Below are 57,345 nucleotides of genomic sequence, written 5' to 3' on the forward strand. Positions count from 1 at the left end.
GGCAGCCCCCCTTGCCATCGTCACTCCATGCTCAGGCTGCCGTCATCGGGCAGAAAGGCATCGGTGAAGAACCGCGCCGGGTCAGGCTCGGTATTGAACTCATAGGTCATGGCGATCTGGTCCAGCGAACTGGCAAAGCGGTCGGCATCGATATTGCCCAGCCCGTTCTCCATCACCCAGTCGGTCAGGATATTGTCGCGCAACGCGATCTCCAGCCGCTCCACTTCCAGATCCTGATCCAGGGCCGGGTTGCGGCTGGCAATGGCGGCCACGCCCGCGGCCGGATCGGCAGCGGCATCGCGCACCCCATGGGCCAGCGCACGCAGGAAGCCGGTGACCGCCTCGGGGTTGGCCTCGGCGAAATCGGTATTCACGATCACCACATTGCCATAGAGGTCCAGCCCGTAATCGGCCATCAGCAGCACGGTCATGTCCTCGGGGTCGATGCCCAAGCGGACCGTGTTCAGGTATGAGGTGAAGCTGAAGCCCGTCACGGCATCGACATTGCCTTCGGCCAGCGACGGTTCACGCGTTGGAAAGCCCACCGGCTCGATGGTGATGCTGTCCACATCCAGCCCCTGCGCCTCGGCAAAGACGGGAAACTGCGCCCAGGCCCCATCGGGGGGCGGCGCGCCCAGTGTGCGTCCCTCCAGATCCGCAGGCTCTTCGATCCCCAGCGACTTGCGGCCCACGATGGCAAAGGCGGGCTTGTCATAAAGGACCATGACACCGGTCACGGGGGCATCGGGGTTTTGGTCAATGAACTTGATCAGGCTGGCCATATCGGCAAAGCCCATGGGATAGGCCCCGGTGGCCACTTTCGGGATGGCATCGAGCGAGCCCTGCCCGGCGCTGATCTCGGCGCTCAAGCCCTCGGCCTCCAGGTGGCCGTTGTCGATCGCCAGAAAATAAGGCGCCGAGGGCCCCTCGAATCGCCAATCGAGCGCGAAATTGATATGGGTCTGCGCCAGCGCGGGCACGGCCAGCACCGAAGCGCCCAGCGTTGCCAGAAGAAGCGGTCGGTTCACAAGCTTGTCCTCCTGTTGTCGGTCCGGTTCCTTGTTATCCTACAGCCGCATCCGCGCACGTCCAAACTGCGCATCGGACGGGTTATCCCGGCACCATGGTCCAATTCTGTGGCAAATGCTGATATTTTTGGCAATACCGATAAAGGATGAACGATTTTCAGGATATTCCTGAAAACGCAGCCCGAAACTGCGCGCAAACCGCCCCCCGGACGCAGCGCCCACCCACCCACCCCGCTGCGCCCGGGGGGCGGTGGGACGGTTCAACCGGCTGCGCCCCACCCGCGACGGTTTCCACGCCATCACCCGAAGCGACGATCCCTTTCCGGCCCCGGGAAGCTGACGCAAACCCCTGAGCCACCGCCCTTGGCGCCGCAATGGCCGGATGTCCGTCAAACTGAAAGGCGCAAAAGGGCTCTGCAGCATCCGCATGGGATCACGGCCCCACCGTTGCACGCGGGTTCCAGGCTCACCCGTGTCCGTGTCAGGTCTTTTCGGACACCCGCATCACAGCCTGCACAGACGCCATGGCGGCTCTCACGCCCGGGTCCGGGCGACCTTGTTCAGATTGTCTGAAGGCAGCCGCCCCCCTGTCCAGTGCGTCACGCACTGGACAGCGCCCCCGAGGCGCGCAGGGTGGGTGGGTGGGCGCGGCTCGGGGGCGCTTGTGCACCGCGGGCCAGAGGCCCAGGGCGCGGAAGTGACGTGCTCAGCCGGCGGCGCGGGCCTGGCGCTTGCGTTCATGGGGGCAGAGGAACCGCTTGCGTAGGCGCACGGCCTTCGGCGTGACCTCGACCAGTTCGTCGTCGTCGATATAGGCAATGGCCTGTTCCAGCGACATCTGCACCGGCGGGGTCAGCTTCACTGCATCATCCGTGCCCGAGGCGCGCACGTTGGTCAGCTTCTTGCCCTTCAGCGGGTTCACTTCCAGATCGTTGTCGCGCGAATGCTCGCCGATGATCATGCCCTGATAGACCGGGTCCTGGGGATTGATGAACATCCGCCCGCGGTCTTCGAGGTTCCACAGCGCATAGGCCACCGCGGTGCCGTCCTCCATGGAAATCAGCACCCCCTGGCGCCGCCCCGGAATGGTCCCCTTGTAGGGCGCCCATTCATGGAACACGCGGTTCAGCACCCCGGTCCCGCGCGTGTCGGTCAGGAATTCGCCATGATAGCCGATCAACCCGCGCGAGGGCACATGCGCGACGATGCGCGTCTTGCCAGCGCCAGCGGGCTTCATTTCCACCAGATCGCCGCGGCGCGCGCCGGTCAGCTTTTCGATCACCGCGCCGGTGAATTCGTCATCCACATCGATGGTGACTTCCTCCACAGGCTCCAGCCGCTGGCCGCCTTCATCGCGGATCAGCACGCGCGGGCGTGAGATCGACAGCTCGAACCCCTCGCGGCGCATGTTCTCGATCAGGACGCCCATCTGCAATTCGCCGCGCCCGGCCACGTCAAAGGCCTCGCCACCCGGGGTGTCGGTCACCTTGATGGCGACATTGACCTCGGCCTCGCGCATCAGGCGTTCGCGGATCACGCGTGACTGGACCTTGGAGCCATCGCGCCCGGCCAGCGGCGAATCATTGATGCCGAAAGTCACGCTGATGGTGGGCGGGTCAATGGGCTGAGCGGGCAGCGGCGTGTCGACCGAGACATCGCAGAGCGTGTCGGCCACGGTGGCCTTGCCCATCCCGGCCAGGGTCACGATATCCCCGGCCTCGGCCACCTCGATCGGGGCCTGGCCCAGACCGCGGAAAGCCAGCACCTTGGTCACGCGGAATTGTTCCAGCCGCGCCCCGTCCCGCGACAGCGCCTTGAGCGTATCGCCCGCCTTCAGCCGCCCCGATTCGACCCGGCCGGTCAGGATGCGGCCCAGATAGGGATCGGCCGAAAGCGTGGTCGCCAGCATGCGGAACGGCTCACCTGCGCGGGCCACCTGCGCCGGCGCGGGCACATGCGCCACCACCAGATCGAACAGCGCGCGCATGTCCTGGCGCGGGCCGTCCAGTTCGGTATCGGCCCAGCCATTGATCCCGCTGGCATAAAGCACCGGGAAATCCAGCTGGTCGTCATCGGCGCCCAGATTGGCGAACAGGTCGAACACCTCGTCCAGTGCGCGGTCGGGTTCGGCGGCGGGCTTGTCCACCTTGTTGAGCACGACGATGGGCCGCAGCCCCAGCGCAAGTGCCTTGGAGGTCACGAATTTCGTCTGCGGCATGGGGCCTTCGGCGGCATCGACCAGCAGCACCACACCATCGACCATGGACAGGATCCGCTCCACCTCGCCGCCGAAATCGGCGTGGCCGGGGGTGTCCACGATATTGATGCGCGTGTCGCCCCATTCGACCGAGGTGCATTTGGCAAGGATGGTGATCCCGCGTTCGCGTTCGATGTCATTGCTGTCCATCGCGCGTTCGGCCACCGCCTGCCCTTCACGGTAGACGCCCGATTGTTTCAGAAGCTCATCCACCAGTGTGGTCTTGCCATGGTCGACATGCGCGATAATCGCGATATTGCGAAGGTCCATTGAATTGTCCGTTGATGCTGCGACGCAGCGCTTAACAGTTTCCCGGACAAAAGGCCAGCATTTAGCCGCAGGGGCGTGATATCCCCCGCGGCCATGTGGTGATTGGCTTTATCGCTGCCGCCAGCCGCCCCTTTTCGGGGCCGCGCGGGTCAGCCCTCGTCCCGTCCGATCAATGCGCGGGCCTGCGCCACCCAGTTGTCGCGCGTGGCGCGGCCCTTGAAGCCTTCGGTATGCTCGTCCATCCAGGCGATCTCGGCCTCGGTCCAGTCAGCGATCTGGTCGAAATGCCAGTATCCCATGTCATTGAGGACAGATTCCAGCTTCGGCCCGATCCCGGTGATCTTTTTCAGGTCATCGGCACCGCCATCGCGCGGGGCGGCCATGCCCACGGGGCGCGCCTGTTCCATGTCGATGCGCGGTTCCACAACGGCTGCGGGCGGGGCCAGATCGGCGGGCGGCGACGTCGGAATGTCATCGCCCGGGTGCAGCGTGTCGCGCGTATCGGCGGTGGGGTGGCCCGCGCCGGCGGGCGCCTCGGTCGGCACGGCGCGGCGATAGAGGTGCCATGTGGCATGGCCCAGCACCGGCAGCACCACCAGGAGCCCCAGAAACAGCGGAATCATCGCGGCAAACACCGCCACGCCAATCACCGCGGCCCATTTCAGCATGGTGATGTGGTTGGAGCGCACGACCTCGGCGCTGGTGATCATGGCGGTGACGAAATCCACGTCCCGGTCCAGCAGCATCGGCAATGAGGCCACGGTGATGGTGAACAACGCCAGCGCCACGGACGCCCCGACAACAGAGCCCACGATGACCATCATGAAACCCGCGCCGGAGAACAGCATGCCCAGCGTTTCATAGCCGATGCCCGAGAGCGAAAAGAAGATTGCGAAAATGCCGCGCGCCAGGATGATCCAGAAGCCGAAGACGATCAGCACCGTCACCGCCATCAGCAACAGCTGTTCATTGCCGCGCCCGCGCAGCGCGCCCAGGATGCCGGGCCAGTCCATTTTCTCGCCCGCTTCGCGGCGGCGGCTGACCTCATAGAGCCCCACGGCGGCAAAGGGGGCAAGCAGCGGGAACCCGGCGGCGATGGGCAGGAACCAGGCCGCCTGCCCCTGTCCGATCAGCCCGAAATAAAGGCCGATCCCGCCGAGCGTATAGAACGCGGCAAAGAACAGGCCAAAGGCCGGAACCGCCTTGAAATCCTCCCAGCCCTTCTGCAGCGCGGTGCGCAGGTCGTCTTCGGTCAGATCCCTGGCGACCTGCACCTGCAGCGGCACCGCAGTCTGGCGTGACGTATCTGTCATGGACATGAATAACCCTCCTCTACCCTTCCAGAGGATAGAAAACGCCATGCGGCCAAGGCAACAGCTTTGTTGCGTCCGGCAAGGGTTTCGGGGCGCCCGGCGCGGGGGACGGGCTGATTTTTCAGCGCAGCCCCGCGCGGGCATGGGGGCGCTGCGCGTCCCCGGGCGATGTCACACAGGCCGTGCAGATCGGCACTGGACCTTGGCCCGCGGGCGCGTCAGGGTAAGCTGCCGGGCCAGGGCCGGTTTCGGGGTCTTTCATGCGACTGCTGATCTCTTTCGCCGCGCTGTTCCTTTCGGTGGTGCTGCTGCAACTGGGTCTGGGGGGTGTGGCGCCGCTGGATGCCCTTTCGGGGGCGCATCTGGGGTTCACGCCGGGGCAGATCGGCATCCTGGGCTCGGCCCATTTTGCGGGGTTCTTCATCGGCTGCTGGTGGGCACCGCGCCTGATGGGCGAGGTCGGCCATTCCCGCGCCTTTGCGGCCTTCGCCGCGGCGGGCACCATCGGGATCCTCGCGCATATGCTGATCATCGACCCCTATGCCTGGGCGCTGATGCGGGTGGCCTCGGGGGTGGCGGTGGCAGGGTGCTACACCATCATCGAGGCCTGGCTTCAGGCCAAGGTCACCAACGAGACCCGGGGCCGGGCCATGGGGGTCTACAGGGTGGTCGATATTCTGGGCAGCCTGGGCGCGCAGTTGCTGATCGCGGTGCTGGAGCCGGCGTCCTATGTCTCTTACAACCTGCTGGCGCTGCTGTGCTGCGCGGCCCTGTTCCCGCTGGTGCTGACCCGGGCGAAGGGGCCCGCCACAGGGGCCGCGCCCCGGCTGCGGCCACGTCTGGCGTGGGAGCGCTCCCCCCTGGCGGCGGCGGGGGTGGTGGTATCGGGGATCACCGGGGCCGCCTATCGGATGGTCGGACCGCTTTACGGGATTTCCGTGGGCCTCGCAGCGGATCAGATCGCCCTGTTTCTGGCCGCCTATGTCCTGGGCGGCGCGGTGGCACAGGTGCCCATGGGCTGGCTGGCGGACAAGTATGACCGCCGCGTGGTGCTGATCTGGCTGTCGGTGGCCTCGGCGCTGGCTTGCGGGCTGAGTATCGCCAGCACCGAAGGCGGGGTGATTGCGATCTTCCTGGCCGCCGGTTTCTTCGGCTTCACCACCTTTCCGATCTATTCGGTCTCGGCCGCCCATGCCCATGATTTCGCCGGTGATGACGAACGGGTGGAACTCTCGGCGGCGCTGATGTTCCTCTATGCCGTGGGCGCCATTGCCAGCCCGGTGATTGCAGCACTGCTGATCGGGCGCTTCGGCGCGGCGGGCATGTTCGTCTTCCTGGGGCTGTCACATGTGGTGCTGGTGGTGTTTGGCGTGATGCGGATGCGGATGCGCCCCAGCCCCGGCGCCGATGCCCGCACCCGCTACACCTATGTGCCGCGCACGTCCTTTCTGATCGGTCGGCTGTTGCGGCGGCGCAAGTAAGGGGGTGCCTGGCCCCCCCCTTCGCACCCCCTTCGCACGGCCTCAGGCATGATCGCGCAGCATGCGCGCGATTTCATCCTTCAGGCGCATGCGCTCGCGGCGCATCTCGGTCTCATGCTGCTCGCTCACCGGCTCCACCATGGTCTCGGCGCGGTGAATGGCACGATTGAGATCGTGGTATTCCTCGGCCAGCTTGCGGAAATGGGCGTTCTCCAGCTTCAGACCATGCAGCTTGTCTGCGGCTTCGGGGAATTCCTCGGCCAGTTCGTGGGGGGTATGGGACATGTGTTGATCCTCCTGTCGCTACGTTTCACCGGCACCATATGAGCGCATGCAGCCCGCCACCTTGATCTGCCGCAAAGAAGTGCACAGGTCTCAGCCACCCACCCCCACGCCCCATGTCGAGGCGACAGCGCGTGACAGTTCCGCAACGATCCGCTAATCCACCCCCGACAGCGGCAAAACCCAAAGGCTCGGTACATGCGCTTCCTTTCCGGCACCCCCCTAGATGATGACAAGTTGCGCGAAGAATGCGGGGTCTTCGGCGTCATCGGCGTTACCGATGCGGCCAGCTTTGTGGCATTGGGCCTGCATGCGCTGCAGCACCGCGGGCAGGAAGCCGGCGGGATCATGACCCATTGCCCGACCAGCGGCTTCCAGTCGGCGCACCGATTCGGACTGGTGCGCGATACCTTCACCAAGGCGGGCGTGATGGACACCCTGCCCGGACCCATCGGCATCGGCCATGTGCGCTATTCCACCGCCGGGTCAAAGGGCGCCACCCAGATCCGGGATGTGCAGCCCTTCTTTGGCGAATTCGCCATGGGCGGCGCGGCCATCGCCCATAACGGCAATGTCACCAATGCCGAATCGATCCGGCGGGAGCTGATCGAGCGCGGCTCGATCTTCCAGTCCAGTTCGGACAGCGAATGCATCATCCACCTGATGGCGCGCAGCTTCCAGAAAACCATCCCCGAACGGATGAAGGATGCCCTGCGCCGGGTCGAAGGGGCGTTTTCCATCGTCGCCATGACCAGGACCAAGCTGATTGGCGTGCGCGACCCGCTGGGCGTGCGCCCGCTGGTGCTGGGCAGGCTGGGCGACGGCTGGGTGCTGTCATCCGAGACCTGCGCCCTGGACATCATCGGCGCCGATTTCCTGCGCGAGGTCGAGCCCGGCGAGATGGTGGTCATCGGCCCCGACGGGCTGGAAAGCCACCGCCCCTTCGAAACCCGCGGCGCACGCTTTTGCGTGTTCGAGCATGTCTATTTCTCGCGCCCCGATTCGATCATCGGCGGGCGGTCGGTCTATGAAACCCGCCGCGCCATCGGCGTGGAACTGGCGCGCGAGGCCGCGGTCGAGGCCGATCTGGTCTGCCCCGTGCCCGACAGCGGCACCCCGGCGGCCATCGGCTACAGCCAGGAATCGGGCATTCCCTATGCCATGGGGATCATCCGCAACCAGTATATGGGCCGGACCTTCATCGAACCGACCGAACAGATCCGCAACATGGGCGTGCGGCTGAAGCTGAACGTGAACCGCGCGCTGATTCGCGGCAAGCGGATCATCCTGGTGGATGATTCGGTGGTGCGCGGAACCACCAGCATGAAGATCAAGGACATGATCCTGGATGCCGGCGCCGCCGAGGTGCATTTCCGCATCGCCTCGCCGCCCACCGCCTGGCCGTGCTTCTATGGCGTGGACACGCCGGAACGTGAGAAACTTCTGGCCTCGCGCATGACCGAGGATGAGATGCGCGACCATATCGGCGTGGACAGCCTGCGCTTCATCTCGCTGGACGGGCTCTATCGCGCGGTGGGCGAGGCCGGGGGCCGCAACAACGCCTGCCCGCAGTATTGCGACGCGTGTTTCTCGGGCGAATACCCGGTGGCCCCGCAGGACATGCTGGACAAGGGCTTCAAGCCCCGCGCGGTGGTCTGAACAGGGAGATCGGCGCGGGGGTCCTGCCCCTCAGCGCACCACGAACAGCTTGTCGCGCGACGACAGCCCCCGGCGCAGTTCCAGCCGCGACGGCGCCACCCGCATCGCACCTGCCAGGGCACGGGTCACCGCCCGGTTCGCCTTGCCGGCCTCGGGCGCGCAGGTCACGCAGACACGCACCACCCCGTCCTTGCCCCGTGTCACCGACCCGCGTGACGCACGCGGTGTCACCCGTACAGGGATACTGGCCCCGGGGGCCGCAAGATCCCGCAAATCCTCGCAATCGCGCATGAGCTGCTGTCCTTTGCAACGCCCCGGGCTGGACCCCGGGTGGCGCGCATCTTACCTGTTCACCAAACTGTGCGAAAGGCCCTTCCATGTCCCAGACCGATTCCGCCGTCCTCGAGTTCCTGCTCAACCGCCGCTCGCGCCCGGCCAAGATGCTGGTCGCGCCGGTGCCGGACCGCGCGCAGCTTGAAACCCTGCTGACCGCCGCCGCACGCGTCCCGGATCATGGCAAGCTGGAACCCTGGCGCTTCATCGTGCTGGAGAAACAGGCACTTGAACGGCTGGCCGATCTGGCGCGGGCACGCGGCACGGCCATGGGACTGGAGCCTGACCGGATCGAAAAAGGCGTCGCCCAATACGCCGGGGCGGATCTGGTTGTTGCCGTGATCGGCGCACCGATCCAGAGCGACAAGATCCCCCAGATCGAACAGACCCTTTCCGCCGGAGCGGTCTGCCTGAGCCTTGTGAACGCAGCGCTGGCCGCAGGCTGGGGGGCGTGCTGGCTGACCGGCTGGGCAGCCCATGACCGCGATTTCGCCGCCCAGGGGCTGGGGCTTGCTCCGCAGGAATACGTGGCGGGGATGATCCATATCGGCACCTCGGCGCGCACGCCCCCGGACCGCCCGCGCCCGGACATCAGCCGCATCACCACCTGGCAGACAGACTGACCCGGCGGGGGCCCCGCCCGGCAGATCAAAAGCCCCCCTGCCCGGCGCCCGCGCCGGGCAGCGCCCCCGAGGCGCGCGGGGTGGGCGGGTGGGCGCGGCTCGGGGGCGCTTGCGAAGGCCCCATCAAGCGAAGACTCCGATCCGGTACGCCTGCTACAAACAGACGCGCCACGCCGCTTATCGTGGCAGGGATGCGGCCTCGAAGACCGTGACCCGGTTGCGGCCATGGCTCTTGGAGGCCAGCAGCGCGCGATCCGCCTGATCCACCGTGCGCGCCAGAGCCTGCCGCATATCCTCTCCATCAGCCCCGCACTGGCCCGGGGCCACCCCCACGGAGACGGTCACGCAGATCTCGCCTCCGGCAGTGGCGATCGGCGTCTGCTCGATGACATCACAAAGCACCTGCGCCTGTGCGCGGGCCCGCTCCAGCAACACCCCGGCCAGTGCGATCAGAAACTCTTCGCCGCCGTAGCGGACAATCACATCCTGCGGCGACAGCACGCTGCGCATCCGGGCTGCAACCTGGCGCAGAACCTCGTCACCGACGCCATGGCCATGGGTGTCGTTGATGGCCTTGAACCGGTCCAGATCCAGCAGCAGCACGGCAAAGCCCTCCCCGTTCTGCCGCGCCTGCAGCGCCAGATGCAGCAGCTTGGCCTCCGCACCGCGCCGGTTCAGCAACCCCGTCAGCGGGTCCAGCGCCGCCAGGTTCAACCCACGCTCCACCGTGCGGCGCAGCGCATCGGCCCGGCGCTTGCGCGTGATCTGCATGCCCAACCGAAGCGCGGTTTCTTCAGCGTCCAGAGGCAAGTGCAGCAGATCATGCGCGCCCAGATCGAGCGCCATGGCGGCCTGGTCACCGGCCTCGGGCGGCAGGATCACGCAATAGGCGCTGTGCCGCGTGGCCCGGCGGGCCTGAAGATCCAGCAGCAAGCGCAACGCAACAGGGCTTTCCGCCACGATCATGAACACATCCGGCGCGGCGCCTTCGGCATAGCTCAACGCCTCGGCGGTCCCGATGGACTCGAACCGCATCTGCGGGCAAAGCGGCGCCACCTGCTTGCGCCAGAACCGCGCCATCTGCGGCGTGGCGCCCAGCAGCGCCACCCGCGTCTGCGCCGCAACAAACCCCGCCGCGGGCTCTGCCAGACCATGGCCCGAGCACCAGGTTTCCTGCCGACGCCACTCGGCTTCGGTCTCGGCTGCGCGCAGCAGGTTGCGAATACGTGCCAGCAGCGTGGTCTCATCCACAGGCTTGCTCAGGAACTCATTCGCCCCCGCCGCCAGCGCCGCATTGCGCTGCGCCTGTTCGGTCGATGCGGTGATGATCAGCACCGGAATATGCGCCGTTACCGGATCGGCCCTGAGACTGCGGCACACGGCAACCCCGTCAGTGTCTTCAAGCATCATGTCCAGCAAGATCAGATCCGGACGCCTGGAACGCGCCATGGCAATCGCCTGCGCACCGGTCTCCGCTGTCAGGGTCTCGTAGCAGGCGCTGCCCAGCTTGGCCGTCAGGATGATCCGGTTGATTGCAAGATCATCGACAATGAGTATCTTGCCCGTCATCTGCCAATTCCCGTTACGCACACCATCAAGGTTTCTGAATAGTAAAGAAAGGTTAACAAATGCTTTCACACCCCCGGCCTGCCAGCACCCGCAGGCGGCTTTCCGCGCATCACTCAGGTGCATGTGATGACCCCGCAAGCCGCTGAGACCATTGCGCTCTCGGCGCTGGCCTGGCTTGCCGGCCATGATGAACTGTGGCCCGTGTTCATGGGTTCGACCGGGGCCGATGTCACAAACCTGCGCGCCCAGGCCCAGGACCCCGAGTTTCTGGCTGCGGTGCTGGATTTCATCCTGATGGATGACGCCTGGATCACCGAATGCACCGCGGCGCTGGAACAGAAGCCTGAAGTGCTTGCCCGCGCCCGCGCCGCCCTGCCCGGTGGTGCCCAGATGCACTGGACCTGACGCCCCTCAACCGGCCAGCCCTTGACTTCGCCGCCCGCAGATTGTGTATCGCGCAGGCACCGCGCCACGCCGCCGAACATGGGGATATCCGACATGCACGCCTTTCGCAGCCATACCTGCGCCGACCTGACCGCCGCCCATGTGGGCCAGACGGTCCGGCTTTCAGGCTGGGTGCACCGCATCCGCGATCACGGCGGCGTGCTGTTCATCGACCTGCGCGATCACTACGGGCTGACCCAGGTGCTGGCCGACAGCGACAGCCCCGCCTTCGCCGCCATCGAAAAGCTGCGTGCCGAAACCTGCATCCGCATCGAAGGCACGGTCAAGGCCCGCGACGCCTCCCTGGTGAACCCAAAGCTGAAAACCGGCGCGATCGAGGTCTATGCCCGCGCCATGGACATCCTCGGCGCCGCCGGCGACCTGCCGCTGCCGGTCTTTGGCGAACCCGACTACCCCGAGGAAACCCGCCTCACCTATCGCTTCCTGGACCTTCGCCGCGAAGGCCTGCACGCCAAGATGATGCTGCGCTCCAACGTGGTCCGCGCCATGCGCCAACGCATGTGGGACAGCGGCTTCACCGAATTCCAGACGCCGATCATCACCGCGTCATCCCCCGAGGGCGCGCGCGATTTCCTCGTCCCCTCGCGCCTGCATCCGGGCAAGTTCTACGCCCTGCCCCAGGCCCCGCAGCAGTTCAAGCAGCTGATCATGGTCTCGGGCTTCGACAAGTATTTCCAGATCGCGCCGTGTTTCCGTGATGAAGACCCCCGCGCCGACCGCGCCCCCACCGATTTCTACCAGCTTGACGTGGAGATGAGCTTCGTCGAACAAGAGGATGTCTTCGCCGCCGTCGGGCCCGTGCTGCAAGCCGTGTTCGAGGACTACGCCGACGGCAAGACCGTGGACCCCTGCGCCGACTGGCCCCGCATTCCCTATGCCGAGAGCCTGCGCAAATACGGCACCGACAAGCCCGACCTGCGCAACCCCATCGAAATGCAGGTGGTGAGCGAGCATTTCCGCGGCTCCGGCTTCGCCATCTTCGCCAAACTGCTAGAGACCGAGGGCACCGAGATCCGCGCGATCCCCGCGCCGGGTGGCGGCTCGCGCAAGTTCTGCGACCGGATGAACGCCTTTGCGCAAGCGCAGGGGCTGCCGGGGATGGGGTATATTTTCTGGCGAAAGAAGACGGTGGAATCTGTCGCACAAGAACTCTCTATCACGGTGCAAGCTACGCGGGCGAAAATAGAAAGCGCCGAATTGACACTTGAAGGGGTCGAAGCCGCTGGCCCCCTCGCCAAGAATATCGGCCCCGAGCGCACGGAAGCGATCCGCCAGCAACTGGGCCTTGGCGAAGGCGACGCCGCATTCTTCCTCGGCGGCAAGCCCGCGCAATTCGAACCCGTGGCCGCGAAAGCGCGCGATGAGATCGGCCGCGAGTTGAACCTGACCGACACCAACCGTTTCGCCTTCGCCTGGATCGTCGATTTCCCCATGTTCGAGGCCGACCCCGAAACCGGCGCCATCGATTTCAGCCACAACCCCTTCTCCATGCCCCAGGGCGGGATGGAGGCGCTCTCGGGCGACCCGCTCCAGGTCAAGGGCTACCAGTATGACCTCGCCTGCAACGGCTACGAAATCCTCTCGGGCGCCATCCGCAACCACCTGCCCGAAATCATGTATCGCGCCTTCGAAATCGCGGGCTACCCGGCGTCCGAGGTCGAAAAGCGCTTCGGCGGCATGGTCAAGGCCTTCCGCTACGGCGCCCCGCCGCATGGCGGCTGCGCCGCCGGGATCGACCGGATCGTGATGCTGCTGGCCGGCACCACGAATATCCGCGAAGTCATCATGTTCCCCATGAACCAGCGCGCCGAGGACCTGCTCCTTGAAGCCCCCTCGGCTCCCACCAACGAGCAACTGCGCGAACTGCGCCTGCGCGTTCTCCCACCCGAGTCCTGACCTCCGGCAAACGCGCTGACCTGATCGCGACCACGCGGCGCGCGCTGCGCAACGCGGGCCGAGTCAGGCATCGCACCGCCAGACGCTTGCCCGGGCGCAGGGTTCCGGGCAGTCTGGCGCCAAAGGCTGCGGAGGGAAAAATCATGTCGGACCCGGATCTGAGCGACTGGCGCCCTCCCCCCCTGCCCCCGCGCACCCCCCTTGCGGGGCGCTACACGCGGCTGGAACCGCTGGACCCCGCCCACGCGCCCGACCTCTATGCAGCCCTGGCCGAGGATACGGCGTGCGATCTCTGGCGCTACATGGGTCACGGCCCCTTTGCGGACGCTGCCGCCTATGCAAGCTGGGTCGCCTCGGCCCGCATCCAGCATGACCCGCTACATTACGCAATCCGCATGGCTGACGGGCGCCTTGGCGGAACCATCGCCCTTGCGCGCATCGCCCCGGCGGCGGGCAGTATCGAGACCGGCTGGCTGACCTTCGCCCCGCGCCTTCAACGCAGCACCGAGGCGACCGAGGCCGTCTATCTGCTCATGCGCTGGGCCTTCGAGGCCGGCTATCGCCGGTTCGAATGGAAATGCAACGCGCGCAACCTGCGCTCTCGCCGCGCCGCAACCCGGCTGGGTTTTAGCTACGAGGGCCTCTTTCGCCAGGCCGATGTGGTCAAGGGCCGCAACCGTGACACCGCCTGGTTCGCCGCCATCGACCACGACTGGCCCGCCCTGCGCGCGGCATTCGACACCTGGCTGGACCCGGCGAATTTTGACGCACAGCGCCAACAACGCCAGCGCCTGCGCGATCTCACGGCCCCCGTTCTGGTGGCCCATGACCCCTTGCAGACACGGCCCGAGTGATTCTGCGCACTCCAAGACGTGCGCCTCAAAGGGCGCCACCTGCCCCTTCGGGAAAGGACGTCTGGCGCAGGCGCGGTTTCCGGATCAGACCCCGGCAGGCTCGGGCAGTACGCGGCGGTAAAGATGCCAGCTGGCATGGCCCAGCACCGGAAGCACCAGGAACAGGCCCAGAAACCAGGGCAACATGGCCAGGAACAGCAACACCGCAATGACCGCGGCCCAGAGCAGCATTGTCACCGGGCTATGGCTCACCGCCTGGACCGAGGTGATCATGGCGGTGATGAAATCGACCTCACGGTCCAGCAGCAGCGGCAGGCTGATCACCGTCAGCGCAAACAGCGTTGCCGCCATCACCCCGCCCACAATCCCGCCCAGCGCCAGCATCTGCAGCCCGGCGGGCGAAAGAAGCATGTCCCAGGTAGAGCCGCTGATGGGGCGCAGACCGAAGAACAGCGCAAAGATCGTATGGGCCAAGAAGACCCAGAACATGAAGGCCAACATGACCACCATGGCCATGGACGGCACCTGCCGGTCCCGCTGAGCGAACACACAGCCGGCCACCACGGACCAGGTCAGCGGCGCGCCGGTTTCCAGGCGGCGGCTGACCTCATAAAGCCCGGTTGCGGCGAAGGGGGCCAGCAGCGGGAAGCCCACGGCGATGGGAATGAACCACCAGCTTTGCCCCGAAGCCACAAAAACCGCGTAGAGCACCAGCCCGCCCAGGACATAGAAGGCCGAAAAAGCCAGCCCGAAGAGCGGCGCGCGGCGGAAATCCTGCCATCCGGCGCGCAACGCCGCCTGCAGATCGGCAGGTGTCACCTGCGACAGCGCCGGAATCGGCGATGGTGGCGGCAAGGTCTGTTCGGTCATTGGCTCCCCCTCCATGACATGCGCGCAGGCTAGCGCGGCGCGGGCATGGCTGGCAAGAGGGATGCGCCGGGGCTCAGGACGCCGGGGCTCAGGAGGTTGCCTTGCTCCGGGTTTCGATATCGTCGGCCACGGCCTCGGCCCGGGCGGCAAGCTCGGACATGGCGTCGATGACCTCCTGCGAGACCACGGGCACCTCCACCCTTTCGGGTGCCGGTGCGGGGCGCTCGCGCAGGGACTGCACCTCGGCGCGCAGCCGCGAGAGTTCGTTTTCCGCCACGCGCAGGCGGTCTTCGGCAGCCGCGGTCTTGTCGGCCAGCATCAGCCCCGCCATCAACAGCATCCGTTCCGCCGGAAGGCGCCCGATCTGGCCCAGCAGGGTGCGGGCCTCTGCGTCCAGCATGGTGGCTGCGGCCTGCAGGTACTGCTCCTCGCCGGGCTGGCAGGCGACAGAGAACTCCTTGTTGCCGATTGTGATGGTCTGCTCAGACATGGCGCGGTTCCTCGTTCAGCAGGGGGCGGATTTCGGCAAGGATCTCCTCCATCTCGGCCATTTCGGCGCGGCGCTCGGCCTGCAGGGCCTCCAGCTCGGCGGACAATGAGCGGTTGAGCACCGCGGATTCGGGGGTGCCGGTGACCTGGGCCTCGCGCAGGGCGGCATTGGCCTCCATCAACTTGGCATTGGCCTTTTTCAGCCGCAGCATTTCCAGGCTTTGCAGGTCCAGTTGTTCGGTCAGCCGCGCCATGCGCCGCTCCATCTGCGTGACCGAGCTTTCCTGCCGCTGGCGCACGGAGTTGACCCGTTCGCTCAGTTGCGCGTTGGTGGCCTTTTCAGCGGCCAGGGCGGCCCGCAGGGCTTCCAGCTCGGCCGAAGCGTCAGCAGGTTCGGGGGCGGCGGCGGGTGCAGGCGCGGGTGGCGGAACGCTGAGGGCCTTGGCGCTGCGGGCGACACGGTCCAGCGCAGCGGCGATCCGCCGTTCCAGTTCAGCGATCTGGGTCATCTGTGCATCCCTTTTAGGTCTGTGCTGCGAATCGCATGGCCCCGTCCGGGCGCGCAACCCTTTGCAAAGCTTAATCGCAACCGGCGCCGTTTCCAACCAATGCGCTTCAGGCCGCCTGTTACGGCCCGGCGGGCTGGCATCGGGGCGCCAAACTGGCTATGAGGGCGCCAACATTTCACAGCCCAAGGACATGATCCCGTGGATATCGACTCGCTGCGCCAGACCCACCCGGAGCATTGGACCAAGGCCTGCGCCATCCGCGCGCTGGCCATGGATGCGGTTCAGGCCGCCAATTCAGGGCATCCGGGCATGCCCATGGGCATGGCCGATGTGGCCACCGTGCTGTTCGAAAAGCATCTGAAATTCGACGCCAAGGCGCCGGACTGGGCCGACCGGGACCGCTTCGTGCTGTCGGCGGGGCATGGGTCGATGCTGCTTTATGCGCTGCTGCATCTGACCGGCTATGAGGACATGACCCTGGACCAGCTGCGCAACTTCCGCCAGCTGGGCGCGATCACCGCCGGCCACCCCGAATACGGCCATGCCAAGGGGATCGAGACCACCACCGGCCCGCTGGGCCAGGGGCTGGCCAATGCCGTGGGCTTTGCCATGGCCGAGGAAGCCCTGCGCGCCGAGTTCGGGGCCAAGGTGGTGGATCACCGCACCTGGGTGATCGCCGGCGACGGCTGCCTGATGGAGGGGATCAGCCACGAGGCCATCGGCCTGGCCGGGATGCAGCGGCTGCGCAACCTGATCGTGCTGTGGGATAACAACGACATCTCCATCGACGGGCGGATCGGGCTGTCGGATGTGACCGACCAGCGCGCGCGCTTTGCTGCCGCGGGCTGGCATGTGATCGCCTGCGACGGGCATGATCCCGCCGATATCGACCGCGCCCTGACCGAGGCCAAGGCCGCCGACCGCCCCGTGCTGGTGGATTGCAAGACCATCATCGGCTTTGGCAGCCCCGCCAAGGCCGACAGCGCGGGCGCGCATGGGTCTCCGCTGGGCGAAGACGAAATCGCCAAGGTGCGCGAGATCTACGGCTGGCCCTATGGCCCGTTCGAGATCCCCACGGAGGTGCGCGAGGCCTGGGCCGCAATCGGCACCCGCGGCGCCGAGGCGCGCGCCGAATGGGAGACGCGTCTGGCCGGGCTTTCGGGCACGAAACAGGCGGAATTCAAACGCCGCATGGCGGGTGAGGCACCGAAGAAGCTGGTCTCGGCGCTGCGGGCGTTGAAGAAGCAGGTCTCCGAGACCGCGCCCAAGGTGGCGACGCGGAAATCCTCGGAACTGGCGCTGGAGGTCATCAACAAGGTGATGCCCGAGACCATGGGCGGCTCGGCCGACCTGACCGGGTCGAACAACACCAAGACCGCGGGCCTTGGCATCTTCGGCCCCGAGGATCGCAAGGGCCGGTACGTCCATTACGGCATCCGCGAACACGGCATGGCGGCGGCGATGAACGGGATGGCGCTGCACGGGGGCGTGCGCCCCTATGGCGGCACCTTCCTGTGCTTCACCGATTATGCGCGCGGGGCGATGCGGCTGTCGGCGCTGATGGGGCTGCCGGTCACCTATGTGATGACCCATGACAGCATCGGGCTGGGCGAGGATGGGCCGACGCACCAGCCGATCGAGCATCTGGCCATGCTGCGCGCCACGCCCAACGTCAACGTCTTTCGCCCCGCCGATACAGTAGAGACTGCCGAGGCCTGGGAATGCGCGCTGACCGCGCCCTCCACGCCTTCGGTCCTGGCGCTGAGCCGCCAGAACCTGCCCACCCTGCGGCTTGAGCACAAGATGAAGAACCTGACCGCGCAGGGCGCCTATGTGCTGGCCGATGCCGAAGGGCCGCGCCGGGCCATCCTGCTGGCCACGGGGTCCGAGGTCGAGATCGCCATGGCCGCCCGCGACATCCTGCAGGAGGAGAAGATCGGCACTCGCGTGGTGTCCATGCCCTGCTGGGAACTGTTCGAGGAGCAGCCCGAGAGCTATCGCCGCAAGGTGCTGCCCGCGGGGCCGGTGCGCGTGGCGGTCGAAGCTGCGATCCGCTTTGGCTGGGACCGCTGGCTGTTCGGCGAACGTGGCCGGCGCGAGAAATCGGGCTTTGTGGGGATGCACGGCTTCGGTGCCTCGGCCCCCGCGCCGCAGCTTTACAAGGACTTCGGCATCACCCCCGAAGCCGTAGCCGACAAGGTCCGCAGCCTGTTGTAACCGATGCGCGCCCCGGGGATCGCAGCAAGCCCCCCGGGGCGCCCTTTGACGGGGGGCGCGCTCTGGCCTGCCATCGAGGCAGGCCAGAGCGCCTCGGACGCGCGCGGGCGCGCGCCTTCGCCCAAGTCCCTCCCAGCGCTGGAATGCGGTTTCCGCACGGGGCGCGGCTGCGTGGCGCCTTCAACGGGGCTATCCCCCGCGAACAGGCTCCGAAACCGGCACGCGCGCAGCCGACTGGCGGCGCAGGACAGCCTCGCGCCAGGTGATCATGCACACGGCGCTGATGATCACCGTTCCGCCCAGGATCACCCAGAAATCCGCCGGTTCGGCAAAGAAGACCGCCCCCAGCAGGACCGCCCAGACCAGTTGCAGGAAAGTGACCGGCTGGGTGACCGTTATGGGCGCGGCGGCGAAGGCCAGCGTCATGGCATAATGCCCACCGGTGGCGAAGGCTGCCACCAGGAACAGCCAGGCCAGTTGCTCCAGGCTGGGCGTGACCCAGACCACCGCGGCAAAGGGTGCAAGGCCAATGGTCACGGTGATCGACAGCATCCCCACCACCACCGGCGCGCTGGCCGTGGCCGACATGATCTTGGCCAGCAGATAGGACCCCGCAAACAGCACTGCCGTGCCCAGCATGGCGATATGCCCGGGGGAAATCTCGCGGAAGCCCGGGCGCAGGATAATCACCGCCCCGATCAGCGCAGCCAGAACCGCCAGAATGCGCCGCGCGGCAAGACGCTCGCCCAGGAACAACGCCGCGCCCAAGGTGACATAGACGGGCGAGAGGTAGTTCATCGCCGTCACCTCGGCGATGGAGATCTGGGTCATGGCATAAAACCACAGGATCACGCCCAGCGAATGGACGATCCCGCGCAGGCCAAACAGGTTGAAATCACGGCGCGAGAGGCTGGCCCTGCGCAGCGCCGGGATCATGGGCAGCAGAAACACCAGCCCAAGCAGATAGCGCAGAAAAGCCGATTGCGCCGCGGGCATGTCATCGCCCAGATATTTGACAATCGCGGTGACCGCCACGAAGCACAGGCCCGTGACTACCATCCAGACCACCCCGGCAACAGGGCGCGCGATGCTTTCAGCCGGGGATGAGGTAGTTACCATGTGAAGCTTCTGCCACCTTCCCGCGCCCGGCGCAACCCCCGCACCCGGTCAGATACGCCGCGCGCGAAGGCGCGCGCCCGCGCGCGTCCGAGGCGCCCGGGCCTGCCTCGATGGCAGGTCCGGGCGCGCGCCGCTTGAGGTCAGGCGAATTGCGGATTGCGGGTCAGGACCGAATAATTCAGCGCCCCGGCAATGCTGACCCAGACCAGATACGGGATCAGCAGCATCCCGGCCACCGGGTCCAGCATGAAGAAGCTGACCATGGTGGCCCCGACCGCCAGCCACATCGCCACCAGCACCATCAGGGCCGCGCGCATCCGCTTCAGCCCAAAGAACACCGGCGACCACAGGGTATTCAACGCGATCTGCAAGGCCCAGAAGGCCAGCGCCTGCCCCGCGCCGGGCAGCACGGCCACCCGCATCGCCGCATAGGCCATGGCCACATACAGGCTGACCCAGACCACCGGAAAGGCCCAGCCCGGCGGGGTCCATACCGGCTTGTCCAGATCCTCGTACCACTCGCCCGGCTCAAACATCGACCCGGTTGCCCCGGCGGCCGCCGTGGCCGCCAGAAAGGTCAAGAACAGCATCCAGTCCATTGCGGCCCCCGTGTTGCCCGTTGAGCCGCTACATATGTCATGCCCGGCGCCGGTCCAACCCCAGCGCAGCGGTGCGCAGCGCCATGTCGCGGGCGCGCAACTGTCCCAAAACGCCGATCATCGCGTCCGAGCGGCTGCGATCAAGGCGCACGCGGGCGGCAGCATCGACCAGATAGGCGACCTCGGGCATGGGCGCTGCGTGGAGCGTGGCGGGGCGGGGCGTCACAATCGCGCCCGCGCTGCGCAGCACCGACAGGCCCAGCCAGCCGGTCTTGCGCAGCTTGCCGGTATGGGCCCGCTGCGTCACCGAATCGCAGTCCAGCCGCCGCAGCGCCGTGCCGATCCCGGCATAGACATGCCGCGCGGCGAAAATCCCCGGGCGGCAGGACAGCGGCAGGGCGGCAATCCCGGGCTCTGACCGTTGGTACAACAGATCGGCCTGGCGCAGCAGCCGCGCCACCACGCCGCGCAACGCACCCGAGGGCTGCGGGTCCGCCAGCAGCCGCGCCGGGGCGATCCCGGCATCCTCCAGCCAGGCCAGCGGCAGGTAGATGCGCCCGGCGCGGGCATCCTCGCCCACATCGCGGGCGATATTGGTCAGTTGCATCGCCAGCCCCAGATCACAGGCGCGGGCCAGCCGGTCCGGGTCGCGCACGCGCATCAGCACGCACATCATCGCCCCCACCGCCGCCGCCACCCGCGCTGAATAATCCAGCACATCCGACAGCGTCTCATGCCGCCGCCCCTGCGCGTCCCAGGCCAGGCCCTCCAGCAGCGCCTCGGGCAGGGCGCGGGGCATCTCGAAGCCTTCGACCACGGCGGCGAAGGCGCGGTCGGCGGGTGCGTTGCGGGGACGGCCGGCATAGACGGCCTCCAGCCGGTCGCCCAGCCGCAGCACGGCGCCGGCGCGCGCGCCCGGCGCGGTTTCGTCCACCGCATCATCGGCCAGCCTGCAAAACGCATAAAGCGCCAGCGCCGGGTCGCGCACATGTCCCGGCAGCAGCTTTGACGCCGCATGAAAGGACAGCGACCCGGTGCGGATCGCCGCGCGGCAGTGGTCCAGATCAGCCTGAGGGATCATTCGGCAGCCATCCTCAGTTCGGGCGCGGCGGCGGGCGCATTGGGGACCAGCTTGGCCAGAACCTCGGCCGTGCCGATCACCCCGGGCAAGCCGGCGCCGGGATGCGTCCCCGCCCCGGCCAGATACAGGCCGGGCAGTTCCTCGGAGACATTATGCGGCCGGAACCAGGCCGATTGCAGGATCCGCGGTTCGATCGAGAACCCGGCGCCAAAGGGCGACAGATACCGCTCGCGGAAGGTTTCGGGCGTGAACACCAGGCTTTCGCTCAGATGCTGCGACAGGCCGGGCAGCAGCCGCTCCTCCAGCATCTTCAGCATCCGCTGGCGGTAGGGCTCGGCCTCGGCCCCCCAGTCCACGCCATTGTCATGGCCCAGATGCGGCACGGGGCTGAGGACGTAGAAGGTGTCATCCCCCGCCGGCGCGACGCCCGGATCGGTGACCGAGGGGCGGTGGACATAAAGGCTCATGTCCTGCGACAGCTTGCCGCGAATGAAGATATCCTTCACATGCTCCTTGTAGCGCGGGCCGACCAGAATGGTGTGATGGCCCACATCGCGCCACATCGCGCGGGTGCCGCGAGTGCCGAAATACCAGACAAAGAGCCCCATGGACCAGCGCGTGCGCTGCAGCTTCGCGGGCGTCCAGCGCCGCCGGGGGCGGTTGCGCAACAGCCGGTCATAGGTATGCCCGGCATCGGCGTTCGACACCACGATATCCGCCGCCAGCACCTGCCCGTCCACCAGCCGCACGCCTGCGGCGCGCCCGCCCTGCACGGTGATCTCGTCAACCTCGGCGCCTTGGCGGACCTGCCCGCCCTGATCGCGGATCACGCGCACCATGGCCTCGGCAATCGCCTGCACGCCGCCCATGGCGTAATGGACCCCGAACGCCTTTTCCAGATGGCTGACCAACGCATACATCGAGGTCACGCGGAACGGATCACCCCCGATGAACAGCGGATGAAAGGACAGCGCAAAGCGCAGGCGCGGGTCGCGCACCCGGCGCGCCGCATGGGCATGGACCGACCGATCCGCCCGCAGCCAGGCGAATTTCGGCAAGACCTTGATCAGATCCCACAGCTTGTTCATGGGCCGGCGGCCCAGATCCTCATAGCCGAACCAGTAGCGCGCCTCGGCATCCTCCAGGAACTTGCGATAGCCCGCCAGATCGCCCGGGCTCAGGCGGGTGACCTCGGCCTCGATCGCGCGGTCATCCTGGCTGGCGGCAAAGCTGGAGCCATCGGGCCAGCGGATTTCATAGTAAGGCGCCATGGGTTTCAGCGTCACATCGGCGTCGAAATCGCGCCCGCAGGCGGCCCAGAGATCCCGCAGCCCCTGCGGCACCGTCACGATGGTCGGCCCCAGATCGAACCGGTGCCCGCCCTGCGTGATCGAGGACCCCCGCCCCCCGGGCCGGTCCAGCCGGTCCAGAACGGTGACGCAATACCCCTTGGCGCCCAGCCGCATGGCGCTGGCCAGCCCCCCCAGCCCTGCGCCGATGACTATGGCGCGCGGGCCAGAGGCCGTGCCGGGCTGCGATTCATCTGTCATGTCTTGCTCCTGTGGTCACTGTCCATTCTGATTGACAACCCGGCAAAGCGTCAAGTGAAATTGACAGGTTACGGTTGCGGTGCGCGGCAGGATGTGACAATCTAGGTTTACAGTTTGGACCGACCTCATGCAGACCGCAACGCTCAGCCTGTTCCGCTTCGATGACCTGCCCGCCCGGCTCTGGGTGCTGGGGCAGATGGGCGCGGCACGGCTGGGCATGGGGCGAATCGACGGGCTGGAGTTCTGGAAGCTTTGCGGCTCGGGCACGGGCGAGGGCTTCACCCCCCGCCCCAACTGGGGTGTCTGGGCGATCCTGGGCGTCTGGCGCGATGACACCGCGGCCCGCAAGGGCACCGCCCGGGCCCCGGTCTTTCGCCGCTGGCGCGCGCGGGCCAGCGAAAGCTACACGCTGTTCCTGCAGCCCATATCGGCGCGCGGCCACTGGTCCGGCGCCCGCCCGTTCACGCCGCAACCGGCCAGCGACGGCCCCATCGCCGCGCTGACCCGCGCCACGGTGAAACCCGCCCATGCGCTGCGCTTCTGGGGCCGCGTGCCCGATATCTCGGCCCGGATCGGCCAAGACCCCAATGTGCTCTTCAAGATCGGCATCGGCGAGGTGCCGCTGCTGCATCAGGTGACGTTCTCGGTCTGGCCCGATGCTGACAGCATGGCCGCCTTCGCCCGCCGTGGCCCCCATGCCGATGCCATCCGCGCCGTGCGCGACAACGACTGGTTCAACGAGGAACTCTACGCCCGCTTCCGGCTGACCGGAACCGCGGGCCGCTGGCAGGGCACCGACCCGCTGGCCGCCCATCTATGCGCCCCACAGGTCAAGGAGCCCGCATGAAAACCCCCTTCCCCTTTTCCGCCATCGTCGGCCAGGATGAGATGAAACAGGCCATGGTGCTGACCGCCATCGACCCTGGCATCGGCGGCGTGCTGGTGTTTGGCGACCGGGGCACCGGCAAGTCCACCGCCGTGCGGGCGCTGGCCGCCCTGCTGCCGCCGATCGAGGCCGTGACCGACTGCCCGGTGAATTCCGCCGATCCCGCCGACTGCCCCGAATGGGCCGCCATCATCGACCGCAGCATCACCACCCGCCCCACCCCGGTGGTGGACCTGCCCCTTGGCGCCACCGAAGACCGCGTCACCGGCGCGCTGGATATCGAACGCGCCCTGACCCGGGGCGAAAAGGCGTTCGAGCCCGGCCTTCTGGCCCGCGCCAATCGCGGCTACCTCTATATTGACGAGGTCAACCTGCTGGAAGACCACATCGTCGATCTGCTGCTGGACGTAGCCCAATCCGGCGAAAACGTGGTCGAGCGTGAGGGGCTCTCGATCCGCCACCCCGCCCGCTTCGTCCTCGTCGGCTCCGGTAACCCCGAGGAGGGCGAGCTGCGCCCCCAGCTTCTGGACCGCTTCGGCCTGTCGGTCGAGGTCACCAGCCCCCGCGACATCGAAACCCGGATCGAGGTCATCCGCCGCCGCGACGCCTATGAACGCACCCCCGAAAGCTTCCTCGCCGAATGGCAACCGCGCGATGCCGAACTGCGCGCCCGTATCCTCGCCGCCCGCGCGGCCCTGCCCGATGTGCGCGCCTCGAATGTGGCACTCCATGATTGCGCCGCGCTCTGCATCGCGCTCGGCTCCGACGGGCTGCGCGGGGAACTTACCCTGCTGCGCACCGCCCGCGCGCTCGCCGCCTTCGACAACGCGCCTGAGGTCACCCGCGACCACCTGCGCGCCGCCGCGCCCTCGGCCCTGCGCCACCGCCTGCGCCGCGACCCGCTGGACGAGGCCGGCTCCACCGCCCGCGTCACCCGCCAACTGGCCGAGATCCTGCCGTGAAACGCCCCGCGCCCGATCTCGCACGCGCCGCCCCCATTTTCTTGCCCGAAATACTCCGGGGGGTGAGGCGCGCACGCGCCGAGGGGGGCAGCGCCCCCCTGCACCACCCGCCACATATTCCCGCCCCATGACCCCTTTCGACGAAACCGCCACCCAGCCCGGCCCGCCGCCTGCCTCTCCCGCCCCTTGGGACCGGGTCGCGCTGGCGGTGACGCTGCTGCTGGTGGATCCGCAGGGCCTGCGTGGGCTTTGGTTGCGCGCCCGCGCCGGGCCGCTGCGCGATCGTGTGCTCAAGGCGCTTGCGCCGCTGCACCCGCGCAAGCTTCACCCCAACGCCGATGACGGCGCGCTCTATGGCAGCCTCGATCTTGCCATGACCCTCGCCCAGGGCCACACCATGCGCAGCGCCGGGCTGCTCAGCACCGGCGGCCCGCTGCTGCTGACCATGGCCGAACGCTGCCCCCCGGGGCTGGCCGCCCGCCTGGGCCAGGCGCTGGACACACCCACACCGCCCCTCAGCCTCATCGCGCTGGACGAAGGCGCCGAGGCCGAAGAAACCTTGCCCCCCGCGCTGGCCGACCGCCTTGGCCTCTTTCTCAGCCTCGATGGCCTGCCCTGGCAGGACAGCGCGCCCATCACCCTCGCCCCCGGCGCGCTCAGCGCCGCCCGCGCCCGCCTGCGCGGCGTCACCACCCCGCCCGAGGCGCGCGACCGCCTCACCCGCGCGGCGCATGAACTGGGCATCGCCAGCGCCCGCGCGCCGCTGCTGGCGCTCGCTTGCGCCCGCGCCGCCGCCGCCCTGCGCGGCCACCCGCACCTGACCGAGGCCGACCTCACCACCGCCGCCGAACTGGTCTACAGCCACCGCGCCGCCCCGGCGATGGACAGCCCGCCCGAAGACACCCCCCCACCCGAGCCGCCCCTGCCCGGCGATACCAAGACCGAGGACAGCGCCGACACCCGGTCCGAGATCCCCGAGGATATCCTCGTCGCAGCCGCCCGCGCCGCTCTGCCGCCGGATCTGCTGGACCGGATGGCGCTGGCGCGGCTGGCGCGCGGGCAGCAAACGCGCGGCACCGGCGCCGGCGCGGCCCTGCGCGGCAAGCACCGCGGCCGCCCCCTGCCCGCGCGGCCCGGGCGCCCCTCGGACGGGGCGCGGCTGGACCTGGTGGCAACCCTGCGCAATGCCGCACCCTGGCAGCCGATGCGCCGCGCGCAACTGGGCACGGCACGCGATCCCAAACGCCTGATCATCCTGCCCTCGGACCTGCGCATCCGCCGCTTCGAGGAACGCGCCGAGCGGGCGCTCATCTTCGCCGTCGATGCCTCGGGCAGCCAGGCCGTCGCCCGCCTGGCCGAGGTCAAAGGCGCCGTGGAACTGCTGCTGGCCAGCGCCTATGCCCGGCGAGACAATGTGGCGCTGGTGACCTTTCGCGGTACCCAGGCGGCGCTGGACCTGCCGCCCACACGCTCGCTGGTGCAGGCGAAACGGCGGCTGGCGGGGCTGCCCGGGGGCGGCGGCACGCCGCTGGCGCTGGGTCTGGAACGCGCGGCCGAGGTCGCCGCACTGGCCCGCGCCCGCGGCATGACGCCGGTGGTGGCCCTGCTGACCGACGGGCGCGCGAATATCGGGCTGGACGGCCAGCCCGGCCGCGCCAAGGCCGCCGAGGATGCCCGCCAGATGGCCCGCGCCCTTGCCCAGAGCGGCACCCGCGCGGTGGTGATCGACACCGGCCTGCGCCCGCAACCGGCACTGAACGAGCTGGCCCGCGCCCTGCAGGCCGAGTGCATTGCCCTGCCCCGCGCCAATGCCGCGCAGCTTTCCACCGCGCTTGCGGCCGCGCTGGATGGCTGAAGCCATGACCGCCCCCCCGGACCCTTGCGCGGGCGCGCCCCAGCGGCTGCGCGCCCCGCCCCATGACTGGCACCTCCGCCGCTGGGGCGCCGGGCCGCAGGCGCTGCTGATCCACGGCGCGGGCGGCGACAGCAGCGGCTGGCACCCGCTGGCCCGGCATCTGCCCGGCCTCCACGCCATCGCGCCCGACCTGCCCGGCCAGGGCGGCACCCGCGCCGGCGCCCCCCGCTACAGCCTCGATCAGATGGCCACGGACCTCGCCGCGCTGCTGCAGCACCAGGGCTGGGCGCCCCGGCTGCTGATCGGCCATTCCGCCGGGGCCGCGATTGCCCTGCGGCTGTCGCAACTTCTGCCGGACCCGCCGCGCGGGATCATCGGCATCAACGCCGCCCTCAGCCCGTTCCAGGGCGTCGCGGGCTGGCTGTTCCCGCGCCTCGCACGCGCCATGACGCTCAGCCCCTTCGCCTCGCACGCCATCGCCCGGATGGCCCGCGCGCCCGAGCGCAGCGCGCGCCTGATCCGCTCCACCGGATCAGCCCCTGACCCGTCCATGGTCGCCCGCTACAATGCGCTGCTGTCCAATCCCGGGCACGTCGCCGCCACTTTGCGCATGATGGCCGCCTGGCGGCTGGAGCCTCTGCTGGATACCCTCCCCACCATCCCCACCCCCGTCCTGCTGATCGCCGCCGCGCGCGACCGCGCCGTCCCGCCGCAGGTCTCGCAAAATGCCGCATCCCGCCTTCCCCAAGGCCAGTACGCCGAACTCCCTGCCCTGGGCCACCTTGCCCATGAAGAAGACCCCGCCCCGATCGCCCATATGATCGACGCCTTCGACCAGAGCCTCGACTGACGCACCCGGCGGCCCCTGCGCCCGCGCAGGGGCCAGCGCCCCCGAGGCGCGCAGGGTGGGTGGGTGGGCGCGGCTCGGGGGCGCTTTTTCGCCCCCTCGGCAAACCACGCCGCTTCAGAAGCAAAAATCCATCCTGTCAGCCCAAGTTTACAGTTGATCGACTCAGCACTGTCTGACAAAGTTGACAGCAAAACAAGGGAACCAAGGTTGACACCATGACCGACGCCACACTTGCCCCCAGCCCAGACCCCCGCCGCCTGCCCGAACCCCGCGCCGTGCTGACGCTGCTCAAACCCGTCACCTGGTTCCCGCCGATGTGGGCCTATCTGTGCGGCGTGGTCTCCATCGGCATCTGGCCGGACAGCTGGGGGCTGGTGCTGCTGGGGGTAATCCTGGCCGGGCCCATCGTCTGCGGCATGAGCCAGGCCGCCAATGACTGGTGCGACCGCCATGTGGATGCCATCAACGAGCCGCACCGGCCCATCCCCTCGGGGCGCATCCCGGGGCGCTGGGGCATGTGGATCGCGCTGGCCATGTCGGCACTGGCGCTGGTGGTGGGCTGGCAACTGGGGCCCTGGGGCTTTGGCGCCACGGTCTTTGCGGTGCTGGCCGCCTGGGCCTATTCGGTCGAACCCATCCGGCTGAAACGCTCGGGCTGGTGGGGGCCTGGCCTGGTGGGCATCTGCTACGAGGGGCTGCCCTGGTTCACCGCCGCCGCCGTGGTCGCCGCCGGCGCACCCCCGTTCGAGGTCGTCACCATCGCCGCGCTGTATGCCCTGGGCGCGCATGGCATCATGACCATCAATGATTTCAAGGCGATCGAGGGCGACCGGCGGCTGGGCATCAACTCGCTCCCCGTCGTCCATGGGCCAAGGGATGCCGCCACCATCGCCTGCACGGTGATGATGATGGCGCAACTGCTGGTGGTGTCGCTGCTGGTGATCTGGGGCGCGCCGGTCCATGCCGGCATCATCGCGCTGGGGATGCTGGTCCAGCTTTGGGCCATGCGCCGCTGGATGCAGGACCCGGCGGGCCTGGCGCCCTGGTTCAACGGCACCGGCGTCGGGCCTTATGTGCTGGGCATGATGGTCGCGGCCTTTGCCCTGCGCGGGATGGAGTTCGCCGGATGACGCTGTCCTGGCTGCAGATCTTCCGCCTGGGCGCGGTGCAGATGTGCCTGGGCGCCATCGTGGTGCTGATGACATCCACCCTCAACCGCTTGATGGTGGTGGAACTGGCGCTGCCGGTGGTGCTGCCGGGCTTTCTGGTGGCGCTGCACTATGGCGTGCAGATCACCCGGCCCAACTGGGGCTTTCTGGCCGATCAGCACGGCAACCGCACCCGCTGGATCCTTGTTGGCATGGCCATGCTGGGCGCGGGCGGCCTGGGCGCCGCTGCCGCGATCCCGCTGCTGGAAAGCCATTTCGCCGCCGGGCTGGGGCTGTCGCTGCTGGCCTATGCGCTGATCGGGCTGGGGGTGGGCGCCTCGGGCACCTCGCTTCTGGCGCTGTTGGCCACGGCCACGGCGGCGCATCGCCGCCCCGCGGCGGCCACCATCACCTGGCTGATGATGATCGCGGGCATCGCGCTGACGGCCATTGCCGCCGGGCAGTTCCTGGACCCCTACAGCCACACGCGCCTGCTGGTGATCGTGGGGGTGGTGGTCACGGGCGCCTTTGCGCTGACCGCGCTGATGGTGCGCGGCATCGAAGCCTCGGTCGTCTTTCGCCCGGCCCCGCCGCCCATGCGCTTCCGCGACGGCATCGCCGAGATCTGGTCCGAGCGCCGTGCGCGGCAGTTCACGCTGTTCGTGTTCCTGTCCATGACCGCCTATTTCATGCAGGAGCTGATCATCGAACCCTATGGCGGGCTGGTGTTCCACATGACACCGGGCCAGACCACCACCATGTCCGGCGCGCAGAATGGCGGCGTCTTCCTGGGGATGCTGGCCGTGGGACTGCTGGCCACGGGGCTGCGCATCGGCAGCCTGCGGGTCTGGGTGGTGGCGGGGTGCCTGGGCTCAGCCGTCAGCCTGGGCGCGATTGCGCTGGCCGCGCCGCTGGCGCTGCCGCTGGTGCCGCTGGTGGTGGCGCTGGGGCTGTTCAACGGGATGTTCGCGGTCGCGGCCATCGGGTCGATGATGAAGCTTGCATCCGAGGGGCGCGACGCGCGCGAAGGCACGCGCGTGGGCCTGTGGGGCGCCAGCCAGGCGATTGCCGCCGGGTTTGGCGGGCTGACGGGCGCGGCGCTGGTGGATCTGCTGCGCGGGGTGCTGGACACCGGCGCGGCCTTTGGCGCGACCTTCGTGATACAGGGTGCGCTTTTCGTGGCGGCGGCGATGGTCGCGGCAAGGATCATGGACGGGCGGGCCACAGCGCCCGCGCAACTGGTGCCGGGGGAATAGACAATGGCTTATGACGTGTTTGTCGTGGGGGGTGGCCCCTCGGGCGCCACGGCGGCGGATGATCTGGCGCGCGCGGGGCGCCGCGTGGCGTTGCTGGACCGCGCCGGGCGGATCAAACCCTGCGGCGGCGCCATCCCGCCCCGGCTGATCGCCGATTTCGACATCCCCGAGGCGCAGCTTGTCGCCCATATCCGCACCGCGCGGATGATCTCGCCCACCGGGCGGGCGGTGGACATCCCCATCGAAAACGGCTTTGTCGGCATGGTGGACCGCGAACATTTCGACGAATTCCTGCGCGACCGCGCCGCCCGCAACGGGACCGAACGCCTGACCGGCACCTTCCTGCGGATCGAACGCGACGCCGAGGGCACGCATGTGGTCTGGCGTGACAAGGCCAGCGGAGAGGAACGACGCAGCGCCACAAAGCTGGTGATCGGCGCCGATGGGGCGCGGTCCAACGTGGCCAAGGCCGAGGTTCCGGGCGGCGACAAGATCCCCTACGTCATCGCCTATCACGAGATCATCACCGCCCCCCCCGCCAATGACCGCTATGACCCCGACCGCTGCGATGTGATCTATGACGGCCGCATCAGCCCCGATTTTTACGGCTGGGTCTTTCCCCACGGCAAAAGCTGCTCGGTCGGCATGGGCACCGAAAAGCCCGAGGCCAACCTGAAATCCGCCACCGCCGCGCTGCGCAAGATGTCCGGGCTGGAGGAGTGCGAGACCCTCCGCAAGGAGGGCGCCCCCATCCCCCTGCACCCCATGGACCGCTGGGACAATGGCCGCGATGTGGTGCTGGCCGGCGATGCCGCCGGCGTCGTGGCCCCCAGTTCCGGCGAGGGGATCTATTACGCCATGGTCGGCGGGCGCGTGGCCGCGACGGCGGCGCAGGCGGCGCTGGCCTCGGGCCGGGCGAAGGACCTGAAACTGGCGCGCAAGCTGTTCATGAAAGAGCACAAGACCGTCTTCCGGGTGTTGCGCTCCATGCAGGATGCCTATTATCGTTCCGATGACCGGCGCGAGCGCTTTGTAAGCCTGTGCCATGATATCGACGTGCAGCGCCTGACATTCGAGGCCTACATGAACAAGAAACTGGTCCGCGCGCGCCCGCTGGCGCATATCAAGATCGGGGTGAAGAACCTGCTGCATCTGAGCGGGCTTGTCTCGGCGGTGCGGACATGAGCGGGGCGGGCGTGGGCAGTTCGGGTATGAGTGGGGCGGGCATGAGTGCCGAAGACACACCCATCCCGGCCTGGGTCGATGGGCGCCTGGCCCCGGTGGACAAGCTGGAGGCGCACCTTCAGGGCCTGCGCCACCCGGCGATCTCGGTCTTTGTCCTGCGCGGCAACAAGGTGCTGATCCAACGCCGCGCGCTGGGCAAGTATCACACGCCGGGGCTTTGGGCGAACACGGTCTGCACCCATCCCCATTGGGGCGAAAGCCATCTGGCCTGCGCCCACCGCCGCCTGCAGGAGGAACTGGGCATCACCGGGCTGGAGCTGACCCACGTGGGCGAGGTCGAATACCGCGCCGATGTGGGCAAGGGGCTGATCGAGCATGAGCTGGTGCAGGTGTTCACCGCCCCTGCCCCGCCCGCAATGACCGTGGCGCCCAACCCCGCCGAGGTCATGGACACGGCCTGGGTCACACTCGATGACCTGGCCGCGCGGACGCAGGCCGAACCTTCACGCTTCACGCCCTGGCTGCGCATCTATCTTGCAGAACATCGCGCGCGCATCTTCGGACCTGAACTGGCGGGCTGACGGGCCGGAGGTTCTAGCAGGCTGCTGAAAAAGAAAATCGGCCAGTGCCTGTAAGGAAAACTGTTCCTGTCCTTGCATCGAAACCCGGAGCAAAGGGACGCGCCTGACCCTGGGTGGGCGCGTTGGGACCTCGGGTTTACTGCGGTTTATGCCAGCCAAACCCCTCCATGGGCAGAGCTTCTTGCAGCGTTGCAATGCGCCCTCCCGCGGGAGGGTCGGGCGCGTCCCGGGCTGGTCGCCCGGAACAGGGCTTGTGGAAAGCGTGCCGAGGCACAGTTTTCCGGTCTCTTGCCTGAACATTCGGAGGCGGGCGACTTTTTGAGCAGTCAGCTAGCGAGGCCGCAATTCGAACCGGCAAACCGGGGCGCCGCAGGCGCAGCAGGCGGTTTCGCGCACCTGCACCCCGGGCCAGACCAGCCGCGCGAACAGCCGTTCGAACACCGCCGCGTGCCAGTGGCAGATCGGTGCCCCGGCCCGGCCCTGGGCCAGCGGGTTCGCGGCGATTTCAAAGGTCAGCGGGAGGTGCGAGACAACCCGGAACGCCCCGGACCCGGCAAAGGTCCAGGCGTGGCGCGTGATGGCGGCCGAGAGGATGCGCGCGCCCAGAAACCCGGGCGCCGCACGGATCAGGCGCTGCGCTGGCATCGGAATCCGATGCGCCAGAATGTAATCCCCCGTCCCCAACCCTGCCGCGCGCTGGATCGCCGGGGCCTGATCCGGCAGGAACAGCCGCACCGCATGGTGCAGGCGTGCGACCTGCGGCTCGGGCAGCATCCCGGCATCGGGGTGCGGGGTATCCACACCCGCGCGGTGCAGAAGCGCCCCGCGCAGGGCCTCGCCGATGGCCGCGTCCAGCACCGGCAGGTGCTGAAGCACGGCATTGGGGCCGATCCGGGCCACGGCGGCGGTCATCGCCCTATTCCGCCGGTTCGGTGGCGCGCTGGGGCATGGCGCCGTTGGGCATGCGGAAGGGTTTGGCCTCGGGCAGTTGTTCGGTGCCGCCACCACAGGCCTTGATCGCCGCGCGCTCCCCGGCGCGGTCCTTCATCTGCGCGCGCACGGCCTCGCGCCGTTCCTTGGCGCGGGCGGCCTTGTCGGCCGAGGCCTCCCAATCCGCCATCTGCGCATCCGCAATGGTGCGCGACATGTCAAAGCCGAAATCCAGCTCATCGCGCGGCTTCAGGCTGAAATAGCCATGCTTGCCAAGGTCATAGAACTGCCGCTGCACCCCCGCCTTCAGAAACGCCTTCAGGCAGCCCAGCAGATAGCGCCGCCGATAGCCGGTGCCGCGCCAGGGATAGTGGAACAACGCCTTCTGCATGTAGAAGCGGCGGTAATTGTTCAACACCCCCTCCAGCAAGCCGCCGCGCGACATCGCCTTGGGCTTCATGATCGGTGTGACGAAATTGTATTTCGAATAGTCGAAGACCTCGACCTGATCGCGCAATTCCTGGAACAGCGGCGTGAAGGGCCAGGGCGTGTACATGGCCCAGTTGGCCAGATCCGGCTGCCAGTCCCAGGCCATCTGATAGGTCTCTTCCAGGGTCTCGGCGGTTTCGTTGTCCAGACCGACGATGAACTGCGCCTCGGTGAAGATATCAGCCTCGCGCAGCAGGCGGATCGCCTCCTTGTTCTGGGCGACGGTGGTTTCCTTGTTGAACTGGTCCAGCTTCATCTGGGCCGCGGCCTCGGTGCCCAGGCTGATATGGACCAGCCCGGCCTTGCGGTAGAAATGCAGCAGATCGCGGTCACGGTAGATATCGGTGACGCGGGTGTTGATGCCCCATTGCACCTTTTCGGGCAGGCCGCGGGCGATCAGCTCCTCGCAGAACTGGACGAATTTCTTCTTGTTGATGGTGGGTTCTTCGTCCGCCAGGATGAAGAAGCCAACGCCATGGTTGTTCACCAGATCCTCGATCTCGTCCACCACGGCGATCGGGTCGCGCACGCGGTAGTCGCGCCAGAATTTCCACTGGCTGCAGAAGCTGCAGGTGAAGGGACAGCCCCGCGCCATGTTGGGGATGGCGACCCGCACGCCGAGGGGGACGTAGATGTATTTCTCCCACTCCAGGATGGACCAGTCCGGGTTGATCGCCTCCAGATCCTTGACGGTGGGGGCGGCGGGGGTGGCGACGATTTCCTCGCCCTCGCGGAAGGCGAGGCCCTTGATCGTCTTGCGGTCCTGCGGCCAGCGCCCGGCGGCGACGGTGCGCATAAGGGCGGTCATGATCTCCTCACCCTCGCCGCGCACGATGACATCAACCCAGGGCGCTTCGGACAGGACCTGCCGATACATGAAGGTCGCATGGATCCCGCCCAGCACGCGCAGGGCGTTGGGCACCACCTCGGCGGCATCGCGCAGAACTTCCTCGGCCTCATAGATCGACGGGGTGATGGCGGTCACGCCGACCACATCGGGCTGCAGCTCGGCCAGGCGGACGCGAAGCGCGCCATGGTCGATATGGTTGGTCATGGCGTCGATGAAGTGGATGTCATCGAAACCGGCGCTGCGCAGGTGCCCGGTCAGATACGCGACCCAGGCCGGGGGCCAGCTGCCCGCGATCTCGGCCCCGCCGGAGTGATAGTTGGGGTGAACGAAAACGATCCGCATGGCAGCCCTCCCACAAAAAAATCTGTCAGATCACCTTGACAGATTCTGTGTCGAGCTAAATTGACATGGATCAACGCGGGTGTTTTCCGATGCCGGGGATGCAACGAGAACGGATCATCGCCAACCGGGCCTTGCCAATGGCAAAGGCGCCCCGGGCGTCATTCCTCTTCGCGGCTCAGCAGCCCGTATTTGCGCAGCTTGACGTAAAGCGACTGGCGCGACAGGCCCAGCATTTCGGCGGCGGCAACGCGGTTGTTGCGCGTCAGTTCAATCGCCGTTTCAATACAGATCTTTTCCACCACATTCGTGGTCTCGGCCACGATATCCTTGAGGTTGGAGGAGCCCACAAGCTCCATCACGCCGCGCATGTCGCCCTGTCCCAGCGAAAAATCGGTACGCAGCGCCGTGGCCGAGGTTGCATCACGGATCACCAGCGCAAGTTTGGGATCCGAGCGATCCCCCAGCCATGTGGCCGACAGTTCCACCGCAACCTGCGCATCGAAATCCGTGGTCAGCTTGGTGGAATAGCTGCGCAGATGCCCGGCCCGGCGTGCGTTCTCCAGCAGCACTTTCAGATCGACCGCGCCACGGCCCAGGAATTCGCCAATCGAACGACCTACCACAGCAGCGGAATCGGGCGCATCGGTGATGTTGAGGAAGGCATCGCTGGCAGCCTCGATCACGCCGTCCTTGTTGGTAAAGACGATCGCGTCAGTGCCCAGCTGGAAAAGCTGGAACAGATCCGTGGCCAGGGACCCCAGACCCTGCGTGTCCTGTCCCGGCTCCGACAGCCGGCACAGCGCCAGCCGCTCCCCCGCCGCCCGAAACTGCCGCGAGCGGACCTCCAGATGATGGCCGCCGCGCAGGGTCGCAAATTCGACGGTCGCGCCCCCCAGCCCGCTTGTATCCGCCGAGAGCGAGCCCAGCAGGTCCACCCCTTCGGCCAGGTTGAACTGACTTGCAAAGGAAGCGCCAATCAGCTCTGTCCGCGCCGCGCCCAGCGCAACGGCCGCGCGCATGTTCATGTCCACGATGCGCCCACTGGTCATGGAGACCAGCACGATCGCATCGCTGGTGAATTCCATGAGCAACCGGTAGCGGGCATCCGCCTCGCGCTGGGCCTCGAAATCACGCTCCAGGGCGATCTGCGCGTTGAGCAGTTGCTGCTGCATCTCGATCACCGGGCGCTGGTCGCGCCCCAGCAACAGCACGGCATCATCATTGGCCAGGCTGTGCACCGAATAGCGGATCGGAAAGGCATCGCCGCGTTCGGCGTGATGGATCAGCTCTGCCCAGCGGTAGCGCCCTTCCTCGTCGGACATTTCCAGCAGCTTGTCGCGGGCGCGCTCAAATTTCTTTGCCGATTCCGGGTCGATCAGCTCTTTCAGGTTCTGGCCCGGCCATGTGGCGGCTTCGGCGAACAGTCGGCTCTCCTGGCCGGAGATCGCATTGCGGATCACACCTGACGGCTCAACCACCAGGGCAATGTCGCACACCGTTGCCAAGATTCCGGAAAACATATCGGTACCGAAAAGGGGCCTCGAGCCGCTCGACGTAAACGTCAGTCCATCATTGGTCACAGCTCAAGCTCTCCTATCCGCCACATACCCTCTTGCGAGGGGGTTGCAGCATTTTCTGACCCTACTGGGCCGCCTCGGCATGGTCCATCAGACCGAATGCCGTCAAAGCAGTGGTGACATCGTGGGTCACCAGATCCGCGCCGGTGTACTGCTCCAGGTTCAAATCGTCCTGGCGCAGCAATGGGCCGCCAATGACCACCGGCAGACCAATACCTACACCCCGCTTGATGGTTTTCACCAATTTGCGACAATCTTCAAGCAGACATCTGTTCGATATCGATAACATGATGGCATCATACTGTCCGTCCTGCAGCATCATGAGCAGTTTGGTCGCCGACGGCTGCAACTGCAGACTGACCGAAACCCCCAGGCGCCGAAGCTGGTGGGTCACCACCACAGCGCCCAACGTATGTTGTTCCTTTTCAGGGACGGCCACCACCACCCGCAGCTGCGATCCCGCAGAGGATGCATCCGCCTGCCAATGCCGGCCGATCACCCGCAGCATGGTCTGCAGGCGCGAAATCGCCACCGAGGTCTGCAGAATGTCCAGCTCCCCTTCATGCCAGCTGTTGCCGATCTTGCGCGCGGCACTGGGCACATAGACATCGACAATCGTCTCGGCCGGCAGGCGCGCGCGCCTGATTCGCGCCATGATCAGATCCAGAAGCTCATCATGACCGGTACGGGCATAGCGCACGATCAAGCTCAGCAATTCGCGGTCCGGCGCACCGGATTCTATATGTGTGGTTCCAGCGATCTGCGTAACCACCTGCAAGGCGAAGCGCTCCACACCAAGATCCCCCTGGTGAAGGCCTCTGTTAGGACTTGGCAGTAATCCATCCATCGAAAATGCCCCCCGTTGGTATCGCTACTACAGCCGATCGCCAGCCGCAATTCCGGCAAGATACCCTCCGAAAGTGTCCCCGAATCGCGCCAGAATGTCAAAAGAAACTTACAGTTGGGTCTGACACATGCTGGCAGCGGCTCCGGCAGCCACCCTGCAATCGCTAAATACCTGCGAAATTTCGGTATTAAGCCGAAGCATCGCGCAGACCACTCCTCAAGAACCGCAAGCTGTCAATTTCAGACTGTAAGTTTTAATTGACAGTTCTGCGCGCCCGGCGATAGAGTTGATGTCAGGGAAAGCTTGTAGGCTGGAGGCTGCCGCCATGACATCGACAGGCGCGCATCAAGGGGTTGGGAAACGCCTTTACACGGACCAACAGCGTGAACGGCGCGACAATACTGTCTGGACCCTGGTGCAGGGCATTCTGGCCCCGGTCCAGTTCCTGGTCTGCATCGTCTCGGCCCTGCTTGTGATTCGCTTCCTGATGACCGGCGAGGGCTATCTTGCCGCCACCGCATCCATCCTGATCAAGACCGGGTTCCTCTATCTGATCATGGTCACCGGCGCGATCTGGGAGAAGGTGGTCTTCGGCCAGTATCTCTTCGCCCCCGCCTTCTTCTGGGAAGATGTCGTCAGCTTTGGCGTCATCGCCCTGCACACCGCTTATGTGGTGGCGCTGCTGGCCGGCTCCATGGGGCCGCAGGCGCTGATGTGGCTCGCCCTGGTGGCCTATGCCGCCTATGCGCTCAACGCCTTCCAGTTCCTGTGGAAACTGCGCGCCGCCCGGCTGGATGCCGCCACCCCCCCCATGACCCAGGAGGCCTCGGCATGACCACCCCGACCACAGGCTGCCGCAACACCCCCGTCCTGCGTGAGCGCGGCCAGCGCGAGGTCTTCTGCGGCCTCACCGGGATCATCTGGCTGCACCGCAAGATGCAGGATGCGTTCTTCCTGGTCGTCGGCTCGCGCACCTGCGCGCATCTGCTGCAATCGGCCGCCGGCGTGATGATCTTTGCCGAACCCCGCTTCGGCACCGCGATCCTTGAGGAAAAGGATCTGGCCGGCATGGCCGATGCCCATGCCGAACTGGACCGCGAGGTTGCCCGTCTGCTGGCCCGCCGCCCCGATATCCGCCAGCTTTTCCTTGTCGGCTCCTGCCCGTCCGAGGTCATCAAGCTGGACCTCTCCAAGGCCGCCGAACGGCTCAGCGCCGAACACGCGCCCCATGTGCGGGTGCTGAACTACTCCGGCTCCGGCATCGAGACCACCTTCACCGAGGGCGAGGACGCCTGCCTCGCCGCCATGGTCCCCGCCCTGGCCGCGACCGAGGCGCGCGAGCTGCTGCTGGTCGGCGCCCTGCCCGATGTGGTCGAGGATCAGGCGCTGGACCTGCTGGCCCGCCTTGGCATCGGCCCGGTGCGCTGCCTGCCCGCCCGCCGCGCCGATGACGCGCCCGCCATCGGCCCCAACACCGTCTTTGCGCTGACCCAGCCCTTCCTGGGCGCCACCCATGACGCGCTCACCCGCCACGGCGCCCGCCCGATCGAGGCCCCCTTCCCCTTCGGCGCCGAAGGCACGACGCTCTGGCTGAAGGCCGTGGCCGCCGAATTCGGCATTGCGCCCGAGCGCGTGGACGAAGTGACAGCCGCGCCGCGCGCCCGCGCCGAAAAGGCCATCGCCGCCGCCGCCCAGACCCTGCGCGGCAAGCGCATCTTCTTCATGCCCGACAGCCAGCTGGAAATCCCGCTGGCCCGTTTCCTGACCCGCGAATGTGGGATGGAAGCGGTCGAGATCGGCACCCCCTGGCTCCACGGCCCCATCCACGGCCCCGAACTGGATCTCATCGCCCAGGGGCCGGTGATCTCCGAAGGGCAGGATGTGGACCTGCAACTGGACCGCGTGCGCGCCGCCCGCCCGGACCTGACCGTCTGCGGCCTGGGCCTTGCCAATCCGCTCGAAGCCGAGGGGCTGGCCACCAAATGGGCGATCGAGCTGGTCTTCACGCCGGTGCATTTCTACGAACAGGCCGGCGATCTGGCCGCCCTCTTTGCCCGGCCCCTGCGCCGCCGCGCCGCCCTTTCGGGCCTCGCCCCGCATCTGGAGGCCGCCGAATGACCCTCTTCACCCTGCCCCAAATTCTTACGGCACAAGGCCAGCCATGAAACTCGCCATCTGGACATATGAAGGCCCGCCCCATGTCGGCGCCATGCGCGTCGCCACCGGGATGAAGGACCTGCACATGGTGCTGCACGCCCCCCAGGGCGACACCTACGCCGATCTTCTGTTCACCATGATCGAACGGCGCAACCACCGCCCCCCGGTCAGCTACACCACCTTTCAGGCACGCGATCTGGGCGCCGATACCGCCGGACTGTTCAAGACCGCCTGCCAGGACGCGCACGCCCGTTTTGCGCCGCAGGCGCTGCTGGTCGCTGCCTCCTGCACCGCCGAGCTGATCCAGGATGACCCCGGCGGCCTGGCCGAGACCATGGGCCTGCCGGTGCCGGTAATCCCGCTGGAACTGCCCAGCTACCAGCGCAAGGAAAACTTCGGCGCCGACGAGGCGTTCGTGCAACTCGCCCGCGCCCTCGCCCGCCCCATGGAGCGGACCGCGCGCGTGTCGTGCAACATCCTCGGCCCCACCGCCCTGGGCTTTCGCCACCGCGATGACGTGGCCGAGATCAGCGCGCTGCTGGAGGAAATGGGGATCGCGGTGAACGTCACCGCCCCCATGGGCGCCAGCCCCGCCGATATCGCGCGCTTGGGTGCGGCCCATTTCAACGTGCTGCTCTACCCTGAAACCGGCGAATCCGCCGCCCGCTGGCTGGAGCGTGAACACGGCCAGCCCTGGACGCGCACCATCCCCATCGGCGCCCGCGCCACCCGCGATTTCATCGCCGAGGTCCGCACGCTCTCGGGCAGTACAGCCCCGGTGGATGACACCCGCCTGCGCCAGCCCTGGTGGGCGGCCTCGGTGGACAGCACCTATCTGACCGGCAAGCGGGTCTTCATCTTCGGCGACGGCACCCACGCCATGGCCGCTGCCCGCGTCGCGCGCGATGAAATGGGGTTCGAGGTCTGCGGCATCGGCTGCTACAACCGCGAACAGGCGCGCCCGGTCCGGGCCCTCGCCCGCGAGTTCGGGCTCGAGGCGCTGATCACGGATGACTACCTGGAGGTCGAACGCGCCATCGACACCGCCCAGCCCGAGATGATCCTTGGCACCCAGATGGAACGCCATATCGGCAAGCGCCTGGGCATCCCCTGCGCCGTGATCTCGGCCCCGGTCCATGTCCAGGACTTCCCGGCCCGCTACGCGCCCCAGATGGGGTTCGAAGGCGCCAATGTCCTCTTCGACACCTGGGTGCATCCGCTGGTCATGGGGCTGGAAGAGCACCTTCTGCACATGTTCCGCGAGGATTTCGAGTTCCGCGACGAGGCCGGCCCCTCGCACCACGGCGGCCACGCCCCTCGCGCCCGGACCACGCCCGAGGAGAGCGCGCTGGCCGCGAAGGCGGCCTCGGCCGACGGGGGTTCGATGCCCCCGGCGGACGAGCCTGCCGCCCAGCACCCCGCCCCGGCCATGGGCGACAATGTCATCTGGCTCGCCTGTGCCGAGCGCGAGCTGAAGAAGATCCCCTTCTTCGTGCGCGGCAAGGCCCGGCGCAACACTGAAAAATTCGCCGCCCAGAAGGGGCTGGGCGAGATCAGCGTCGACACCCTCTACGAGGCGAAGGCCCATTATGCGCGATAGTCCTTTCATACCGGATCTTGATCCGATGCTTGCCGCGCGTCCCTACCGCTTTGTCGTGGTGACGCTGGACGCCCATGCCGCCGGCCCGGCCGAGCGTGTGCTGCCCCGGCTGGAGGCGGATTTCCCCGGTCTTGAGGTCTCGATCCACGCTGCTGCCGAATGGGGCTCCAACCCGGCGGCCCTGGCCGAAGCTCGCGCCGCCATCGACAACGCCGACATTGTGGTGGCGAACCTGCTGTTCCTGGAAGAGCATGTTAGCGCCGTGCTGCCCAACCTGCGCGCCGCGCGCGACCGCGCCGATGCCTTTGTCGGCGTGATCGCCGATGCGCAGGTGGTCAAGCTCACCCGCATGGGCGATCTGGACATGGCCGCGCCGCCCTCGGCGCTGGGCAAGCTGATGCGCAAGCTGCGCGGGGCCAAGGAGGGCAAGCCGGCCTCGGGAGAGCGTCAGATGGCCATGTTGCGCCGTCTGCCCAAGATCCTGCGTTACATCCCCGGCAAGGCCCAGGACATGCGCGCCTGGTTCCTGTCCATGCAATACTGGCTGGGCGGATCGGACGACAATATCGAATCCATGATCCGCTTTCTGGTGGGCCGCTACGCGAACCGCAGCGAATGGCACAGCGTCAGCGCCGCGGCACCGGTGGATTACCCCGATGTCGGCCTCTATCACCCCGACATGGCCGACCCCGACCATGGCCGTATCAGCACGGACCCGGCACGTCTGCCGCAGGTGGCGGGGGCGCAGGGCACCGTTGGGCTGCTGATGCTGCGCTCCTATGTGCTGGCGTCCGACACGGCGCATTATGATGCGGTGATCCGCGCGCTGCAGGCGCAGGGGTTGAATGTGGTCCCGGCCTTTGCCGGTGGGCTGGACGGCCGCCCCGCGATCGAGGCCTATCACCAGGGCAGGATCGATGCGCTGGTGTCTCTGACCGGGTTCAGCCTGGTGGGCGGGCCGGCCTATAACGACAGCCCCGCCGCGGTCGACACCCTGGCCGGGCTGGATGTGCCCTATGTCGCCGCCCATCCGCTGGAGTTCCAGACGCTGGGGCAATGGGCGGCCTCGGGCGGGTTGGGGCCGGTGGAAACCACCATGCTGATCGCCCTGCCCGAAATCGACGGCGCCACCAACCCCACCGTCTATGCCGGGCGCCACGGGGTGGATGGCTGCGATGGCTGCCCCAGCGGCTGCCATGCCGCCTGTGACGGCCATGCAAAGGCCATGGCCCCCTGCCCCGAGCGTATCGGCCAGTTGGCCGACAAGACCGCGCGGCTGGTGCGTCTGCGCCGCAGCCAGGTCGCCAGGCGCAAGGTGGCGGTGGTGCTTTATGGCTTTCCGCCCAATGCCGGGGCCGTGGGCACGGCGGCTTATCTGTCGGTCTTCGAAAGCCTGTTCAACACGCTTCACGCCATGGCCGCCGAGGGCTATGACCTGACCCCGCCCGCCAGTGTCGCGGCGCTGCGCGAGGCTGTGCTGCATGGCAACGCATCGCGCCACGGGATGCCCGCCAATGTCGCCGCCCATGTGCCCGCCGACCGGCTGGTGGCCGAAACCCCGTGGCTGCCCGAGATCGAAGCCGCCTGGGGCCCGGCGCCCGGGCGCGATCAGTCCGACGGGCGCGGGGTCTTCGTGCTGGGGGCGGAGCTCGGCAATGTGTTCGTCGGTGTGCAGCCGGTCTTTGGCTACGAAGGCGACCCGATGCGGCTGCTGTTCGAGAAGGGCTTTGCCCCGACCCATGCCTTTGCCGCCTTCTACCGCTGGATCCGCGACGACTTCGGCGCCGATGCGGTGCTGCATTTCGGAATGCATGGCGCGCTGGAATTCATGCCGGGCAAGCAGGCGGGCGGCGGGCGGACCTGCTGGCCGGACCGGCTGATGGGCAACCTGCCGAATGTCTATCTCTATGCCGCCAACAACCCGTCCGAGGCCACGCTGGCCAAGCGCCGGGCCAATGCGGTGACGGTCACGCATCTGACGCCGCCGCTGGCGCAGGCCGGGCTTTACAAGGGCCTGCAGGAGCTGAAGGACAGCCTGACCCGCTGGCGGGCCCTGGCACCCGGGGCGCGTGAGCGCTCCGAGCTGGAGGTGCTGATCGCCGAGCAGGCGGCAGCCGTGGATCTGGACGGCCCGCCCGAGGCACTGTGGCTGCGGCTGCTGGAGACCGAGGACGCGCTGATCCCCGAGGGCCTGCACATTCTGGGCAAGCCCATGTCCGCCGAGGGCCGCGCCGCGATGGTGGCGCAGATGGAGGGCGACGCCGAAACGCGCGCCCGGGCCGAGGCGCTGCTGGCGCAGGACAGCGAGATGCCGAGCCTGCTGCGCGCGCTGGGGGGGCGGTTCATCGCCCCCGTCCCGGGCGGCGATCTGATCCGCAGCCCGGACATCCTGCCCACCGGGCGCAACATCCACGCCTTTGACCCGTTCCGCATGCCCACCGCCTATGCGCTGCGTGATGGTGCGGCGCAGGCCACTCGGCTGCTGGAGGCGCATCCCACCTTGCCGCGCAGCGTGGCCATGGTGCTTTGGGGGTCGGACAACATCAAGTCGGATGGCGGGCCGATCGCCCAGGCGCTGGCGCTCATGGGGGCACGACCGCGGTTTGACAGCTTCGGGCGCCTTTCGGGTGCCGATCTGATCCCGCTTTCGGACCTGGGCCGGCCACGGATTGATGTGGTGATGACGCTTTCGGGGATCTTCCGCGATCTGCTGCCCTTGCAGACCCGGATGCTGGCCGAGGCCGCCTTCAAGGCCGCCACCGCCGAGGAGCCCGAGGCGCAGAACTTCATCCGCGCCCATGCGCTGGCCTATGCCGCGCAGATGGGGCTGGACATGGAAACGGCCGCGCTGCGCGTGTTTTCCAATGCCGAAGGGGCCTATGGTTCCAACGTGAACCTGCTGGTGGACAGCTCGGCCTTTGGCGAGGAAGACGAGCTGGCCGATGCCTATCAGGCGCGCAAGGGCTTCGCCTATGGCATCAATGGCCGCCCCGCCCCGCAGCCGAAGCTGCTGCAGGCGGCGCTGGGGAATGTGGATCTGGCCTATCAGAACCTGGAGTCGGTCGAACTGGGGGTCACCACGGTGGACCATTATTTCGACACGCTGGGCGGGATTGCCCGGGCCGTGCGCCGCGCGCGCGGGTCCGAGGCGCCGGTCTATATCGGCGATCAGACCAAGGGCGCGGGCAAGGTGCGCTCGCTTCAGGACCAGATCGCGCTGGAGACACGCGCGCGCAGCCTGAACCCGAAATTCTTTGAAGGGCTGCTGAATCATGGCGCCGAGGGCGTGCGCCAGATCGAAGCGCAGGTGACAAACACCATGGGCTGGTCGGCGACCACCGGCACCGTCGAGCCCTGGGTTTATCAGCGGTTGTCCGAGACGTTCGTGCTGGATGACGCCATGCGCAAGCGGCTGGCCGAGCTGAACCCGCAGGCCAGCGCGCGGATGGCGGGGCGGCTGCTGGAGGCTTCGGACCGCGACTACTGGCAGCCGGATGCCGACACGCTGGCCGCGCTGCAGGCGGCGGCCGATGAGATCGAGGACCGGGTGGAGGGGATTGCGGCGGAATGACCCGATTGGAAACCATACCACCCGTGTCCGGGAGCGGGGGCCAGCCCCCGCACCCCCGGGATATTTGAACAAGGATGAAGGGAACACACGCATGAGCCCGAGAGATGAAATTCCGAGCCTGAAGGGGCAGGATGGTGAAGGTTCGGTGCAGGTGCATCAGGACCCCGCGGCCCGGATCGAAGGCGCCAAGGTGTTTTCGATCTATGGCAAGGGCGGGATCGGCAAATCGACCACCAGTTCCAACCTGTCGGCGGCCTTTACGACCATGGGCAAGCGCGTGCTGCAGATCGGCTGCGATCCGAAGCATGACAGCACCTTTACCCTTACGGGTCAGTTGCAGCCCACGGTGATCGATATCCTCAAGGAAGTCGATTTCCACCCCGAGGAGCTGCGCGCCGAGGATTTCGTCACCGAAGGCTGGGGCGGCGTGAAATGCGTGGAAGCGGGCGGCCCGCCTGCGGGCACGGGCTGCGGCGGCTATGTGGTGGGCCAGACGGTGAAGCTGCTCAAACAGCATCATCTGCTGGAAGACACCGATGTGGTGATCTTTGACGTGCTGGGCGATGTGGTCTGCGGCGGGTTTGCCGCGCCGTTGCAGCATGCCGACCGCGCGGTGATCGTCACCGCCAATGATTTCGACAGCATCTACGCCATGAACCGGATCATCGCCGCGGTGCAGGCGAAATCGGCCAATTACAAGGTGCGGCTGGCAGGTTGCATCGCCAACCGCTCACGCGAGACGAATGAGGTGGATCGCTTCTGCGACAAGGTCGGCTTCAAGCGGATCGGGCACATGCCCGATGTCGATGCGATCCGCCGAAGCCGCCTGAAGAAGAAGACCCTGTTCGAAATGGAGGCCGACGCGGACATCCTGGCCTGCCGGGCCGAATATGTGCGCCTGGCCGAGACGCTGTGGCGCGGGACCGATCCGCTGGCCCCGGCGCCCCTGCCGGACCGTGATATCTTCGAGCTGCTTGGGTTTGACTGATGCGTGACTTCGCCCCTCTTGCTTCGGACAGCTACAATGGCACCCGTGCCCGGGTGGCGGGCTATTTCGATGGCACTGCCACGCGGGTCTGGGAGCGGCTGACCTCGGACGCGCCGGTCTCGCGCATTCGCCAGACGGTGCGCGAGGGGCGCGATACCATGCGCGCGCTGATGCTGGCGCAACTGCCGGCCGATCTGGCGGGCGCGCGGATCCTGGATGCGGGCTGCGGCACCGGCGCCATGGCGGCGGAGCTGGCGGCGCGCGGGGCGGATGTGGTCGGTGTCGATATCTCACCGCGGCTGGTGGAGATCGCGCAGGCGCGCCTGCCGCAGGGTCTGCCCGGGCAGGTGGAGTTCCGCGCCGGCGACATGCTGGATGCGGGCTTGGGGCGGTTCGATGCCGTGCTCGCCATGGACAGCCTGATCTATTACACCACCCCCGATCTGACCGCCGCGCTGGAGGGGTTGCGCGCGCGCAGCCCGCAAGCCGTGTTCACCGTGGCCCCGCGCACCGCGCTGCTGATGGCCATGTGGCATGCGGGCAAGCTGTTTCCGCGCAATGACCGTTCGCCGGTGATGATCCCGCAGGACTGGCGGCGCCTGCCGGTGGCGGGGCTGTCGCGGGCGGGGCGAGTCTCGCGCGGGTTCTACATTTCCGAATGTCTGGAGGTGCGGGCATGATCATCCCTCGCTCCGTGATGAAATCCGCAAGCCTGCGCTGGCTGCCCTTTGCCGATGCGGCCTCCGAAGGGCTGCCGCTGAGCCAGATCCTGCGGCTGAGCCTGTTTCAGGTCTCGGTCGGGATGGCGACGGTGCTGCTGTTGGGCACGCTCAACCGGGTGATGATTGTGGAGCTGTCGGTGGCGGCCTCGGTCGTGGCCTTCATGATCGCGCTGCCGGTGCTGGTGGCGCCCTTCCGCGCGCTGCTGGGGTTCCGGTCGGACACGCACCGCTCGGCTATCGGGTGGAAGCGGATCCCGTTTTTGTGGTTCGGCTCCCTGTGGCAGTTCGGCGGGCTGGCGATCATGCCTTTCGCGCTGATCGTGCTGGGGGGTGACAATGTCCATGACGTGCCCTTCGCAGGCGAGGTTCTGGCCGCGCTGGCCTTCCTGATGACGGGGCTGGGCCTGCACATGACCCAGACCGCCGGGATCGCCCTGGCCGCTGACCGCGCCGACCATGAGACCCGCCCACGGGTGGTGGCGCTGCTCTATGTCACGTTCCTGGCCGGGATGGCGATTTCGGCGCTGATCGTGGGCTGGCTGCTGCGCGATTTCAGCGAATTGCAGCTGATCCGCGTCATTCAGGGCTGCGCCGTGGTCACGCTGGGGCTGAACCTGGTCGCCCTGTGGAAGCAGGAAAAGGTCCAGCCCATGAGCCGTGAGGAGCGCGAGGCCCCGCGCCCGCCCTTCGCGGAGGCCTGGCGCGATTACCTGAGCGGCGGGCAGGCCGGGCGGCTGCTGGCGGTGGTGTTCGTGGGCTCGTTCGCCTTCAACATGCAGGATGTGCTGCTGGAGCCCTATGGCGGCGAGATCCTGGGCCTGTCGGTTGCGGCAACGACCGTGCTGACCGCCGTCTGGGCCTGTGGAGCGCTCTTGGGCTTTGGGCTGGCCGCGCGCTGGCTGGCGCGCAACATGGACCATTTCCGCATCGCCGCGCGGGGCATTCTGGTGGGGGTCGGCGCCTTCTCGGCGGTGATCTTTGCCGGGCCGCTGGGCTCTGAGGCGCTGTTCTTTGCCGGGGCCTTCACCATCGGGCTGGGGATGGGGCTGTTTGCCGTGTCCACGCTGGTGGCGGCCATGGAGATGCCCAAGCGCGGGATCGTCGGCGGCGGTCTGGCGCTGGGCGCCTGGGGGGCGGCCCAGGCCACGGCGGCGGGGCTGTCGGTGGCCGCGGGCGGCGGCATCCGCGATCTGGTGCAGGGCCTGGCCAATGGCGGCTATCTGGGCGAGGGGCTGATGACCCCGGATATCGGCTATTCCGTCGTCTATCACATCGAAATCGGCCTGCTCTTCGTCACGCTGGCCATCCTTGGCCCGCTGGTTCGCACCCGCGTGATGCCCCCGCAACCGCAAAAACATTCAACCCGGATCGGCCTGGCCGATTTCCCGACCTGACGTTCACTGGAGGACTGACAATGGACACCCCCTATGGCTGGATATTCTTCGGCAATTTCGACCTCGCACTTGTGTCGCTTTACCTGTTCTGGCTCTTCTTCGCGGGCCTGATCTACTACATCCAGCGCGAGAACATGCGCGAAGGCTATCCGCTGGAAAACGAGGATGGCAGCCCTGCCGGGTCGCTGCTGTCGGTGCCCGAGCCAAAGACCTTCAACCTCTATCACGGCGGCGAGTTCAAGGCCCCCGATGGCGAACGCGAAAAGCGTGAACTTGCCCTGGCGCGCAGCACCGAAGGCGGCGGCTTTCCCTTTGTGCCCACCGGTGACCCCATGGCCGACGGCGTTGGCCCGGCCTCCTGGGCGATGCGCCAGGACGCGCCGGAACTGGACGCGCATGGCCATGCCAAGATCCAGCCCATGGCACAGGTCGGCGATTTCGCCGTGGCCGCCGGGCGTGATCCGCGCGGGCTGCCGGTGGTGGGCCATGACGCCAAATCGGCCGGCACCGTCAGCGACATGTGGGTGGACGTCCCCGAACAGCTGGTCCGCTATATCGAAATCGAACTGACCGAGGGCGGCAAGCGGCTTCTGCCCATGGGCATGGCCCGGATCAAGGCTGACCGCGTGGTGGTGAACTCGCTCGATTCAGCCGCCTTCGCCGGTGTGCCTGCAACGGCCTCGGCCACGCAGGTGACCAAGCTCGAGGAAGACATGATCTCGGGCTACTACGCCGGCGGCTACCTCTATCGCACCGAAGGCCGCGTCAACTTCATGTCGAAGCTGCGCCTGCTGAGCGGCGAAATCAACAAGCCCGCCTGACCCTTCCAAGACCCTATCGGAGCCGACCCAATGTCCCATGATGATTTCGCATTCGAGCCCGTGCGCGGCCTGCCAGAGCGCCCGCCCAAAAGCGAAATGGTGCTGTGGCAGGGCCGGCCCGATACCCGGGCCCTGGCCCGCGAGGCCTATCGCGTCAACTGGATCATCGGCTATTTCGTGCTGATCGTGCTGTGGCGCGGGTCGGTGGGCTGGCTGGAGGCCGGGGCCGCCGGGGCGCTGGCCTTTGGCTTGCCCTATGCCACCCTCGGCCTGGCGGCCTGGGGCGTGGTGATGGCGCTGGCCTGGGTGCAGGCCCGCGCCACCGTCTACACCATCACCAGCGCGCGGGTGGCCATGCGCATTGGTGCTGCGCTGACCGTCACGCTGAACCTGCCCTTCCGCCAGATCGCCAATGCCGATCTGAAGCTGGGCAAGGGCGGCACCGGCACCATCGCCCTGGAAACGCTGGGCGAGACCAAGTTTTCCTATCTTGTGCTGTGGCCGCACCTGCGCCCGGGCCATGTGCGCGTGACCAAACCGGCCCTGCGCTGCATCCCCGATGCCCAGGCTGTCGCCGAAATCCTGGCCGAGGCCGCCGAGGCGCGGCTGGCCGAGCCCGTTGTCGAACGCACCGCCGCGCGCGCCGCCACGTCGGCGCCCGTCCATCCCGTTCCCGCAGGCAGCCCCCTGCCCGCCGAATGACCGGAGCGATCCCATGACCAGTGATCCCAACCTTGCCCCCCGCCAACCGGCCTTCAAGCGCGAAGACCGCAATGACATGATCCCCGTCGGACTGATCCGCGGCATGTTCGCGCTGGCCCTTGCCTCGCTGGCGCTGGTGACCGGGGCGGTGCTGACCGACCGTCCGCTGGTGGCCGTGCCGCACGCGGCGCCCGTCACCGCTGAATACCGGATTGTCCTGATCGGCCATGACGCCCAGGCGGTGACCGTGATGGACGAACATGGCGCCGTGGTTGCCGACCTGCCCCATGGCGGCTTCATCACCGTGATCGAAAACGGGTTGCAGCGCAAACGGATGCTGCATGGCGTGCCAATCGAAAAACCCCTGCGGATCGTCGCCTTTGAAAATGGGCGGCTGGCCGCGCTGGACGACTACACCGACTACCGGGTCGAGCTTGGGGCCTTTGGCTCCGAAAACAGGGCCGCGTTCGAACGGCTCATTCAGAAACTGAACTGACGACAACTGACTGAACGACCAAAAAACCAAGGGAACAAAAGCATGTCACTCTTTGCAAGAAAGGTGGAACAGGTGCCCTGCACCGTCGAGGTGTCGCACCGTTTCGAAGCCCTGCACGCCCATGTGCGTTTCAACGATGGATCCGTGATCCACCCCGGGGATGAGGTTCTGGTCCAGGGCCCGCCCGTGCTGGCCGCCTGGGGCGAGGTGATCTCGGAGGACCGGATCGCCACCATCACCCGGGCCAACTGGCTGGAACGCCAATGGACCCGCCTGACCGGCGATTTCGAATTCATCGAACTGTGCGAGTTTTCCTTCTCGGAAGAGATCTCGCTGGAGCAGGAGGCCGCAGCATGAACATCCAGAACACCACCCCCGCCACCGCCCATGACGAGCTGCACGCCGAAATCGCGGACCGCTTCGACACCAACGCCATGGCGCAGGAAAGCACCCTGCTGAACCCGCGCTTCTACACCACCGATTTCGATGAACTGGACCGCATCGACGTCACCCCGGTGCGCGAGGAATGGGACAAGCTGATCGCGCAGATGAAATCGGACCCCAACAAGGGCCATTTCAAGAAGACCGCGGATTGGGACAAGGTCGATTGGGACGCCATGGACCCGGCCCTGAAGCGTGAGCTGATCGACTTCCTCGTCTCCTCCTGCACGGCCGAATTCTCGGGCTGCGTGCTGTATAAGGAGATGAAGCGGCGCGGCAACAACCCCGATATCTGCGAGCTGTTCAACTACATGGCCCGCGACGAGGCCCGCCACGCAGGCTTCATCAACGATGCCCTGCGCGAGGCCGGCGTGGCCGTGAACCTTGGCTTTCTGACCAAGGCCAAGAAATACACCTATTTCCGGCCGAAATTCATCTATTACGCCACCTATCTGTCGGAAAAGATCGGCTACGCGCGGTACATCACCATCTACCGCCACCTGGAGGCGAACCCCGACAAGCGGTTCCATCCGATCTTCAAGTGGTTCAAGGAATGGTGCAACGATGAGTTCAGCCATGGCGAGGCCTTCGCCTTGCTGATGCGCACGGACCCCAAGCTGACGGAAAGCTTCGTCAACAAGCTGTGGATCCGCTTCTTCCTGACCGCCGTCTACGCCACCATGTATGTGCGCGACCATGCCCGGCCTGAATTCCACAAGGCGCTTGGGGTGGATATCGACTGGTATGACCAGGAGGTGTTCCGCAAGACCTCGGAAATCGCCCGGCAGGTCTTTCCGGTGGAGCTGGACATCGATCACCCCGCCTGGATGCCCACGCTCAAGAAGATCGAGGCCGCCTACAAGGATGTCGAGGCCGGCACCCGCGCCGGTGGCGTCGGCGGCACGCTGAAGCGCTGGGGCGGCATGGCCCGCGCCGGGATGGGCTTCGCGCGTCTCTATCTGCTGCCGGTGAAAAAGAGCACTCCGCCCGCCAGCGTGCGGCTGGAACCGGCCTATTGATCCCGGCGCCGGGCCCCTTTGCGGGTCCGGCGCCCCTGACACCCGAAGGTTCGCCAAGGCATGATGCTTGAAAGCCCGCTCTTCGCCGCTCTCTCTGCCCTGCTGCTGTGGTGGGCATCGACGGGCGTGCTGCTGTGGCGGGTGCATGTGGCCGATCGCGGCCATGGCGATCAGCACACGCTGTCGGTGATCCTGGGCCTGCCACTCTTTGCCGCCGGGGTGCTGGGGGTGAATGCCACGCTGGGCGATCCGTCCGCGCTGGGCGTCTGGCTGGCCTTCCTGTCGGCGCTGGCGCTTTGGGGGTGGATCGAACTTGCGTTTCTTTCGGGCGTGATCACGGGGCCGAACCAGGCCCCCTGCCCGCCCGGCCTGCGCGGCGCGCGGCGCTTCTGGAGCGCCTTTGCCACCATCGCCTGGCATGAACTGGCCCTGCTGGCCACACTCGTGACCCTTGGCGCGGCGACATGGGGCGCGGAAAACGCCTTTGCCTTCTGGACCTTCGCGCTTCTCTTCGGGGCGCGTATCTCGGCCAAGCTGAACCTGTTTCTGGGCGTGCCGCGCATCAACACCGACTTCCTGCCCCGCCCGCTGGCCCATCTGTCGGGCTATTTCCGGCAGGGGCCGGTGTCAGGCTTCTTCCCCGTTTCGGTCACGCTGCTGGCGCTGACCACCGGCTGTTTCATCGAACGCATCGTCTCAGCCACCACCCCCGGTGCCACCGTGGGGTTCACCCTGCTTGCTGCCCTGTCTGCCCTGGCCCTTCTGGAACACTGGTTCATGGTCTGGCGCGTGCGCGATGACAAGCTCTGGCGCTGGCTTCTGCCGGACGCCCAACCGACACAACCAAAAAGACTGCAAGAGGACAGCCATGGACTTTGAGCGCCATTTCCAAAGCGAACTCGCAACCCTCAAGGCCGAGGGCAACTATCGCATCTTTGCGGAACTGCAGCGCAAATGCGGCGCCTTCCCCAAGGTCCGCCATTTCGATGCCAGCGGCGAGGAAGAGGTCACCGTCTGGTGCTCGAACGATTACCTGGGCATGGGCCATCACCCCGATGTCGTCAGCGCCATGGTGGACACCGTGCGCGAATGCGGCACCGGCGCCGGGGGGACGCGCAATATCTCGGGCAACAACCACCTGCACCGGGTGCTTGAAGCGGAACTGGCCGATCTGCATGGCAAGGAATCGGCGCTGCTGTTCACCAGCGGCTATGTGTCGAACTGGGCCGCGCTCAGCACCCTGGGCGCGCGCATCCCCAACGCCGTGATCCTGTCGGACGAAAAGAACCACGCCAGCATGATCGAAGGCATCCGCCACAGCCGCGCCGACAAGGTCATCTGGAAGCACAACGACTGGCGCGACCTGGACCGCAAGCTGAAAGCCGTGGGCGACCGGCCAAAGATCGTGGCCTTTGAAAGCGTCTATTCCATGGATGGCGACATCTGCCCCATGCGCGAGATCGTCGAGGTGGCCGAGGCCCATGGCGCGCTCACCTACCTCGATGAGGTCCACGCCGTGGGCATGTATGGCCCCCGCGGCGGCGGTATCTCCGAAGAGCGCGGCCTCGCCCACCGGATCGATCTGATCGAAGGCACCTTGGGCAAGGCCTATGGCGTCATGGGCGGCTATGTCACCGGCAGCACCGCCATGTGCGACTTCATCCGCTCCTTCGCCAGCGGCTTCATCTTCACCACCGCCCTGCCGCCTGCGGTGGCGGCCGCCGCCACGGCATCAATCCGGCACCTGAAAGCATCGGACATCGAACGCCGCGCCCAGCGCGACCGCGTGGCCCGCCTGCGCGCCCGGCTGGATGCGCATGGCATCCCGCACATGCCCAATGACAGCCACATCATCCCGGTGATGATCGGCGATCCGGTCAAATGCCGCATGATCAGCGATATCCTGATGCGCGACTGGGGCATCTATGTGCAGCCCATCAACTACCCCACCGTGGCCAAGGGGACCGAACGCCTGCGCATCACCCCGGGCCCGCTCCACAGCGATGCCGATATCGACCATCTGGTCGATGCGCTGGCCACGCTCTGGACCCAATGCGCCATCGCCCATGCCGTGGCCTGACTGCAAAGTGATCCGGCGCGGCTCCGGTCCCGTATAACGTACCGAATGAACAGGAGGAAAACATGAAAAGACTTGCACCGGGCGTCGCCGCTCTGACCTTGTTCGCAGCACCGGCCCTTGCCGGGGACCCCGCAGCGGGCGAATCCGCCTTTGGCCAGTGCCAGACCTGCCACGTCGTTCAGAATGAGGATGGCGATATCCTCGCCGGGCGCAACGGACGCCAGGGACCCAATCTTTACGGCCTGGTCGGACGCACCGCCGGAACGGTCGAAGGGTTCCGCTATCAGAACTCCATCGTGCAGGCTGGCGAAGAGGGGCTTGTGTGGGACGAGGAAAACCTCGTCGCCTATCTCCTGAACCCCCAGGACTACCTGCGCGAGGTTCTCGATGATCGCCGCGCGCGCAGCGGCATGGTCCACAGGGTCCGCGCCGAAGCAGAGGCAGCGGATATCGTCGCCTTCCTCGCCCAGTTCGGCACAGCTGCCGAAGGTGAAGAAGAAGACACCGGCAGCTGAGGGCACCGGCGCCGGTCAAGGACGCAACGCAGGCAATTTTGCACCAACCGGAACGCCCCGCCATTGGCGGGGCGTGACATGTCATGTGCGGCGGAACGCCGCTCCGCTTGACAGATCGTCAGAAATGCAGGGCGCGGCCGTAGGCGTCCAGAACCGATTCGTGCATCATTTCGGACAGGGTCGGATGCGGGAACACCGTCTCCATCAATTCGGCCTCGGTGGTCTCCAACGTCCGGCCCACCACATAGCCCTGGATCAACTCGGTCACCTCGGCGCCCACCATATGCGCGCCCAGCAGTTCGCCCGTACCTTCGTCGAAGATGGTCTTGATCATCCCCTCCGGCTCGCCCAGCGCAATCGCCTTGCCGTTGCCGATAAAGGGGAAGCGGCCCACCTTGACCTTCAATCCGCGCTCCTTCGCCTGCGCCTCGGTCAGGCCGACGCTGGCCACCTGCGGGTGGCAATAGGTGCAGCCCGCAATCGCATCGGGCCTCACGGGATGCGGATGGCCCCCGGCGATCAACTCGGCCACCATCACGCCCTCATGGCTGGCCTTGTGCGCCAGCCACGGCCCCGCCACCAGATCACCGATGGCCCAGACGCCCTTGACCCCGGTGCGGCAATATTCGTCGGTGACCACATGGCCGCGATCCAGCTGCACGCCCAGCGCGTCCAGGCCCAGCCCTTCGGTATTGGCCACGATCCCCACGGCCGAGATCACCGTGTCGAACTCCTGCGTCCCGGTCTTGCCGCCGGTTTCGATATGCGCGGTAACCTTGCCCTTGCCCCGGTCCAGCTTCTTGACCATGGATTTCTCCATGATCTTCATGCCCTGCTTGGTGAACTGCTTGCGGGCAAAGGCACTGATCTCGGCATCCTCCACCGGCAGGATCCGGTCCATCACCTCAACCACCGTGGTATCGCTGCCCAGGGTGTTGAAGAAACTGGCAAATTCGATCCCGATAGCGCCCGAGCCGATCACCAGCAGCTTCTTCGGCATCCGCTTCGGCTCCAGCGCGTGCCGGTAGGTCCAGACCAGATCGCCATCCGCCTCCAGCCCGGGCAATTCGCGCGCGCGCGCGCCGGTGGCCAGGATGATGTCCGGGGCGGTCAGCTCCTCGCTGCCCTTGTCGGTCTTGACCGTCACCTTGCCCGGCGCCGGGACCGAGGCCGTGCCCATCACCACCGTCACCTTGTGCTTCTTCATCAGATGGCCGATCCCGCCGGAAAGCTGCCCCGCCACCTTACGCGAGCGTTTCACCACCGCATCCAGGTCATAGCCGATCCCTTCGGCCTTGAGCCCGAACTCCTTGGCGCGCTCCATCAGGTGAAACACCTCGGCCGAGCGCAGCATGGCCTTGGTGGGAATGCAGCCCCAGTTCAGGCAGATGCCGCCCAGGTTTTCGCGTTCGACAATCGCCACCTTCTTGCCCAGTTGGCTGGCCCTGATTGCGGCCACATAGCCGCCCGGACCGGCCCCGATGACGACAACATCAAACGCTTTGGCAGCCATGCGCGCTCTCCTTCCGCAAAATATAGTTTGGCATTAAACTATTTCGGGATTCGGCGCAACGGCGCAGCGCGGCGCCACGGCTACAGCGCCGACATCGCAGTCGGCGCTGACATTGCCACCCAAGGGGGCGCCTGCACAGATGATCAGGCGGCGAGCTGAAGCTCGCGCACAACCTCACCATACCCGCCGCGATCCAGAAACACCTGCTCCGCCGGGGTGCTGTCGCGCGACAGCGCGTCATTGCGATAGGGGAAGCGGCCGAAATCGCGGATCACCTTGCGATGGGCCCGCGCATGGAGCAGGTTCTGCATCCCGGTTTCCGGCATCCGGGTCAGGAACATCCGCACACAACGGTCCTGATCGAACGGGCTTTCGGAATGCATCAGCGGCAGATAGAAGAACTGCCGTTCCGGTTCGGGCACCTGCAGGTCCAGCTTGTGGTGGCAGGCGCGGATGGCAGCGCTCAGCGCCAGCCCGTCCGTGGCAAAGGCGCGCGGATCACCCCGGAACATGTTGCGCGGAAACTGGTCGGTGACGATCAGATAGGCCAGCGCCCCGCGCGGGTTGCTTTGCCACTGTGTCAGACGCCCTTCGCGCGCACGCTCCCACAAAGGCGCAAACCTGGAGCTGATCTGTTCATCAAGCTCCGGGCTCACCTCATACCAGCCCTTCGGTCCGACATCTTTCAGCCAGAACCTCAGAACCTGTTCCGCGGTTTCCATCTCACCCTCCTGCAAACACCTGTCAAAAATTCTGACAGCAGGCGTGCAAACGAGCAAGAATCACGCAACGCGCATGGCGGGTCCTCGGCAAAAAGCTGCCCAACCGTTGTGCAATTGTGACGATTCAGGTCGAATCGCTTTCTGTCTGTGCGTCAATGACCGCCTCATAGGCAACTGCAGTCGTGCCCGGCGTGATCGCGTTGAAACTGCCGGTGGAATCGACCGCAGGCGCCGGACGCCGGGACATCCGCCACACGGCATAGACCGCCAGCAAGGCGCTCAGCATCCCGATATAGAGGAAGAACCCCCCCGGCCCCACCCAGGCCATGATCCAGCCGATCGCCACGGGGCCGATGATCGCACCCAGCCCGTTGACGAACATCAACCCGGCCGAAGCCGCCGCCATGTCATCATGCTCCAGATAGTCGTTGGTATAGGCCAGAAGCAGCGAATAGAGCGGGTTCGAGATCCCCCCGATCGCCATGGCCACCAGCAACAGCGCCGTGAAGCCCAGCGGCAACAGCGCCGCCAGAGTCGCCGTCACCGCCCCCACGACCGCAACAACCAGGATCAGCTGCCGACGGTCCATTCGGTCCGAGATCCAGCCGATGGGATACTGGAAGATCAGCCCCCCGAAATAGATCGCTGCAACGAAGATGGTGATCTCCAGCACCGACAGGCCGGCCACCCCGCCCCAGACCGCAGCCATGCCGAAGATCGCGGCAAAGACCCCGCCCATCAGGAAGATCCCCACCACACCCAGCGGGGATACATTGTAAAGCTGGCGAAAGCTCATCCGCTTGATGCTGCCAAAGGCCGGCGCCGGGCTGATCGACAGCAGGATCGGCGTGAACGCCAGCGATACCAGCACCGAAGGGATCACGAACAGCATGAACCCCGCCGGATCCGCCAGGTTGAGCACCCCCTGCGCGGTGATGATCCCCAGCATCTGCACGATCATGTAAAGCGACAGCGTCTGTCCGCGGGTTTCATTGGTGGCGGTATTGTTCAGCCAGCTTTCGGCAGTGACATAGACCCCCGCAAAGCAGAAGCCGATCAGCACGCGCAGCACCACCCAGACAATCCAGTCCGGGACCGCCGCATAGAGCACCAGCACCGCCGAGATCAGCGATCCCAGCGCCGCAAAGACCCGCACATGCCCCACCCGCCGGATCAGGTCCGGCGCCATGCGCGACCCGAACAGGAAGCCCAGGAAATAGGCAGACATCACCAGCGACATCTGCTGCGTGCTGAACCCTTCCAGGTTCCCGCGAATACCCAGCAACGTGCCCTGGATACCGTTGCCGATCATCAGCAGCAACATGCCCAGCAGCAAAGGCCAGGAAGCGGCGAAAACTCGGATCATGCAAGGCGCTCCTTCAAGCGTTCAGAGGTAGCATACCCGGAGACGGGTGCAAAACCTGCCACTTCAGCGACCATCTGTGTCGCTTTGCGGAATCAGCAGTGACGCGTCGCCATAGGAAAAGAATCGGTAACGCTCCTGTATGGCATGGGCGTAAATCTTGTGTATCCGCTCCGGCCCCATCAGCGCCGCCACCAGCATCATCAGCGTGGATTTCGGCAGGTGGAAATTGGTCATCAGCGCATCGGTCACGCGAAAGCGGTAGCCCGGCGTGATGAAGATGTCGGTTTCGCCGGTCCATTCGGCCAGGGTGCCATCGTCGCGGGCAGCGGTTTCGATCAGCCGCAACGCCGTTGTCCCCGCGGGGACAACACGCCCTCCGGCGGCGCGGGTGGCGTTGATCTCGGCCGCGGCCGGGGCCGAAACACTGCCCCATTCGGCATGCATCCGGTGGTCGCGGATATCATCGACCTTGACCGGCAGAAAGGTGCCCGCCCCGACATGGAGCGTGACCTCGGTCATGTCGATGCCGCGCGCGCGCAGGGCCTCCAGCAGGGGCGCATCGAAATGGAGCGAGGCCGTGGGCGCCGCCACCGCGCCTGCATGGCGGGCAAAAACCGTCTGGTAGTCCTGCAGATCGCGGTCATCGGTGGCGCGGCGCCCGGCAATATAGGGCGGCAAGGGCATCCGCCCGACCTCGGCCAGGGCCGCATCGAAGGCATCCCCCGTCAGTGCGAATCGCACCACCGCGTCCTCAGGGCCGCGGGTTTCGACCCTGGCCTGCAACCGGTCCGAGAAATGGATCACATCCCCTGCCTGCAGCTTGCGCAGGGGGCGCGCCAGCGCGCGCCAGGTGCCCTCGGGCAGGGGCGCAATCAGGGTTATGTCCACCCCGGCCTCGATCACGCCCTGAGCGGAGTGCCGCCGCCGCCGACCCGACAGTTGCGCAGGGATCACCCGGGTGTTGTTCAGCACCAGCCGGTCGCCAGGGCGCAGCAGGTCCGGCAGGTCGGCCACAT

The 57,345-nt window shown here is 67.0% G+C and carries 51 protein-coding genes (1 of these 51 only partly in view); 30 read left to right on the forward strand and 21 right to left on the reverse strand.

What is annotated here, in order from left to right:
- Positions 1-20 precede the first annotated feature (20 nt).
- The 3 genes from HUK65_RS00265 to HUK65_RS00275 form a co-directional block, all read right to left on the reverse strand.
- Entirely contained in the window at positions 21-1,028 is a 1,008-nt protein-coding gene (locus HUK65_RS00265; protein ID WP_179904115.1) for an ABC transporter substrate-binding protein, read from the reverse strand.
- Positions 1,029-1,734: 706 nt separating this feature from the next.
- On the reverse strand, positions 1,735-3,555 hold the full coding sequence (gene typA, locus HUK65_RS00270) for a translational GTPase TypA (protein ID WP_179904116.1): 1,821 nt from the start codon (positions 3,553-3,555) through the stop codon (positions 1,735-1,737).
- Between the two features lie 149 nt (positions 3,556-3,704).
- Positions 3,705-4,874 carry a DUF2189 domain-containing protein gene (locus tag HUK65_RS00275; protein ID WP_179904117.1) on the reverse strand — a complete coding sequence of 390 codons (1,170 nt, stop codon included), beginning with the start codon at positions 4,872-4,874 and terminating at the stop codon, positions 3,705-3,707.
- 254 nt (positions 4,875-5,128) lie between these two features.
- On the opposite strand from HUK65_RS00275, the gene HUK65_RS00280 reads away from it, so the two are divergent.
- Positions 5,129-6,349 (forward strand): MFS transporter, encoded by a 1,221-nt coding sequence (locus HUK65_RS00280; RefSeq protein ID WP_179904118.1) that lies wholly within the window; start codon positions 5,129-5,131, stop codon positions 6,347-6,349.
- Between the two features lie 42 nt (positions 6,350-6,391).
- Here the strand turns inward: HUK65_RS00280 and HUK65_RS00285 are convergent, their stop codons facing one another.
- Positions 6,392-6,634, reverse strand: coding sequence for a YdcH family protein (locus tag HUK65_RS00285; RefSeq protein WP_179904119.1), 243 nt, complete (start codon positions 6,632-6,634; stop codon positions 6,392-6,394).
- Positions 6,635-6,829: 195 nt separating this feature from the next.
- Here HUK65_RS00285 and purF point away from each other — a divergent pair, with 195 nt between their 5' ends.
- Positions 6,830-8,290: an amidophosphoribosyltransferase gene (purF, locus tag HUK65_RS00290; protein ID WP_179904120.1), complete on the forward strand. Its 1,461-nt coding sequence runs from the start codon at positions 6,830-6,832 to the stop codon at positions 8,288-8,290.
- Positions 8,291-8,320: 30 nt separating this feature from the next.
- Here purF and HUK65_RS00295 read toward each other — a convergent pair whose 3' ends face one another.
- Positions 8,321-8,581 carry a DUF167 domain-containing protein gene (locus HUK65_RS00295; protein WP_179904121.1) on the reverse strand — a complete coding sequence of 87 codons (261 nt, stop codon included), beginning with the start codon at positions 8,579-8,581 and terminating at the stop codon, positions 8,321-8,323.
- Positions 8,582-8,667: 86 nt separating this feature from the next.
- Here HUK65_RS00295 and HUK65_RS00300 point away from each other — a divergent pair, with 86 nt between their 5' ends.
- Complete coding sequence (locus tag HUK65_RS00300) at positions 8,668-9,246, forward strand: nitroreductase family protein (RefSeq protein WP_179904122.1); 579 nt, start codon at positions 8,668-8,670, stop codon at positions 9,244-9,246.
- A 177-nt stretch (positions 9,247-9,423) separates the two neighbouring features.
- Here HUK65_RS00300 and HUK65_RS00305 read toward each other — a convergent pair whose 3' ends face one another.
- A complete protein-coding gene (locus HUK65_RS00305; protein WP_179904123.1) occupies positions 9,424-10,815 on the reverse strand; it encodes a diguanylate cyclase in 1,392 nt (463 codons plus the stop codon).
- A 126-nt stretch (positions 10,816-10,941) separates the two neighbouring features.
- On the opposite strand from HUK65_RS00305, the gene HUK65_RS00310 reads away from it, so the two are divergent.
- From HUK65_RS00310 to HUK65_RS00320, 3 genes are all read left to right on the forward strand, one after another.
- Positions 10,942-11,220 carry a DUF3572 domain-containing protein gene (locus HUK65_RS00310; RefSeq protein ID WP_179904124.1) on the forward strand — a complete coding sequence of 93 codons (279 nt, stop codon included), beginning with the start codon at positions 10,942-10,944 and terminating at the stop codon, positions 11,218-11,220.
- Between the two features lie 93 nt (positions 11,221-11,313).
- A complete protein-coding gene (gene aspS / locus HUK65_RS00315; protein WP_179904125.1) occupies positions 11,314-13,176 on the forward strand; it encodes an aspartate--tRNA ligase in 1,863 nt (620 codons plus the stop codon).
- A gap of 143 nt (positions 13,177-13,319) precedes the next feature.
- Positions 13,320-14,030: a GNAT family N-acetyltransferase gene (locus HUK65_RS00320; protein WP_179904126.1), complete on the forward strand. Its 711-nt coding sequence runs from the start codon at positions 13,320-13,322 to the stop codon at positions 14,028-14,030.
- Positions 14,031-14,114: 84 nt separating this feature from the next.
- Here HUK65_RS00320 and HUK65_RS00325 read toward each other — a convergent pair whose 3' ends face one another.
- From HUK65_RS00325 to HUK65_RS00335, 3 genes are all read right to left on the reverse strand, one after another.
- Entirely contained in the window at positions 14,115-14,900 is a 786-nt protein-coding gene (locus HUK65_RS00325) for a DUF2189 domain-containing protein (RefSeq protein WP_179904127.1), read from the reverse strand.
- Positions 14,901-14,988: 88 nt separating this feature from the next.
- On the reverse strand, positions 14,989-15,390 hold the full coding sequence (locus HUK65_RS00330) for a cell division protein ZapA (RefSeq protein WP_179904128.1): 402 nt from the start codon (positions 15,388-15,390) through the stop codon (positions 14,989-14,991).
- Entirely contained in the window at positions 15,383-15,898 is a 516-nt protein-coding gene (locus tag HUK65_RS00335; RefSeq protein WP_179904129.1) for a hypothetical protein, read from the reverse strand. Before HUK65_RS00335 ends, HUK65_RS00330 begins: the two co-directional genes overlap by 8 nt.
- A 198-nt stretch (positions 15,899-16,096) precedes the next feature.
- Here HUK65_RS00335 and tkt point away from each other — a divergent pair, with 198 nt between their 5' ends.
- The gene (gene tkt / locus HUK65_RS00340) at positions 16,097-18,115 is read left to right on the forward strand and encodes a transketolase (RefSeq protein WP_179904130.1); all 2,019 of its coding nucleotides are present in this window, start codon (positions 16,097-16,099) and stop codon (positions 18,113-18,115) included.
- Between the two features lie 189 nt (positions 18,116-18,304).
- Here the strand turns inward: tkt and HUK65_RS00345 are convergent, their stop codons facing one another.
- From HUK65_RS00345 to HUK65_RS00360, 4 genes are all read right to left on the reverse strand, one after another.
- A complete protein-coding gene (locus tag HUK65_RS00345; RefSeq protein WP_235441671.1) occupies positions 18,305-19,234 on the reverse strand; it encodes a DMT family transporter in 930 nt (309 codons plus the stop codon).
- 140 nt (positions 19,235-19,374) lie between these two features.
- Positions 19,375-19,833, reverse strand: a complete 459-nt coding sequence (gene tspO / locus HUK65_RS00350; RefSeq protein ID WP_179904131.1) for a tryptophan-rich sensory protein TspO — start codon at positions 19,831-19,833, stop codon at positions 19,375-19,377.
- A 37-nt stretch (positions 19,834-19,870) separates the two neighbouring features.
- Positions 19,871-20,914, reverse strand: a complete 1,044-nt coding sequence (gene crtB / locus HUK65_RS00355; protein WP_179904132.1) for a 15-cis-phytoene synthase — start codon at positions 20,912-20,914, stop codon at positions 19,871-19,873.
- A complete protein-coding gene (locus HUK65_RS00360) occupies positions 20,911-22,464 on the reverse strand; it encodes a phytoene desaturase (protein WP_179904133.1) in 1,554 nt (517 codons plus the stop codon). The genes crtB and HUK65_RS00360 overlap by 4 nt, the downstream gene beginning before the upstream one ends.
- A 127-nt stretch (positions 22,465-22,591) precedes the next feature.
- On the opposite strand from HUK65_RS00360, the gene crtA reads away from it, so the two are divergent.
- The 8 genes from crtA (at position 22,592) to idi (ending at position 31,187) form a co-directional block, all read left to right on the forward strand.
- Complete coding sequence (crtA, locus tag HUK65_RS00365; RefSeq protein WP_179904134.1) at positions 22,592-23,311, forward strand: spheroidene monooxygenase; 720 nt, start codon at positions 22,592-22,594, stop codon at positions 23,309-23,311.
- A complete protein-coding gene (bchI, locus tag HUK65_RS00370) occupies positions 23,308-24,312 on the forward strand; it encodes a magnesium chelatase ATPase subunit I (RefSeq protein ID WP_179904135.1) in 1,005 nt (334 codons plus the stop codon). The genes crtA and bchI overlap by 4 nt, the downstream gene beginning before the upstream one ends.
- Positions 24,313-24,439: 127 nt before the next feature.
- Entirely contained in the window at positions 24,440-26,167 is a 1,728-nt protein-coding gene (locus HUK65_RS00375) for a magnesium chelatase subunit D (RefSeq protein WP_179904136.1), read from the forward strand.
- 4 nt (positions 26,168-26,171) lie between these two features.
- Positions 26,172-27,017 (forward strand): alpha/beta fold hydrolase BchO, encoded by an 846-nt coding sequence (gene bchO / locus HUK65_RS00380; protein ID WP_235441672.1) that lies wholly within the window; start codon positions 26,172-26,174, stop codon positions 27,015-27,017.
- Positions 27,018-27,232: 215 nt separating this feature from the next.
- A complete protein-coding gene (gene chlG / locus HUK65_RS00385; protein WP_179904138.1) occupies positions 27,233-28,147 on the forward strand; it encodes a chlorophyll synthase ChlG in 915 nt (304 codons plus the stop codon).
- The gene (locus HUK65_RS00390) at positions 28,144-29,421 is read left to right on the forward strand and encodes a BCD family MFS transporter (protein WP_179904139.1); all 1,278 of its coding nucleotides are present in this window, start codon (positions 28,144-28,146) and stop codon (positions 29,419-29,421) included. The genes chlG and HUK65_RS00390 overlap by 4 nt, the downstream gene beginning before the upstream one ends.
- A 3-nt stretch (positions 29,422-29,424) precedes the next feature.
- Positions 29,425-30,606 carry a geranylgeranyl diphosphate reductase gene (locus HUK65_RS00395; RefSeq protein ID WP_179904140.1) on the forward strand — a complete coding sequence of 394 codons (1,182 nt, stop codon included), beginning with the start codon at positions 29,425-29,427 and terminating at the stop codon, positions 30,604-30,606.
- A gap of 41 nt (positions 30,607-30,647) precedes the next feature.
- Positions 30,648-31,187, forward strand: coding sequence for an isopentenyl-diphosphate Delta-isomerase (gene idi, locus HUK65_RS00400; protein ID WP_179904141.1), 540 nt, complete (start codon positions 30,648-30,650; stop codon positions 31,185-31,187).
- A 330-nt stretch (positions 31,188-31,517) separates the two neighbouring features.
- Here idi and bchJ read toward each other — a convergent pair whose 3' ends face one another.
- From bchJ to HUK65_RS19065, 4 genes are all read right to left on the reverse strand, one after another.
- Entirely contained in the window at positions 31,518-32,099 is a 582-nt protein-coding gene (gene bchJ / locus HUK65_RS00405; protein WP_179904142.1) for a bacteriochlorophyll 4-vinyl reductase, read from the reverse strand.
- Between the two features lie 4 nt (positions 32,100-32,103).
- Complete coding sequence (gene bchE, locus HUK65_RS00410) at positions 32,104-33,798, reverse strand: magnesium-protoporphyrin IX monomethyl ester anaerobic oxidative cyclase (protein WP_179904143.1); 1,695 nt, start codon at positions 33,796-33,798, stop codon at positions 32,104-32,106.
- A gap of 158 nt (positions 33,799-33,956) precedes the next feature.
- Entirely contained in the window at positions 33,957-35,294 is a 1,338-nt protein-coding gene (gene ppsR / locus HUK65_RS00415) for a transcriptional regulator PpsR (RefSeq protein WP_327787003.1), read from the reverse strand.
- A gap of 145 nt (positions 35,295-35,439) precedes the next feature.
- The gene (locus HUK65_RS19065; protein ID WP_179904145.1) at positions 35,440-36,168 is read right to left on the reverse strand and encodes a cobalamin B12-binding domain-containing protein; all 729 of its coding nucleotides are present in this window, start codon (positions 36,166-36,168) and stop codon (positions 35,440-35,442) included.
- Between the two features lie 379 nt (positions 36,169-36,547).
- Between HUK65_RS19065 and bchF the strand changes: the two genes are divergently transcribed.
- The 15 genes from bchF to HUK65_RS00495 all read left to right on the forward strand — a co-directional run bounded on the left by bchF (position 36,548) and on the right by HUK65_RS00495 (position 52,728).
- Positions 36,548-37,057, forward strand: coding sequence for a 2-vinyl bacteriochlorophyllide hydratase (gene bchF, locus HUK65_RS00425; RefSeq protein ID WP_179904146.1), 510 nt, complete (start codon positions 36,548-36,550; stop codon positions 37,055-37,057).
- On the forward strand, positions 37,054-38,340 hold the full coding sequence (locus HUK65_RS00430; RefSeq protein WP_179904147.1) for a ferredoxin:protochlorophyllide reductase (ATP-dependent) subunit N: 1,287 nt from the start codon (positions 37,054-37,056) through the stop codon (positions 38,338-38,340). Before bchF ends, HUK65_RS00430 begins: the two co-directional genes overlap by 4 nt.
- A 43-nt stretch (positions 38,341-38,383) precedes the next feature.
- Positions 38,384-39,979, forward strand: a complete 1,596-nt coding sequence (bchB, locus tag HUK65_RS00435) for a ferredoxin:protochlorophyllide reductase (ATP-dependent) subunit B (RefSeq protein WP_179904148.1) — start codon at positions 38,384-38,386, stop codon at positions 39,977-39,979.
- Positions 39,980-40,004: 25 nt separating this feature from the next.
- A complete protein-coding gene (locus HUK65_RS00440; RefSeq protein ID WP_235441673.1) occupies positions 40,005-43,550 on the forward strand; it encodes a magnesium chelatase subunit H in 3,546 nt (1,181 codons plus the stop codon).
- A 91-nt stretch (positions 43,551-43,641) separates the two neighbouring features.
- Positions 43,642-44,538, forward strand: coding sequence for a ferredoxin:protochlorophyllide reductase (ATP-dependent) iron-sulfur ATP-binding protein (bchL, locus tag HUK65_RS00445; protein ID WP_179904150.1), 897 nt, complete (start codon positions 43,642-43,644; stop codon positions 44,536-44,538).
- Entirely contained in the window at positions 44,538-45,218 is a 681-nt protein-coding gene (gene bchM / locus HUK65_RS00450; RefSeq protein WP_179904151.1) for a magnesium protoporphyrin IX methyltransferase, read from the forward strand. The genes bchL and bchM overlap by 1 nt, the downstream gene beginning before the upstream one ends.
- The gene (locus HUK65_RS00455) at positions 45,215-46,654 is read left to right on the forward strand and encodes a PucC family protein (RefSeq protein ID WP_179904152.1); all 1,440 of its coding nucleotides are present in this window, start codon (positions 45,215-45,217) and stop codon (positions 46,652-46,654) included. The genes bchM and HUK65_RS00455 overlap by 4 nt, the downstream gene beginning before the upstream one ends.
- A 20-nt stretch (positions 46,655-46,674) precedes the next feature.
- Positions 46,675-47,475: a photosynthetic reaction center subunit H gene (puhA, locus tag HUK65_RS00460; RefSeq protein WP_179904153.1), complete on the forward strand. Its 801-nt coding sequence runs from the start codon at positions 46,675-46,677 to the stop codon at positions 47,473-47,475.
- Positions 47,476-47,505: 30 nt separating this feature from the next.
- A complete protein-coding gene (puhB, locus tag HUK65_RS00465; RefSeq protein WP_179904154.1) occupies positions 47,506-48,177 on the forward strand; it encodes a photosynthetic complex putative assembly protein PuhB in 672 nt (223 codons plus the stop codon).
- Between the two features lie 13 nt (positions 48,178-48,190).
- On the forward strand, positions 48,191-48,673 hold the full coding sequence (puhC, locus tag HUK65_RS00470; RefSeq protein ID WP_179904155.1) for a photosynthetic complex assembly protein PuhC: 483 nt from the start codon (positions 48,191-48,193) through the stop codon (positions 48,671-48,673).
- A 42-nt stretch (positions 48,674-48,715) separates the two neighbouring features.
- Entirely contained in the window at positions 48,716-49,030 is a 315-nt protein-coding gene (locus HUK65_RS00475; RefSeq protein ID WP_179904156.1) for a hypothetical protein, read from the forward strand.
- A gap of 77 nt (positions 49,031-49,107) precedes the next feature.
- Positions 49,108-50,133: a magnesium-protoporphyrin IX monomethyl ester (oxidative) cyclase gene (gene acsF / locus HUK65_RS00480; protein WP_407692404.1), complete on the forward strand. Its 1,026-nt coding sequence runs from the start codon at positions 49,108-49,110 to the stop codon at positions 50,131-50,133.
- Positions 50,134-50,193: 60 nt separating this feature from the next.
- Positions 50,194-51,012 (forward strand): putative photosynthetic complex assembly protein PuhE, encoded by an 819-nt coding sequence (gene puhE / locus HUK65_RS00485; protein ID WP_327787004.1) that lies wholly within the window; start codon positions 50,194-50,196, stop codon positions 51,010-51,012.
- Positions 51,002-52,213 (forward strand): 5-aminolevulinate synthase, encoded by a 1,212-nt coding sequence (hemA, locus tag HUK65_RS00490; protein ID WP_179904158.1) that lies wholly within the window; start codon positions 51,002-51,004, stop codon positions 52,211-52,213. Before puhE ends, hemA begins: the two co-directional genes overlap by 11 nt.
- Before the next feature lie 62 nt (positions 52,214-52,275).
- The gene (locus HUK65_RS00495; RefSeq protein WP_179904159.1) at positions 52,276-52,728 is read left to right on the forward strand and encodes a c-type cytochrome; all 453 of its coding nucleotides are present in this window, start codon (positions 52,276-52,278) and stop codon (positions 52,726-52,728) included.
- 118 nt (positions 52,729-52,846) lie between these two features.
- On the opposite strand, the gene lpdA is transcribed toward HUK65_RS00495, so the two are convergent.
- The 4 genes from lpdA to queA form a co-directional block, all read right to left on the reverse strand.
- Positions 52,847-54,241, reverse strand: coding sequence for a dihydrolipoyl dehydrogenase (gene lpdA, locus HUK65_RS00500; protein ID WP_179904160.1), 1,395 nt, complete (start codon positions 54,239-54,241; stop codon positions 52,847-52,849).
- A gap of 143 nt (positions 54,242-54,384) precedes the next feature.
- Positions 54,385-54,963, reverse strand: a complete 579-nt coding sequence (locus tag HUK65_RS00505) for a DUF924 family protein (RefSeq protein ID WP_179904161.1) — start codon at positions 54,961-54,963, stop codon at positions 54,385-54,387.
- Positions 54,964-55,087: 124 nt separating this feature from the next.
- Positions 55,088-56,329: an MFS transporter gene (locus HUK65_RS00510; protein WP_179904162.1), complete on the reverse strand. Its 1,242-nt coding sequence runs from the start codon at positions 56,327-56,329 to the stop codon at positions 55,088-55,090.
- A gap of 63 nt (positions 56,330-56,392) precedes the next feature.
- Positions 56,393-57,345 carry the 3' portion of a tRNA preQ1(34) S-adenosylmethionine ribosyltransferase-isomerase QueA gene (gene queA, locus HUK65_RS00515; RefSeq protein WP_179904163.1) on the reverse strand. The gene runs 118 nt beyond the window's last position, so the window shows 953 of its 1,071 coding nt (coding positions 119-1,071); its start codon lies beyond the right edge, outside the window; its stop codon occupies positions 56,393-56,395.

It is taken from the genome of Rhabdonatronobacter sediminivivens (assembly GCF_013415485.1).
Classification (GTDB): domain Bacteria; phylum Pseudomonadota; class Alphaproteobacteria; order Rhodobacterales; family Rhodobacteraceae; genus Rhabdonatronobacter; species Rhabdonatronobacter sediminivivens.

Excerpts from the sequence above, each read along its gene's own strand:
- typA (WP_179904116.1), bottom strand. The coding sequence starts at position 3,555 with ATGGACCTTCGCAATATCGCGATTATCGCGCATGTCGACCATGGCAAG.
- HUK65_RS00275 (WP_179904117.1), bottom strand. The coding sequence starts at position 4,874 with ATGTCCATGACAGATACGTCACGCCAGACTGCGGTGCCGCTGCAGGTG.
- HUK65_RS00280 (WP_179904118.1), top strand. The coding sequence starts at position 5,129 with ATGCGACTGCTGATCTCTTTCGCCGCGCTGTTCCTTTCGGTGGTGCTG.
- HUK65_RS00285 (WP_179904119.1), bottom strand. The coding sequence starts at position 6,634 with ATGTCCCATACCCCCCACGAACTGGCCGAGGAATTCCCCGAAGCCGCA.
- purF (WP_179904120.1), top strand. The coding sequence starts at position 6,830 with ATGCGCTTCCTTTCCGGCACCCCCCTAGATGATGACAAGTTGCGCGAA.
- HUK65_RS00295 (WP_179904121.1), bottom strand. The coding sequence starts at position 8,581 with ATGCGCGATTGCGAGGATTTGCGGGATCTTGCGGCCCCCGGGGCCAGT.
- HUK65_RS00300 (WP_179904122.1), top strand. The coding sequence starts at position 8,668 with ATGTCCCAGACCGATTCCGCCGTCCTCGAGTTCCTGCTCAACCGCCGC.
- HUK65_RS00305 (WP_179904123.1), bottom strand. The coding sequence starts at position 10,815 with ATGACGGGCAAGATACTCATTGTCGATGATCTTGCAATCAACCGGATC.
- HUK65_RS00310 (WP_179904124.1), top strand. The coding sequence starts at position 10,942 with ATGACCCCGCAAGCCGCTGAGACCATTGCGCTCTCGGCGCTGGCCTGG.
- aspS (WP_179904125.1), top strand. The coding sequence starts at position 11,314 with ATGCACGCCTTTCGCAGCCATACCTGCGCCGACCTGACCGCCGCCCAT.
- HUK65_RS00320 (WP_179904126.1), top strand. The coding sequence starts at position 13,320 with ATGTCGGACCCGGATCTGAGCGACTGGCGCCCTCCCCCCCTGCCCCCG.
- HUK65_RS00325 (WP_179904127.1), bottom strand. The coding sequence starts at position 14,900 with ATGACCGAACAGACCTTGCCGCCACCATCGCCGATTCCGGCGCTGTCG.
- HUK65_RS00330 (WP_179904128.1), bottom strand. The coding sequence starts at position 15,390 with ATGTCTGAGCAGACCATCACAATCGGCAACAAGGAGTTCTCTGTCGCC.
- HUK65_RS00335 (WP_179904129.1), bottom strand. The coding sequence starts at position 15,898 with ATGACCCAGATCGCTGAACTGGAACGGCGGATCGCCGCTGCGCTGGAC.
- HUK65_RS00345 (WP_235441671.1), bottom strand. The coding sequence starts at position 19,234 with ATGGTAACTACCTCATCCCCGGCTGAAAGCATCGCGCGCCCTGTTGCC.
- tspO (WP_179904131.1), bottom strand. The coding sequence starts at position 19,833 with ATGGACTGGATGCTGTTCTTGACCTTTCTGGCGGCCACGGCGGCCGCC.
- crtB (WP_179904132.1), bottom strand. The coding sequence starts at position 20,914 with ATGATCCCTCAGGCTGATCTGGACCACTGCCGCGCGGCGATCCGCACC.
- HUK65_RS00360 (WP_179904133.1), bottom strand. The coding sequence starts at position 22,464 with ATGACAGATGAATCGCAGCCCGGCACGGCCTCTGGCCCGCGCGCCATA.
- crtA (WP_179904134.1), top strand. The coding sequence starts at position 22,592 with ATGCAGACCGCAACGCTCAGCCTGTTCCGCTTCGATGACCTGCCCGCC.
- bchI (WP_179904135.1), top strand. The coding sequence starts at position 23,308 with ATGAAAACCCCCTTCCCCTTTTCCGCCATCGTCGGCCAGGATGAGATG.
- HUK65_RS00375 (WP_179904136.1), top strand. The coding sequence starts at position 24,440 with ATGACCCCTTTCGACGAAACCGCCACCCAGCCCGGCCCGCCGCCTGCC.
- bchO (WP_235441672.1), top strand. The coding sequence starts at position 26,172 with ATGACCGCCCCCCCGGACCCTTGCGCGGGCGCGCCCCAGCGGCTGCGC.
- chlG (WP_179904138.1), top strand. The coding sequence starts at position 27,233 with ATGACCGACGCCACACTTGCCCCCAGCCCAGACCCCCGCCGCCTGCCC.
- HUK65_RS00390 (WP_179904139.1), top strand. The coding sequence starts at position 28,144 with ATGACGCTGTCCTGGCTGCAGATCTTCCGCCTGGGCGCGGTGCAGATG.
- HUK65_RS00395 (WP_179904140.1), top strand. The coding sequence starts at position 29,425 with ATGGCTTATGACGTGTTTGTCGTGGGGGGTGGCCCCTCGGGCGCCACG.
- idi (WP_179904141.1), top strand. The coding sequence starts at position 30,648 with ATGAGTGCCGAAGACACACCCATCCCGGCCTGGGTCGATGGGCGCCTG.
- bchJ (WP_179904142.1), bottom strand. The coding sequence starts at position 32,099 with ATGACCGCCGCCGTGGCCCGGATCGGCCCCAATGCCGTGCTTCAGCAC.
- bchE (WP_179904143.1), bottom strand. The coding sequence starts at position 33,798 with ATGCGGATCGTTTTCGTTCACCCCAACTATCACTCCGGCGGGGCCGAG.
- bchF (WP_179904146.1), top strand. The coding sequence starts at position 36,548 with ATGACATCGACAGGCGCGCATCAAGGGGTTGGGAAACGCCTTTACACG.
- HUK65_RS00430 (WP_179904147.1), top strand. The coding sequence starts at position 37,054 with ATGACCACCCCGACCACAGGCTGCCGCAACACCCCCGTCCTGCGTGAG.
- bchB (WP_179904148.1), top strand. The coding sequence starts at position 38,384 with ATGAAACTCGCCATCTGGACATATGAAGGCCCGCCCCATGTCGGCGCC.
- HUK65_RS00440 (WP_235441673.1), top strand. The coding sequence starts at position 40,005 with ATGCTTGCCGCGCGTCCCTACCGCTTTGTCGTGGTGACGCTGGACGCC.
- bchL (WP_179904150.1), top strand. The coding sequence starts at position 43,642 with ATGAGCCCGAGAGATGAAATTCCGAGCCTGAAGGGGCAGGATGGTGAA.
- bchM (WP_179904151.1), top strand. The coding sequence starts at position 44,538 with ATGCGTGACTTCGCCCCTCTTGCTTCGGACAGCTACAATGGCACCCGT.
- HUK65_RS00455 (WP_179904152.1), top strand. The coding sequence starts at position 45,215 with ATGATCATCCCTCGCTCCGTGATGAAATCCGCAAGCCTGCGCTGGCTG.
- puhA (WP_179904153.1), top strand. The coding sequence starts at position 46,675 with ATGGACACCCCCTATGGCTGGATATTCTTCGGCAATTTCGACCTCGCA.
- puhB (WP_179904154.1), top strand. The coding sequence starts at position 47,506 with ATGTCCCATGATGATTTCGCATTCGAGCCCGTGCGCGGCCTGCCAGAG.
- puhC (WP_179904155.1), top strand. The coding sequence starts at position 48,191 with ATGACCAGTGATCCCAACCTTGCCCCCCGCCAACCGGCCTTCAAGCGC.
- HUK65_RS00475 (WP_179904156.1), top strand. The coding sequence starts at position 48,716 with ATGTCACTCTTTGCAAGAAAGGTGGAACAGGTGCCCTGCACCGTCGAG.
- acsF (WP_407692404.1), top strand. The coding sequence starts at position 49,108 with ATGGCGCAGGAAAGCACCCTGCTGAACCCGCGCTTCTACACCACCGAT.
- puhE (WP_327787004.1), top strand. The coding sequence starts at position 50,194 with ATGATGCTTGAAAGCCCGCTCTTCGCCGCTCTCTCTGCCCTGCTGCTG.
- hemA (WP_179904158.1), top strand. The coding sequence starts at position 51,002 with ATGGACTTTGAGCGCCATTTCCAAAGCGAACTCGCAACCCTCAAGGCC.
- HUK65_RS00495 (WP_179904159.1), top strand. The coding sequence starts at position 52,276 with ATGAAAAGACTTGCACCGGGCGTCGCCGCTCTGACCTTGTTCGCAGCA.
- lpdA (WP_179904160.1), bottom strand. The coding sequence starts at position 54,241 with ATGGCTGCCAAAGCGTTTGATGTTGTCGTCATCGGGGCCGGTCCGGGC.
- HUK65_RS00505 (WP_179904161.1), bottom strand. The coding sequence starts at position 54,963 with ATGGAAACCGCGGAACAGGTTCTGAGGTTCTGGCTGAAAGATGTCGGA.
- HUK65_RS00510 (WP_179904162.1), bottom strand. The coding sequence starts at position 56,329 with ATGATCCGAGTTTTCGCCGCTTCCTGGCCTTTGCTGCTGGGCATGTTG.